Source organism: Streptomyces sp. NPDC046215 (assembly GCF_040646215.1).
Lineage (GTDB): Bacteria > Actinomycetota > Actinomycetes > Streptomycetales > Streptomycetaceae > Streptomyces > Streptomyces stramineus.
On sequence record NZ_JBEYZW010000014.1, the window covers coordinates 1 to 57,176 of the forward strand.

A 57,176-nucleotide genomic window follows, 5' to 3' on the forward strand; every position below is an offset into this window, starting at 1 on the left:
GGTTTCGGCTGAGCTCAGCCGAAACCAGCCCGTCCGGCGTTTGAGGACGCGCCCGAAGGGCGCTCGCTGTCGTCGACGGGAAGGCCCCGTACGGGCCCGCCGCACAGTCCGTAGAATCGTGCCCACCATGGCCTACCTCGACCACGCCGCCACCACCCCGATGCTCCCGGAGGCGGTGCAGGCGATGACCGCCCAGCTCGCCGTCGCCGGGAACGCCTCCTCGCTGCACGCCGCCGGGCGGCGGGCGCGCCGCACCGTCGAGGAGTCGCGCGAAACGCTCGCCGCGGCGCTCGGCGCGCGCCCCAGCGAAGTGGTGTTCACCGCGGGCGGCACCGAAGCGGACAACCTCGCCGTCAAGGGCCTGTACTGGGCCCGCCGGGACGCCGACCCGGCCCGCACGCGCATCCTCGCCAGCCCCGTGGAGCACCACGCCGTCCTCGACGCCGTGCACTGGCTCGCCGAGCACGAGGGCGCGACCGTCGAGTACCTCCCCGTCGACTCCGTCGGGCGGGTGCACGCCGACACGCTCCGCGAGGCCATCGCCCGCAACCCCGACGACGTCGCCCTCGCCACCGTGATGTGGGCCAACAACGAGATCGGCACCGTCATGCCGGTCCGGGAACTGGCCGACGCCGCGGCCGCCTTCGGCATACCCCTGCACGCCGACGCGGTCCAGGCGTTCGGCCAGCTCGACGTCGACTTCGCCGCCTCGGGACTGGCCGCCATGACCGTCAGCGGCCACAAGGTCGGCGGCCCGTACGGCATCGGCGCCCTCCTCCTGGGCCGCCAGTACGCGCCCGTCCCCCTGCTGCACGGCGGCGGCCAGGAGCGGCACGTGCGCTCCGGCACCCTCGACGTACCGGCCATCGCGGCCTTCGCTGCCGCGGGCACCCTCGCCGCCGAGCGGCGCCCGGACTTCGCCCGCGAGGTCGGCGCCCTGCGCGACCAGCTGATCACGGCCGTCCGGGCCGCCGTGCCGGACGCGGTGCTCGGCGGCGACCCGGATCCGGCGGGCCGGCTGCCCGCCAACGCCCACTTCTCCTTCCCCGGCTGCGAGGGCGACTCCCTGCTGCTGCTCCTGGACGCCCAGGGCATCGAGTGCTCCACGGGCTCCGCCTGCACGGCGGGCGTGGCCCAGCCCAGCCACGTGGTCCTGGCCACGGGCACGGACCACGACCTGGCCCGCGGCACGCTGCGCTTCTCCTTCGGCCACACGTCGACGGAGGCGGACGTCCGCGCGGTGGCCCAAGCGATCGGACCGGTGGTCGAGCGGGCGCGTACGGCGGGGTTGAGTTAGGGGCGGAAAATCCAGCCCGTCCGGGGGCACCTCCCAGCGTTAGCTGGGGGAGCTTGAGGACACCGCGCGGCAGCGCGGAAGGGGTCCGGGGCGCAGCCCCGGGAAACGGTGAAAGGGCGGGACCGGGGCCTCCTCACCCGAACCCGTACCCTGGTGAGGCTATGACTGACTTCCCCGGTGCCCCTGACCCCCGCGCCCCCCGCCAGGGGCTCCGCGTACTCGCCGCCATGTCCGGCGGCGTCGACTCCGCCGTCGCCGCGGCCCGTGCCGTCGAGGCCGGGCACGACGTGACCGGTGTGCACCTCGCGCTGTCCGCGAACCCGCAGTCCTTCCGGACCGGCGCTCGCGGCTGCTGCACCATCGAGGACTCGCGCGACGCCCGCCGCGCCGCCGATGTCATCGGCATCCCCTTCTACTGCTGGGACCTCGCCGAGCGGTTCCGCGAGGACGTCGTCGAGGACTTCATCGCCGAGTACGAGGCCGGGCGCACGCCCAACCCGTGCCTGCGCTGCAACGAGAAGATCAAGTTCGCGGCGCTGCTGGACAAGGCCCTCGCGCTCGGCTTCGACGCGGTCTGCACCGGTCACTACGCGACGGTCGTGCTCAAGGACGACGGCAGCCGCGAGCTGCACCGCGCGAGCGACATGGCCAAGGACCAGAGCTACGTCCTCGGCGTCCTGGACGAGCAGCAGCTCGCCCACGCGATGTTCCCGCTGGGCGACACGCTCACCACGAAGGACGAGATCCGCGCGGAGGCGGAGCGCCGCGGCCTCGCGGTGGCGAAGAAGCCCGACAGCCACGACATCTGCTTCATCGCCGACGGTGACACCCAGGGCTTCCTCGCGAAGCACCTCGGCACCGCCGAGGGCGACATCGTCGACGAGTCGGGCGCCACGATCGGTACGCACGAGGGCGCGTACGGCTTCACCATCGGCCAGCGCAAGGGCCTGCGCATCGGGCACCCCGCGCCGGACGGCAAGCCGCGCTATGTCCTGGACATCTCGCCGGTGAACAACACGGTGACGGTCGGCCCGGTGGAGGCCCTGGACGTCACCGCCCTGACCGCGATCAAGCCGCGCTGGTGCGGGACGGCCCCCGAGGGCCCCGGCACGTACACCGCCCAGCTGCGCGCGCACGGCGGTGAAACCGAGGTGACGGCCGAGCTGTGCGGCGACGAACTGCGGGTGACCTTCACCGAGCCGGTCCGCGGCGTGGCCCCCGGCCAGGCGATCGTCCTCTACGACGGCACCCGCGTCGTCGGCTCGGCCACCATCGCGACGACGGTGCGCCGCACCGCCGCGCAGCCGGCGCACAGCGCCTGACCCGCGCGGCGGGCGCCGCTGTCAGGACTTGGTGCGCACCACGTTGGTGACGGTGCAGCGGATGATGCCGCCGGTGGAGCCCGCCTTCGGCACGTACGGGGTGGAGACGTCGAGCGTGTCGGTCCGGCCCGGGCCGACGTAGGGCATCGTCGGGTTCCGGGTGCCGACGAGGGCGCCGTCCGGACCGGTGAACTTCATGCTGATCCGGTAGGTGTACGTGTCCGTGGTGCTGGTGTTGGTGGCGTTCAGCTTCGCGGTGATGCCGAGGCGCTCGGAGTAGGTGCAGCTGGCGATGCGGATGTCACGCATGGTGCCCGAGCTGCCGGTGCCGCCCGTCGTGACGCCGCTGGTGCCGCCGTTCGTGGTGCTGCCCGTGGTGCCGCCGGTGGTGGTGCCGCCCGAGGTCAGGTCGCCGGTGGTGCCCGCGGACGTGGTGCCCCCGGACGACAGCCCGGCGGAGGAGTCGCCTCCGGTGGTGCCGCCCGACGTCGAGCCGCCCGAGGTGGAGGACGAGCTGCTGCTGTGGCCACCGCCGCCGCAGCTGCCGCCGTGACTGCCGCGCGCGCCGGTCAGGGCGACTACTGCAATGGCGAAGACCGCGGCCGCGCGGACATGACGAAGCTTCACGCTGAGAACTCCCCCGATGAATTGGCTTGATTCCATGCTCGCTTGACGAGCGCACGTCAGGCTAACAACGCGCTTACATGGCGCCAAACCAAGCCGCGGTCTGTGACGAAGCCGCAACGGAACAGGGCCGCAACCCTGACAGGGAGTGGCTCAAAACCGCCCAGATCGCTGCACCGGTCCCGCCGGGCGTAGCGTGACCCGCATGAACATCACCGTCTTCTGCTCCGCCGCCGACCTCGACGACCGCTACACCGGACCGGCCCGCGAGTTCGCCGAGCTCATCGGCCGCGGCGGCCACACGCTGGTGTGGGGCGGCTCGGAATCCGGGCTGATGAAGGTCATGGCCGACGGTGTGCAGGACAACGGCGGCCGGCTCGTGGGGATATCGGTGGAGTTCCTCGCCGCGAAGGCCCGTCGCGATGCCGACGAGATGGTCTTCGCCAAGGACCTCGCCGAGCGCAAGGCACTGCTGCTCGCCCGGGGCGACGCCGTGGTCGTCATGGTCGGCGGCACCGGCACGCTGGACGAGGCCACGGAGATACTGGAGCTGAAGAAGCACGGGATGCACACCAAGCCCGTGGTGCTGCTGAACGCCGCCGGCTTCTACGACGGGCTCAAGCAGCAGTTCCAGCGCATGGAGGACGAGGGCTTCCTGCCGCTCCCCCTCACCGAGCTGGTGTTCTTCGCCGAGGACGGCGTCGGGGCACTGGCCTACCTGGAGGAGTCCGCCGGTCTGGAATAGGGCAGGGTGGGGGTATGGCAACACATCTGATCACCGGTTCCGGCTCGGGCATCGGCGAGGCCGTCACCGACCGGCTGCTCGAGCGCGGCGACGAGCTGTACCTCTTCGCCCGGGACGCCGGCCGCGCCAAGGAGCTGGCCGCCCGCTTCCCCGGCGCCCGCACCCTCGTGGCCGACCTCTCCAACCCCGACCGCATCGCCTGGGCGCTCAGCAAGCAGACGCTGCCCGACCACGTCGACTCGTTCCTGCACATCGCGGGCGTCTGCGAGCTCGGCACGATCGGCGACATGGGGACCCGCGCCTGGAACCGCACGCTGGCCGCCAACCTCATCGCCCCGGCCGAGCTCACCCGCCTCTTCCTGCCGCAGCTGCGGATCAGCAAGGGCCACGTCGTCTTCGTCAACTCCGGCGCCGGGCTGCACGCCCACGCCACCTGGGGCCTGTACGCGGCGAGCAAGCACGGCCTCAAGGCCGTCGCGGACTCCCTGCGCGCCGAGGAGCACGGCAACGGCGTCCGCGTCACCAGCGTCTACCCGGGCCGGACGGCGACGCCCATGCAGGAGAAGGTGCACCAGCAGGAGGGCAAGGACTACGACGCCGCGCGGTGGATCGACCCGCAGTCGGTGGCGCGGACGATCCTGCTCTCCCTCGACCTGCCGCGCGACGCGGAGATCAACGACCTGACGGTCCGGCCGGGCCGCTGAGACCGCCGCCTCGGCCCGGCCCGGGAGCGGCGTCCCTCGTCGTCGAGCGGGCTTGGCACCGGGGCCGGAGCGGACGAGCGTCCCCCTGCGCCGTCGCGCCGGAGCAGGCACACACGCTGAACGGCCCCCGGGGTGACACCGTCCCGGGCGGCCTCTCGCGCCGGGCGCTCCCGCCGGGGCGCCCGGCATCCGGCCGGTCTCGTACGCTTCCTGCGTGAGCGAGAAGAGCAAGTTCAGCTGGGGCGCCGGGATCGCCACCGGGGTCGGGTCCATGCCCGGAGGCGACGCCCGGGAAGCCGCGAAGACCGTCACGGGGTCCCTGGAGGCCCTGCCGTACCTGCCGGAGCTGCCCGCCCGCGGGCCCGGCGCCGACATGATCGGACGGACCGCCGGGATGCTGGTGGACGTCTACGCGCACGTCGAGCCCAGCGGGTGGCGGATCGGCGACCGGCCCGGCCGCGACACCAAGCGCGCCCGGTCGTGGCTGGGGGAGGACCTCGACGCCCTGGAGGAGTACACCCAGGGCTACGAGGGTGTCCTGAAGGTCTCGGCCGTCGGCCCCTGGACCCTGGCCGCCGCGCTGGAACTGCACGGCGGCGAGGCCGCCCTGGGCGACCCCGGGGCCTGCCGCGACCTCGCCGGCTCCCTCGCCGAGGGGCTGCGCGACCACCTCGCCGACGTGCGCCGCCGGGTGCCCGGCGCCTCGCTGGTCCTCCAGCTCGACGAGCCGTCGCTGACCGCGGTGCTCACCGGGCGGGTCCGCACGGCCAGCGGCTACCGCACCTACCGGGCCGTCGACCGGGCCGTCGTCGAGGGCGCGCTGCGGGACCTGGGGGCGATGGCGCGGGACACGGCCGGCGCCCAGGTCGTCGTGCACTCGTGCGCCCCGGCCGTGCCCTTCGCGCTGCTGCGCCGGGCCGGCGTCGACGGCATCTCCTTCGACTTCTCGCTGTTCACCGAGCGTGAGGAGGAAGCGGTGGGAGAGGCCGTGGAGGCGGGCACCAAGCTCTTGATGGGCGTGGTGCCGGGCGCCGAGGGCGCCGCCGGTCCATTGTCAGACCCTGCCGGTAGCGTCATGGGTGTCAGGACGCTGTGGCGCAGGCTGGGGCTGTCGCCGGGGACTCTCGCGGAGTCCGTGGTGATCACTCCCTCGTGCGGGCTCGCGGGCGCTTCGCCCGCATATGCCCGGGCGGCGCTCGCGCACTGCGTCCGGGCGGCGAGATCACTCGCGGACAACCCTGAGTGACGGCGCTCCAGGGTTCGCCCATGGAACAACGGGAGGACGAAACGGTGGCTGGCGGACAGCACGGCGAACAGCTCACGACGGAGGCCACGGCCCCCGCGGAGGTGCGGGAGCAGCACGCGCGGCTCGCTGAGCAGATCGAGGAGCACCGCTTCCGGTACTACGTGAAGGACGCCCCGGTCGTCAGCGACGCCGAGTTCGACCGGCTGTTGCGCTCCCTGGAGGCCCTGGAGGAGCGGTACGACGAGCTGCGCACCCCCGATTCGCCCACTCAGAAGGTCGCGGGGGCCTACGAGACGGAGTTCACGGCCGTCGAGCACCGCGAGCGCATGCTCTCCCTCGACAACGCCTTCGACGACGAGGAGCTGGCCGGCTGGGCCGAGCGCGTCGCCAAGGAGGTCGGCGAGGGCGCCGCGTACCACTTCCTGTGCGAGCTGAAGGTCGACGGTCTCGCCGTCAACCTGACGTACGAGCGGGGCCGGCTCACCCGCGCCGCCACCCGCGGCGACGGCCGCACCGGCGAGGACATCACGCCCAACGTCCGCACCATCGCCGACATCCCCGACCGGCTCCGCGGCGACCGCGTCCCGGAGCTGGTGGAGGTGCGCGGCGAGGTCTTCTTCCCCATGGAGAAGTTCGAGGAGCTCAACGCCGCCCTGGTGGAGGCCGGCAAGCCGCCCTTCGCCAACCCGCGCAACGCGGCGGCCGGTTCGCTGCGCCAGAAGGACCCCCGGGTCACCGCGAGCCGCCCGCTGCACATGGTGGTGCACGGCATCGGCGCCCGCGAGGGCTTCGCCATCGACCGCCAGTCGCAGGCGTACGACCTGCTGCGCGAATGGGGCCTGCCCACCGCCGCGCACGCCTGCGTCGTGGAGTCCCTGGCGGAGGTCCGGACGTTCATCGCCCACTACGGCGACCCCGAGGTCCGGCACTCGATGGAGCACGAGATCGACGGCGTCGTCGTCAAGCTCGACGAGATCCCCCTCCAGGGCCGGCTCGGCTCCACCTCGCGCGCGCCGCGCTGGGCCATCGCCTGGAAGTACGCCCCGGAGGAGGTCAACACCAAGCTGGTGGACATCCGGGTGGGCGTCGGCCGTACGGGCCGGGTCACGCCGTACGCGGTGGTGGAGCCGGTCACCGTCGCCGGCTCCGAGGTCGAGTTCGCCACCCTGCACAACCAGCAGGTCGTCAAGGCCAAGGGCGTCTTCATCGGTGACACCGTCGTCCTGCGCAAGGCGGGCGACGTGATCCCCGAGATCCTCGGCCCGGTGGCCGATCTGCGCGACGGCAGCGAGCGGGAGTTCGTGATGCCGGCCGAGTGCCCGGAGTGCGGCAGCGCCCTGCAGCCGATGAAGGAGGGCGACATCGACCTCCGCTGCCCCAACGCCCGCTCCTGCCCCGCCCAGATCCGCGAGCGCCTGTACTACCTGGCCGGCCGCAAGTGCCTCGACATCGAGAACTTCGGCTACGTGGCGGCCACGGCCCTCACCCAGCCGCTGGAGCCCGCCACGCCGCCCCTGCTCAACGAGGGCGACCTCTTCGGCCTGACGATCGAGGAGCTCCTGCCCATCAAGTCCTACGTCCTCGACATGGACTCGGGCCTGCCCAAGCGGGACCCCAAGACCGGCGAGGAGAAGGTCGTCACCTTCTTCGCCAATCAAAAGGGTGAGCCGAAGAAGAACGCCCTGGCGATGCTGGAGAACATCCAGGCGGCCAAGGAGCGGCCGCTCGCCCGCTTCCTGACCGGGCTCTCGATCCGCCACGTGGGCCCCGTCGCCGCCGAGGCGCTGGCCCGGGAGTTCCGCTCCCTGGACCGCATCGCCGAGGCCGGTGAGGAGGAGCTGGCGGCCGTCGAGGGCGTCGGCGGCACCATCGCCGCGTCCGTGAAGCAGTGGTTCGCCGAGGACTGGCACCGCGAGATCGTCGAGAAGTGGCGGGCCGCGGGCGTCCGCTTCGAGGACGTCTCCGAGGGCGAGGACGAAGGCCCCCGCCCGCTGCAGGGGCTGACGGTCGTCGTCACCGGCACCCTCGCCTCGTACACCCGGGACGGGGCCAAGGACGCCCTCCAGAGCCGGGGCGCCAAGGTGACCGGCTCGGTCTCCAAGAAGACCGACTTCGTGGTCGTCGGGGACAACCCCGGCTCGAAGTTCGACAAGGCCATGCAGCTGAAGGTGCCCGTGCTGGAGGAGGACGGCTTCGCCGTCCTCCTCGACCAGGGGCCGGACGCCGCCCGGGAGGCCGCCGTTCCGCAGCCGTGACGCCCGGTGCCACCGGCTCCGGCGGAGCTCCCGGGGCTTGAGGGGGCCGGAGGGAGCCACAAGAGGTCAAGGGGGTCAAGGGGGCCGAGGGGCCCCGGAGGTCCGAGGGGGTCCGAGAAGGAAGGGCACGGGGGGCGCGCGGGGGACAGCGGGGGAGTGCGGAGAAGGGGATGCTGACACCCCCTCCGGCACTCCCGGCACCTCGCGTCCCTGCGCGTTCCCCTGCGCCCCCGCTCGTTCCCGCCCCGTCCCATGCGGCCCGCGGGTGTCTCCCGGACCCCTTCCGGAGCAGGTCGCCACCCCGGTGGAGTAATGCCCGCATAGGCAGTGGGCATGACCCCTACAGCGCTTACCAGATGGCTACAACAGGCCGTGTCCCAATCGGGCAACCGCTGCCGATCGCTGCCCGCCGTAGCCTTCTGCGGCCTACTGTTGGGATGTGCGCCTGCCGTGGCGCGGGCACCGCCGGCTGTGAGAGGGACGGGCATGAAACCCATCGACAGCGCCGAACCGGCATCCCGGCTGCGCCGGGTTCCTCCGCCCGCGCTGCCGACTGTCTGTGTCACCGCGGCCGCGGTCGCGCTGGCCGCCGGGATCTGCCGGGTGCTCGGCGCCGGCCACGCCCTCTTCCCCGGCCGCGCCGTCGGCTGGTCCCTCGCCGTCCTCACCGCCCTCATCGTCGCCCACCTCGTCGCCCTCGGCCGCGACCGCTGGTGGGGCGGCACGGGCTCCGGTGCCGCCCTCACGCTCGCCGTCCTGCTGCTCTACGGCTGGCTCCCCGCCGTCCTGATCAGCATCGCCGTCGTCCTGCTCGTCGCCGCGGCCCGCCGCCACCGCTGGCGGCAGGCGTTACTGCACTGCGCGGTCGACATCCTCGGCATCGGGGCCGCCGCCCTCTCCCTCACCGTGTGCGGCGTCGTCGCCAGCGTCGAGAACCCCTGGCTGCCCGACGACTGGCCGCTCACCGCGGCCCCCAAGATCGCCCTGGCCGCCTTCCTGTACCTCGCGGTCACCCGCGTCCTGCTCTGGTACTCCATGGCCCCCACCACCGGGCTCACCAGCATCGCCCGGACGGCGCTCGTGCGGCAGGCGTTCGTGGGCGGCGCCCTGCTCGGCATCGCCCCCCTCATCGCCGTCGTCGCCGACCACATGCCGCTGCTCCTGCCGCTGTTCGCCGTGCCCCTCATCGCGCTCGACTCCACCCTGTGGATCGCCCGCGAGCGCGCCGCCGAACAGCTCCGCGACCCCCTCACCGGGCTCCCCAACCGGCAGTGGCTGCTGGCGCGCACCTGGGCGGCCCTGGAGGAGGCCGAGCGGGACGGGACCCGCGCCGCGCTCGTCCTCATCGACCTCGACCGCTTCCGGTCCGTCAACGACACCCTCGGGCACCTCGCCGGGGACCGGCTGCTGCTGCAGATAGCCGAGCGACTGCGCGTGGCCCTGCCCAGGGACGCCGAGGCCGCCCGGCTGGGCGGCGACGAGTTCGCGGTGCTCCTGCCCACCGCCGACTCCCTCACCAGCGCCCAGCGCGTGGCCCGTTCGCTGGTCGCCGCCCTCGGCTCCCCCCTCGACCTGGAGGGGCTCACCCTCGTGCTGGAAGCCAGCGCGGGGGTCGCCGTCTATCCCGACCACGCCCTCGACGCGGAGGGCCTCCTGCGCCGCGCCGACGTGGCGATGTACCAGGCCAAGCGCGACCGCAGCGGCGTCGAGGTCTACGAGGCCCGCCGGGACGCCAACACCCCCGACCGGCTGGGCCTGTTGGGTGACCTGCGCCGCGCCCTCGACGCCGGTGACGTGGAGCTGCACTACCAGCCGAAAGTCGGCTTCGACGGGCACGTCGCGGGGCTGGAGGCGCTCGTCCGCTGGGTCCACCCCGAGCGGGGCCGGGTCTCCCCGGACGAGTTCATCACGATCGCCGAATCGTCCGGGCTGATGCCCCGGCTCACCGAGTACGTCCTGGAGACGGCCCTCGGGCAGGTCGCCAAGTGGCGGGCGATGGGCCTGGAGGTCCCCGTCGCCGTCAATGTCTCGCCGCGCGACGTCCACACGCCCGGCTTCGCCGGCTCCGTCGCGGCGCGGCTCGCCCGCCACGGCGTCCCCGCCGGTTCCCTCCAGCTGGAAATAACTGAACACGTCCTCCTGGAGGACCCGCAGCGGGCCGCCGACACCCTGGCCGGTCTCACCGGCCACGGCGTGAAGATGTCCCTCGACGACTTCGGCACCGGCTACTCCTCCCTCGTCCATCTGCGCCGCCTGCCGGTCAGCGAGCTGAAGATCGACCGGTCGTTCGTGGCCCGCCTCGCCATCGACAACGAGGACGCCGAGATCGTGCGCTGCACGCTGGACCTGGCGCACTCCCTGGGCCTGCTCGTCGTCGCCGAGGGCGTGGAGGACGACGAGACCTGGGAGCGCCTGCGGGACCTGGGCTGCGACGCGGTGCAGGGCTGGCTGGTGGCGGCCGCGATGCCGCCCGACGAGACGACGGCCTGGCTCAGGCTCCGCAGCGAGAGCGGCTGGCACCGCGGCGACGAACGCGTGCACGCGGTGGCGACGGCGCCGACACCGACGGAGGAAGCGGACCAGCCGGTGACCTAGCCGGTCGGGCCTCTCCCCCTTTTTGGGCCCTGCCCGCTGGGACGGCTCCCGCCGGGGGTCCCGGCTCCGCCGGGCTGGGGCCGTCTTTCCGCCGCGACGCCCCTGCCGGGGTTTTCGGCGGGGCGCAGCGCGGTGCCCCGGCGCCGCTGAGCTGAGCTTCTTCTCCGCCGCGATGGCGCGGTACCCCCGCCGGGGATTCCGGTGGTGCCGAGAGGATGGCACCGCCGGGCCGCGCCGCGGTGGCGTGCCGCCGCTGCGGCGGAGGGTGGGGGAGTGGTCTGTCCACGTCGGTGTGCTCGCCGGGCCGGGGCCGTCTTTCCGCCGCGACGGCGCGGCACCCCCGCCGGGGTTTTCGGCGGTGCCTGACGGCGTGGTTCCGCCGGGGCGCAGCGCGGTGCCCCGGCGCCGCTGAGCTGGGCTTCTTCTCCGCCGCGATGGCGCGGCACCCCCGCCGGGGATCCGGTGGTGCCGAGAGGATGGCACCGCCGGGCCGCGCCGCGGTGGCGTGCCGCCGCTGCGGCGGAGGGTGGGTGAGCGGTCTGTCCACGTCGGTGTGCTCGCCGGGCCGGGGCCGTCTTTCCGCCGCGACGGCGCGGCACCCCCGCCGGGGTTTTCGGCGGTGCCCGACAGCGTGGTCCCACCGGCGCGCAGCGCGGTGCCCGGCGCCGTCGAGCCGGGGCCGGATCTCCGCCGCGACGGCGCGGTACCCCTGCCGGGGATTCCGGCGGTGCCCGACGGCACGGCCCCGCCGGCCACGGCGTGCGGCTCCGCGCCGTTGCGGCCACCCGCGGCGGGCGCCGGCACCCCTTCCGGTCGTGGCCAAAACCGCTGACCCCGCCGGAGGCGCCAGGCACTGGGTGCGGCGCAATAGGATTGGGCCATCAACCCGCCCAGTACCGTCACGAACCCTGAGGATCGCCGCATGCCTGGCATCACGCGCGAGGAGGTCGCCCACCTCGCCCGGCTGGCACGTCTGGAGCTCAAGGACGAAGAGCTCGACCACTTCGCCGGACAGCTCGACGACATCATCGGCGCGGTCGCCCGCGTCTCCGAGGTCGCCGATCAGGACGTACCGCCGACGTCCCACCCGCTGCCGCTGACCAACGTCATGCGCCCGGACGAGGTCCGTCCGTCGCTGACCCCGCAGGAGGCGCTCTCCGGCGCCCCGGCCCAGGAGCAGCAGCGTTTCAAGGTGCCGCAGATCCTGGGGGAGGACTGACCATGACTGACCTGATCAAGCTGACCGCGGCCGAGATCGCCGCGAAGATCGCCTCGGGCGAGGTCACCGCCGTCCAGGTGACCGAGGCCCACCTGGCCCGTATCGAGGCCGTCGACGAGAAGGTCAACGCCTTCCTGCACGTCGACCGCGAGGGCGCCCTCGCGCAGGCCCGCGCCGTCGACGCCAAGCGCGAGCGCGGCGAGAAGCTCGGCCCGCTGGCCGGTGTGCCGCTGGCGCTGAAGGACATCTTCACCACCAAGGGCATCCCGACCACCGCCGGATCCAAGATCCTCGAAGGCTGGATCCCGCCGTACGACGCGACGCTGACCCGCAAGCTCAAGGAAGCGGACGTCGTCATCCTCGGCAAGACCAACATGGACGAGTTCGCCATGGGGTCGTCGACGGAGAACAGCGCCTACGGGCCCACCGGCAACCCCTGGGACCTCACCAAGATCCCCGGCGGTTCCGGCGGCGGTTCCTCCGCCGCGCTGGCCGCCTACCAGGCCCCGCTCGCCATCGGCACGGACACCGGCGGTTCGATCCGCCAGCCCGCCGCCGTCACCGGCACCGTCGGCGTCAAGCCGACCTACGGCGCGGTCTCCCGCTACGGCATGGTCGCCTTCTCCTCCTCCCTCGACCAGGGCGGGCCCTGCGCCCGCACGGTCCTGGACGCGGCCCTGCTGCACGAGGCCATCGCCGGCCACGACCCGCTGGACTCCACGTCCATCGACGCCCCGGTCCCGCCGGTCGTCGAGGCGGCCCGCAACGGCGACGTCAAGGGCATGCGCGTCGGCGTCGTCAAGCAGTTCCGCGGCGAGGGCTACCAGGCCGGCGTCCTGCAGCGCTTCGACGAGTCCGTGGAGCTCCTCAAGGAGCTCGGCGCCGAGGTGGTCGAGGTGGACTGCCCGTCCTTCGACCTGGCCCTGGCCGCGTACTACCTGATCGCGCCCTCGGAGTGCTCCTCCAACCTGGCCCGCTTCGACGCCATGCGCTACGGCCTGCGGGTCGGCGACGACGGCACGAAGTCCGCCGAGGAGGTCACCGCGCTCACCCGCGAGGCCGGTTTCGGCGATGAGGTCAAGCGCCGGGTGATCCTGGGTACGTATGCCCTGAGCTCCGGCTATTACGACGCCTACTACGGCTCGGCGCAGAAGGTGCGCACCCTCATCACGGAGGACTTCGCGAAGGCGTTCGGGGAAGGCGGTGTCGACGTGATGATCTCGCCGACCACCCCGACCACCGCGTTCCCGATCGGTGAGCGCGCGGACGACCCGATGGCCATGTACCTGGCCGACCTGTGCACCATCCCGACCAACCTGGCCGGCAACGCCGCGATGTCGCTGCCCTGCGGTCTGGCCCCCGAGGACGGGATGCCGGTGGGCCTGCAGATCATCGCGCCGGCCCTGGCCGACGACCGGCTCTACCGGGTGGGCGCCGCCGTCGAGGCCGCGTTCAACGCCCGCTGGGGACACTCGCTGCTCGAGGAGGCACCGTCACTGTGAACACCGAAAAGGGCGGAAAGCTCGCGAAGGCCAAGGGCTTCAAGAAGTCCAGGCCCGGCACCTACCTGTCCATCGGCACGACGCTGTTCGGCGCGGTGAGCGTCGTGAAGCAGGCGAAGAAGGCCCGCGGCGAGCAGGACACGCTCCAGCTCGTGGACGCCGTCGTCTCCGCCGCCGCCATCGCCACCGGTGTCGCCCTGCTCGTGCGCGAACTGCGCCGCATGAGCAGCGACGACGTTCTCGCGGACTGAGAGGTTAGTTTTCCGTGACCACCATCGATCTGGTGTCGTACGAGGACGCCCTGGCGTCCTACGACCCCGTCATGGGCCTCGAAGTCCATGTCGAGCTCGGCACCAGGACCAAGATGTTCTGCGGGTGCTCCACGGAGCTGGGCGCCGAGCCCAACTCCCAGACCTGCCCCACCTGCCTCGGCCTGCCCGGCTCGCTGCCCGTCGTCAACGCGATCGGCGTCGAGTCGGCTGTGAAGATCGGTCTCGCGCTGCACTGCGAGATCGCCGAGTGGTGCCGCTTCGCCCGGAAGAACTACTTCTATCCGGACATGCCGAAGAACTTCCAGACCTCCCAGTACGACGAGCCCATCGCCTTCAACGGCTACCTGGACGTCCAGCTGGAGGACGGCGAAATCTTCCGCGTGGAGATCGAGCGCGCCCACATGGAGGAGGACACCGGCAAGTCGCTGCACGTCGGCGGCGCCACCGGCCGGATCCACGGCGCGTCCCACTCCCTGCTCGACTACAACCGGGCCGGCATCCCGCTCATCGAGATCGTCACCAAGCCGATCGAGGGCGCGGGCGCGCGGGCCCCCGAGGTCGCCAAGGCGTACGTCGCCGAGCTGCGCGAGCTCATCAAGGCGCTCGGCGTGTCCGAGGCCCGCATGGAGCAGGGCCAGATGCGCTGCGACGTGAACCTCTCGCTGCGCCCGAACGGCACGGAGAAGTTCGGTACCCGCTCGGAGACGAAGAACGTCAACTCGCTGCGGAGCGTCGAGCGCGCCGCCCGCTTCGAGATCCAGCGGCACGCGGCGGTGCTGTCCTCCGGCGGCACGATCGTGCAGGAGACCCGGCACTTCCACGAGGAGGACGGGTCGACCACGGCGGGTCGCATCAAGGACAACGCCGAGGACTACCGCTACTTCCCCGAGCCGGACCTGGTGCCGGTCGCTCCCGCGCGGGAGTGGGTGGAGGAGCTCCGCAAGGGCCTGCCCGAGCTGCCGCGCGTGCGCCGCAACCGGCTGCGCGAGGAGTGGGGCGTCTCCGAGCACGACATGCAGTCGATCCTCAACGCCGGCGCGGTCGACCTGATCGTCGCCACGATCGACGCGGGCGCGGACGCCGCCTCCGCCCGTAAGTGGTGGATGGGCGAGCTGGCCCGCCGGGCGAACGAGGCAGGTACCGACCTCGCCGCCCTGAAGATCACCCCCGAGCAGGTCGCCCGGGTGTGCGCGCTGGTCGCCGAGGGTTCCCTCAACGACAAGCTCGCCCGCCAGGTCATCGAGGGCGTCCTCGCGGGCGAGGGCGACCCGGACGCGGTCGTCGCCGGGCGCGGTCTCGCGGTCGTCTCCGACGAGGGCGCGCTGGGCACGGCCGTCGACGAGGCCATCGCGGCCAACGCCGGCATCGCCGACAAGATCCGCTCGGGCAAGGTCGCGGCGGCGGGCGCGCTCGTCGGCGCGGTCATGAAGGCCACCCGCGGCCAGGCGGACGCGGCGCGGGTGCGCGAGCTGATCCTGGAGAAGCTGGGCGTCGAGGGCTGAGCCCCACGGAAACCCCGTACGAAAAGCCGGTGGCCACCTCTCCTTGCGGAGGGGTGGCCACCGGCAAATGCATTGTCGTATAAGCGAAATCGGCCTGAGTCAGCCACAGTTGGCCGGAATTCGCGGGTTCCCCCTCCGTCGGTGGAAGCGGTCCGGCATGATCGCGTGAGGGCGGACCTCACCGCGTGTCCGCATTCGTTGACTGGGGGTAGTGATGCGACGGTGGAGCAGGGCGCTGGCCGCGCTGGCGGGGGCCGGCCTGGCGGCGACGACCGTACCGGCCGGTGCGGCCGCGACGAACCCGGTGGCCGCGGTGAGCTGCCATGGCGGCTGGGGAAGCCTCCCCAAGGCCGGCCGGGAAAGCCGCTACAAACCGCTGACGGACATCAGAGCCGGGCACCACGCGTGCTACGACCGCCTGGTCTTCGACGTGCCGCGCGCCGGCGGACAGCCGATCGGCTACCGGGTGGGCTACGTCGACAAGTTCTACCAGGACGGTTCGGGCGAGGTGATCCCCGTCGCCGGCGGGGCGATCCTGGAGGTCCGGGTGGCGGCGCCCAGCTACGACCCGGAGACGGGCCGGCCGACCTACCCCGGCCGGGCCGGGCGGCCCCTGCGGGGCGTCGACGTCTCCGGCTACCGGACGTTCCGCGACACCCGCTACGGCAGCAGCTTCGAGGGCGACACCCAGATCGCCCTGGGGGTCCGCGCCCGGCTGCCGTTCCGGGTCTTCCAGTGGCACAACCGCCTCGTCGTCGACGTGGCCCACGCCTGGGGCCCCTCCCGCTGACGCCCCGCCGTCCGCGCCCGTCCCCTGTGTGGGGTAACCCACAAAGGGGACAAAGGATCTTTTTCTGCTGCCACAGTGAGTCGGTAGAGGCCCTCCCGGCACGTCCCCCGGACGGCAGCGGGACCTCGAACCCCCATCAGCTCTCTCACGCGGTCGGCACCACGGGTCATGTCCCGGAGATCGACGCGATACCCGGGAAGCAGGGAATGACCTCACTCGCCCGGTGGTGCCTGCGCCGCCGTTCCGTCGTCATCGTGCTGTGGCTCGTCGCCCTTCTGGGCACGGGCGCCGCGGCCACGCTCTCCGGTTCCGCCTATTCCAACGACTACGGCGTACCCGGCACCGAGTCCACCCGCGCGACCGCCCTCATGGAGAAGGCGTTCCCCGGCCAGGGCGGCGACGACACCGTCGTCTGGCACAGCGACTCCGGCACCGTCCGCGCCGCCGACGTCCGGCAGCGCATGACCACGGCGCTGGGCGAGATCGCCCACCTGCCCGGCGTCACCGCCGTCAGCAGCCCGTACGGCAGCGACGGCGCGGCCCGGATCAGCCCCGACGGGCACACCGCCTACGCCTCCCTCACCTTCGCGAGCGACGGCGGCGGCCCCGGCAAGGCACAGGTCCAGAAGGTCGTCGAGACCGCCAAGAAGGCCGCCGGCGGCGGCCTGGAGGTCGCGCTCGGCGGCACCACCATCGGGACCACCGAGGGCAAGGGCGGCCACCTCAGCGAGATCATCGGCGTCCTGGTGGCGGCGGTCGTGCTGTTCGTCGTCTTCGGCTCGCTCGCCGCCAGCCTGCTGCCCATCGCCACCGCCCTCGTGGGCGTCGGCACCGCGGCCATGGGCACCGTCCTGCTCGGCCACCTGATGACCGTCGCCGACTTCGCCCCCATGCTCGGCACCCTCATCGGGCTCGGGGTGGGCATCGACTACGCCCTGTTCATCGTCACCCGCCACCGCAAGGGCCTGCGGGCCGGCCTGTCCGTCCACGAGGCGGCCGAACGGGCCGTCGCCACCACCGGGCGCGCCGTCGTCTTCGCCGGCGGCACCGTGTGCGTGGCCCTGCTGGGCATGCTCATCCTGCGGCTGAGCTTCCTCAACGGCGTCGCCGTCGCCGCGTCCCTGACCGTCGTCCTGACCGTCGCCGCCTCCGTCACCCTGCTGCCGGCGCTGCTCGGCCTGATCGGCCACCGCGCCCTCAGCCGCCGCGAGCGCCGCGAGCTGGCCGAGCGCGGCCCGCGGCCCGAGCTGCCCACCGGGCTGGCCGCCCGCTGGTCCGCGTTCGTCGAGCGCCACCCCAAGCTGCTGGGCATCGTCGCGGCGGCCGTGATGGCCGTCCTCGCCCTGCCCGCGCTCTCCCTGCACCTCGGCACCTCCGACCAGGGCAGCAACCCGGCGACCAGCACCACCCGGCAGGCGTACGACATGCTCGGGGAGGGCTTCGGCCCCGGCGTCAACGGCCCGCTCACGCTCGTCGCCGACCTCGACAGCGCCGCCGACCAACTGGCCTTCAACCGCCTGCCCGACACCCTGCGCCACACCGAGGGCGTCGCCTCCGTCAGCCCCTCCACGCTGAGCGACAGCGGCGACACCGGCGTCATCACCGTCGTCCCCGCCACCTCCCCGCAGTCGAAGGAGACCAGCGACCTCGTCGACCGGCTGCGCGACACCGTCGTGCCCAAGGCCACCGACGGCACCGGCGTGGACGTCAGCGTCGGCGGGCTCACCGCGAGCTACGACGACTTCGCCGACGTCATCCTCGGCAAGCTGCCGCTGTTCGTCGGCACCGTCGTCGGCCTCGGCTGTCTGCTGCTGCTCCTGGCCTTCCGCAGCATCGGCATACCGCTGAAGGCGGCGGTGATGAACATCGCCGCCGTCGCCTCCTCCTTCGGCATCGTCGTCGCGATCTTCCAGTGGGGCTGGGGCAGCGGGCTGCTCGGCCTGGGCACCGGCGGGCCGATCGAGCCCTTCCTGCCGGTCGTGATGGTCTCGGTCCTCTTCGGCCTGTCCATGGACTACCAGGTCTTCCTGGTCAGCCGGATGTACGAGGAGTGGCTGGCCACCCGCGACAACACCCGCGCCGTGCGCGTCGGCCTCGCCGAGACCAGCCGGGTGATCAACTCCGCGGCAGTCATCATGATCGCGGTCTTCCTGGCCTTCGTGCTCAGCGGCGACCGCGTCATCTCGATGTTCGGCATCGGCCTGGCGTCGGCGGTCGCCCTGGACGCGTTCGTCCTGCGGACGCTGCTGGTCCCGGCCCTGATGCACATGCTGGGCGGCGCGAACTGGTGGCTGCCGAAGTGGCTGGACCGCCGGCTGCCCCGGATCAGCATCGAGCCGCCGGAGGAAGCGGTGGCGCCGGTGGCGATCCCGCTGCCGCGCGTGGACGCGGACGTGCTCGTCGGCAGCGGCGGCCGGTAGGGCGTGTTTTACGGATCAGCCCGGGGCCGCGACGCCCGGCACGGCACCTGGCCGCGTTGTCGCATCACCCGAGTACGCCCAGTACGCGGGAGATGCTCCGCCTTGCGAGCTACCGCACCGGACGCCGCGGCCTGATCCGGGCTGATCCGTAAGACACGCCCTAGCGGCACCCCGGCCCGCCGGAGCCCCGGGGCGGCCGCGGCGGTCAGCCCCGGCGGGGCCGGATGACGACCTGGCCCGAGTCGAGGTCTATCGGGCCGTTGCCGGGGTCGGCGTCGCCGGCGTCGTCGCGGACCAGCTCCAGGCGGTTGCGTTCGTCCTCGGTGTGCTTGCGCCCGGGGGCGAACAGTTCTTCCATCAGGTTGAACATCTCAACTCCTGTCGCGGCGCGGACACTCCACTGTACGGGGACGCCTGTGCGAATTGCCGGAGTCGCGGGGTCAGCTGACCTCCAGGCGCAGCAGGCGGTCGTCCTCGCCGCCCGGCCGGCCCCGGCCGTCGGTGTTGCTCGTCATCAGCCACAGCCCGCCGTCGTCCGTGGCGGCGACCGTGCGCAGCCGCCCGTACTCACCCTTCAGGAACGCCTGCGGCTCGGCCGCCGGCACCGTGCCCCGCAGCGGGATCCGCCACAGCCGCTCGCCCCTGAGGCCCGCCATCCACAGGGAGCCCTTGGCGTAGGCCAGGCCGCTGGGGGAGGCGTCGGAGGTCTTCCACTGCTCGACGGGGTCCTTGAAGCCCGGCTTGCCGCCCTTGCCCTCGGCCTCGGGCCAGCCGTAGTTGCCGCCCGGCTCGACGAGGTTGAGCTCGTCCCAGGTGTTCTGGCCGAACTCCGACGCCCACAGCCGCTTGTCCGCGTCCCAGGCCAGGCCCTGCACATTGCGGTGGCCCCAGGAGTAGACGACGGAGTCGGCCTCGGGATTGCGGGGGGCCGGGCGGCCGTCGGGGGTCATCCGGAGGATCTTCCCGCCGAAGGACTTCCGGTCCTGGGACAGGCCCTTCTCGCCGCCCTCGCCCGTGCCCACGTAGAGCATGCCGTCCGGACCGAAGGCGATCCGCCCGCCGTTGTGGACCGTGCCCTTGGGGATGCCCCGGAACACCGTGTTCGGCGCGCTGAGCCGCCGCTCGGCGGGCTTGTCCGCGTCGTAGCGCAGGCTCGCGACGCGGTTGTCGGAGGCGGTCGTGAAGTACGCGTACACCAGGTGGTCCGTGGCGAAGCCGGGGGAGACGGCCAGGCCCAGCAGACCGCCCTCGCCCGCGGCGGCCACGCCCGGCACCGCTCCCACCTCGCTCTGCGCGCCGTCCTTCGCCCCCACCCGGACGATCTTCCCGGTGTCCCGCGAGGCCACGAGCAGATCGCCGCCGGGCAGCGCGGCGAGGCCCCAGGGCGACGCGAGCTTCGCCGTCACCGTCCGGACGACCTTCACCGAGCCCTTGGCGGGCGCGGCGGACGCGGACGGGGCGGCGGAGGACCCCGAAGACCCGCCCGGCCCGGGTGTCTTCGTGGTGGGCCCGGCCTGCCGCTCCTGGCCCGGCAGGCTGTCGCTGCTCGAACACCCCGCGGCGGCCAGCAGCGCGGCGACCACCGGCGCGGTCAGGGCGGCGCGGGTACGGGGACGCGTCGCACGTCGCATGGTTCGTTCCTCTCGCCGGGGCGGGCGCCGGGGCACTGCGGCTCTGTTTCCTTATACACGCTGCCCGGGCCCGGAGCGGGCCGGACGGACGCCCGCCCCGCGCGTCGCGTCAGTCCCAGGAGCCGATGGCCCTCGGCAGCGAGGCTATCTCCGTGAAGTCCTCCCGGGTCAGCCGCAGTTGCGCGGCCCCGGCGTTCTCCACCGCCCAGCCGGCCTTCTTCGTGCCCGGCACCGGCACCACGTGCCGCCCCTGGGCCAGCACCCAGGCCAGGGCCACCTGCGCCACCGTCGCGCCGTGGCGCCGGGCGACCCGCCGCAGCCCGGCGACGATCGGCTGGTTCGCGGCCATCATCTCCGCCGTGAAGCGCGGGTGCCGGGCCCGCACGTCCTCCGGCTCAAAGCCCTGCCCGGGGGTGAGCGTGCCGCTGAGGAAACCATTCCCCAGGGGCATCGCCGCCAGCAGCCCGACCCCGCGCGAGACGCACCACGGGACCAGCGACACCAGCGCCTCCCGCGACCACACCGACAGCTCGGCCTCCACGCAGCTCACCGGGAAGACCTGCTGCACCCGCTCCAGCTGCTGGATCGTCGCGTCGTACAGCCCGGCGCGCGACCGGCGGCGGGTCCGGGCGCCGACCGCGCACCACCCGAGCGCCCGCACCTTGCCCGCGGAGACCAGCTCCGCCATCGCCCCCCAGGTCTCCTCCACCGGCACCTCGGGGTCCGGGCGGTGCAGCTGGTACACGTCGATGACATCGGTCTGCAGCCGCCGCAGCGACGCGTCGCAGGCCCGCTTCACATAGCCGGGGCGCCCATTGGCGACGATGCTGTGCTCGCCGACCAGCAGCCCGCACTTCGTCGACACGAACGCCTCCGCGCGCCGCTCCCGCAGCACCCGCCCCACCAGCAGCTCATTGGTGAACGGCCCGTACATGTCGGCGGTGTCCAGCAGGGTGGTGCCGGCGTCGAGCGCCGCGTGCACCGTGCGCAGCGCGCCCTCACCGCTGCGCTGGGAGGCGGTGTAGGCCCAGTGCATGGGCATGCACCCCAGGCCGATCGCCCCCACCTCGAGCGCCGTCGCACCGATTGTCCTGCGCTCCACCGGCCGTACCCCTCCCGTGCCCCTCCGTTTCCGCCCCCCAAAGCTAACCTCTGTGAGCAGGGCCGCTTCGCATAGCCTCCAGGCATGAGTGCAGCTGAGCGACCTTCCGCCCGCCCCCTGGCCTGGCTCCCCCTCCGCCCCGAGGAGATCGACGGGCTCCCCGGGGGCCTGGAGTACGCCTACTGGAACGGGGAGGAGGAGTACCCCACCGACCCCGCCCGGTGCGCCTTCTATGTGACGCCCTATGTGACCAGTGGTGATGTGGGGCTCCGTCCGCTGGCCGCCATGACGGGGTTGCGGGTCGTCCAGACCCTCACCGCCGGCGTCGACTCCATCCTGCCCGCCGTGCCCCTGCTGCCGCCGGGCACGCGGCTGTGCAACGCCCGCGGCCTGCACGACACCAGCACCGCCGAACTCGCCCTCGCCCTCGTCCTGGCCGCGCTCCGCGACCTCCCCGGCTTCGTCCGGGCGCAGGACGCGGGGGAGTGGCGGCAGGGCTTCCGGCCGGCGCTCGCGGACAAGTCCGTGCTGATCCTGGGCTACGGCTCGATCGGCCGCGCCATCGAGGACCGGCTCGTTCCCTTCGAGGTCGCGCGGGTGGTGCGCGTCGCGCGCTCCGCGCGTGAGAGCGAACGGGGTCCTGTGCAACCGATCGACGCGCTGCCCGAGCTGCTCCCCGGCGCCGATGTCGTGATCCTCGCGACCCCGCTCACCGAGGCCACCCGGGGCCTGGTCGACGCCGCGTTCCTCGCCCGGATGCAGGACGGCGCGCTGCTGGTGAACGTCGCCCGCGGCGCGGTCGTCGACACCGGGGCGCTCCTGGCCGAGTTGGAAAGCGGCAGGCTGCGCGCCGCGCTGGACGTCACCGACCCCGAGCCGCTGCCTTCCGGCCACCCGCTGTGGACCGCCCCCCACGTGCTCATCACCCCCCATGTGGGTGGTCCTTCTTCGGCCTTTCTGCCCCGGGCCAAGCGGCTGGTGTGTGATCAGCTGGCCAGATTCGCACTGGACGCGCCACTGCAAAATGTCGTAGTCACAGCCCCCTAGTTGCCACGTAGAGGTACCGTACGACTCCTCTCAGTGTTCATAACCCCCTCGCTGATTACGCTATGTATATGAGCTATGTCCCTGAGTGACGAGTCTGGTGTATCGTCCCGACGGGGGCTGCGCCGCGCACCGTACGGCCGCAGCGAGGTACCGGAACTCGAGGGGGGCGACGGGCGATGCACGGCCAATGGACGATCAACCCGACGCGGCTCACGCACCGACCACGCCACCGCTGTGCGGCGGCTCTTTTCCCGAGTCTTCTCCTGCGGCTCCCACGGCTTTCCCGGCATGCGTGGCTCTCGGCGGGAGCGCCCCTGCCGCGGACGGCGGTCCGGTGAGCGCCCCGGGAGCGGCGCTGCCCCGCCGCGCCGCCGGCCGCTCGGGGCTGGGCCCCCAGCTGCTCCTCGCCCTCGTCTGCGGCGGCTACGCCACGGGCGCGGCCCTCAACTGGGGATCGTCCTCCGGCCAGCTGGCCAAGGTGATGGGCGACTTCGGGCTCGGCGCCGGCGCCGCGCTCGCCGCCGTCTCCTGCTTCTGGTACGGGCACACCCACCGCACCCGGTTCCGCCTCGCCTGGTTCCTCTTCGCGGTGTCCTCCGCGATGGCCGGCCTCGGGAACATCGTCTGGGGCTGGTACGAGGTCGTCCTCGGGTACGAGAAGGCGCCGACGGGCTCCCCGGCCGACTTCTGCTTCCTGCTCTTCGCGCCGCCCGCCATCATCGGGCTGCTGGTCCTCGCGCGGCGCCCGGTCACCCGCGCCGGCTGGGTCTGCCTGGCCCTGGACGCCTGGCTGACGGGCGGCTCGCTGCTGACGCTCTCCTGGAGCCTGGCGCTGGCGCACACCGCCCAGTTCGAGGGCGAGAGCGTCGCCCACGCCGCGCTCTCGCTCGCCTACCCGCTGCTGGACATCGCGCTGGTGTCCATGGTGCTGGCGCTGCACTTCCGCCGGTCCACCGCCAACCGCTCGGCGATCAACACCGCCATCGCCGCGCTCGCCCTGACGGTCCTGTGCGACGCCCTGTTCACCTCGCCGCTGCTCAAGCAGGAGTACCGCTCGGGCCAGATCCTCGACGCGGGATGGTTCGCGGCCTACATGCTGATGGCGTACGCCCCCTGGGTGGCCCGCGAGAAGGGCGACGACGCCGACGCCCCGGGCCGGCGCTCCACCCCTCCCGCCAGCCGGCCCATCGCCGGCTCCCTGGCCGCCCTCACCCCGTACCTCGCCGCCGCCGTCTGCACCCTGGGCATCCTCTACACCGTCCTGAACGGCCACCGCGTCGACAAAGTGGTGCTGTTCACCGGCTGCACCGTCGTCATGGCCCTGGTCATCCGCCAGGGCATCATGCTGTTGGACAACATCTCCCTCACCCAGGAACTGGCCCAGAAGGAGAACCACTTCCGCTCCCTGGTGCAGGGCTCCAGCGACGTCATCATGATCGCCGCCCCCACCGGGATACTGCGCTACGTCAGCCCCGCCGCCGCCGGCGTCTACGGGCGGGAGGCCGAGGAGCTCATCGGCTCCGAACTGGCCTCGCTCATCCACCCGGAGGACCTGGGCCGCGTCGTCCACGAGGTGCGCCGCTTCCTCGCCGCGCCCCCCGCCGACGAGCCCACCACCCGCATCGAGTGCCGCTTCCGCTCCGGCAGCGGCGACTGGCTCAACGTCGAGTCCACCGTCAACCGCCACCACGGCGGCCTGATCTTCAACAGCCGGGACGTCACCGAGCGTGTCCGCCTGCAGGCCCAGCTCCAGCACACCGCCGAGCACGACCCGCTCACCGACCTGCCCAACCGCGCCCTGTTCACCAAGAAGGTCCAGCAGGCCCTCACCGGCCGCAGAGCGACCGACGCGGGCACCGCCGTCCTCTTCATCGACCTCGACGGCTTCAAGGCGGTCAACGACACCGTCGGTCACCAGGCCGGTGACGAACTCCTGGTCCAGGCCGCCCGCCGGCTCCAGGACTCCGTCCGCTCCGGCGACAGCACCGCCCGCTTCGGGGGGGACGAGTTCGCCGCGCTGATCATCGGCGACGGCACCCGCGACCCCGCGGCGCGCGAATACCGCATCCACGAGATCGCGGACCGGCTGCGGCTGACGCTCTCGCAGCCCTACCGCGTGGAAGGAGGCACCGAGGTCCGCGTCGCCGCCAGCATCGGCGTCGCCTTCGCCGAGCCGGGCATCACCCCCGGCGCCCTGATGCGCAACGCCGACCTCGCGATGTACCGCGCCAAGCAGGCCGGCAAGGGCCGCGTGGAGCTCTACGCACCGCAGATGCAGGACGACGTCGTGCGCCGCGCCGAGCTGGCCACCCGGCTGCGCACCGCCCTCCACGACGGCGAGTTCGCCCTGCTCCACCAGCCGATCGTGGACCTGGGAACGGGCCGGATCACCGCCGTCGCGGCACAGCCGCGCTGGCGCTCCGCCCAGGGGATACTGTTCACCCCCACGGAGTACCTGCGCGTCGCCGAGACCGAGCGCGGCGACGAGGGCGCCCGCACCGCCGAGCTGGGCCGCTGGACGGTCGAGAAGGCCGTCGAGCAGGCCGCCCAGCGCTGCCGCGCGGGCTACGCCGTGCCCGTGTACGTCCAGCTCTCCGCCGCCCGCCTGATGGACAAGTCGCTGCCCCCCAAGAACCTGGAGGGGCTGCTCATCCGGCACGGCCTGCCCTCGGGGGCGCTCGTCCTGGAGCTCTCCGGCAGCGATCCGCGCGTTCCGCTGGACGAGCTGGAACGGCGCCTCGTCGCCCTGCGCCGCCTGGGGGTGCGGATCGCCCTGGACGGCTTCGGCAGCGGCTACGCCGCGATCAGCGCGCTGCGCCGGCTGCCCATCGACACCCTCAAGCTCGACCGCGGCCTGGTCGACGGGGTGGTGGAGTCCGCCCGGCTGCACAAGATCACCGCGGGGCTGCTGAGGATCTCCACCGACCTGGGCATGCAGTCCGTGGCCGACGGCGTCGACCTGCCCGAGCAGGTGCTCTCCCTCCGCGCCATGGGCTGCACCCACGGCCTGGGCACGGCCTTCTCCGGCCCGCTCGACGAGCACCGGCTGCGCCACGCCCTGGACCGCGGCGGCTACCCCGTGCCCGGCGCTCCGGACGATGGCGGGAATGTGCTCGTCGGCGGTGCCCTCCCCGTACGATCCGGATCGGCAGGTGGTGCGGGATCGCTCGCGCATGCTCCATTGCGTTCAAATAGTGAGACGCCCATCCCACCCACTTGACACTTCCCAGGTGGCGGGTGGAGGGTCAATCACATGCGCACCCGAATTCTCGTACTTGGACAGCGCGTCGGCTGAAGCAGGCCACGGTGTAAGACCTGCTGACACTTAACCGACGCGCTCCCCTCGCTTGCCTCCTGGCACGAGGGGTTTTTTGTTGCACCGAGCACCCGCTCCCTCCGCACCCCCAGCCGCGTAATCCGCTCCGTACCCGCCCAATCCGAGTAATCCGCCCAATCTGTCGAAACCGTCGAGACCTTCGAGAAGAGAATGTCGATGACCGAGCAGGCCACCGGGGCCCACCATCCGCAGCCGCGGGCACGCAGCGGCGCGGCGCAGCAGCCCGCCACCGTCGAACACGTCACGGGCGCGCAGTCCCTCATCCGCTCGCTGGAGGAGGTCGGGGCCGAGATCGTGTTCGGCATCCCGGGCGGTGCGATCCTCCCCGCGTACGACCCGATGATGGACTCCTCGAAGGTCCGCCACGTCCTCGTCCGCCACGAGCAGGGCGCGGGCCACGCGGCCACCGGATACGCCCAGGCCACCGGCAAGGTCGGGGTCTGCATGGCCACCTCCGGGCCGGGCGCCACCAACCTCGTCACTCCCATCGCCGACGCCCACATGGACTCCGTCCCGCTGGTCGCCATCACCGGGCAGGTCGCCTCGCAGTCGATCGGCACGGACGCCTTCCAGGAGGCGGACATCTGCGGCATCACCATGCCGATCACCAAGCACAACTGGCTGGTCACCGACCCCGCGGAGATCCCGCGGACCATCGCCGAGGCGTTCCACGTCGCCTCCACCGGACGCCCCGGCCCCGTGCTCGTCGACATCGCCAAGGACGCCCTCCAGGCGCGCACCACCTTCAGCTGGCCCCCGCACACCGACCTGCCCGGCTACCGCCCCGTCACCAAGCCGCACGCCAAGCAGATCCGCGAGGCCGCCAAGCTGATCGCCCAGGCCGAGCGCCCGGTGCTCTACGTCGGCGGCGGGGTGCAGAAGGCCCGCGCCACCGCCGAGCTCAAGGTGCTCGCCGAGCTGACCCGCGCCCCCGTCACCACCACTCTGATGGCGCTCGGCTCCTTCCCCGACAGCCACCCCCTGCACGTCGGCATGCCCGGCATGCACGGCACGGTCGCCGCCGTCACCGCCCTGCAGAAGGCCGACCTGATCGTCGCCCTCGGCGCCCGCTTCGACGACCGCGTCACCGGCAAGCTCGACTCCTTCGCCCCCTACGCCAAGATCGTCCACGCGGACATCGACCCCGCCGAGATCGGCAAGAACCGCGCCGCCGACGTGCCGATCGTCGGGGACGCCCGCGAGGTCATCGCCGACCTGATCGTCGCCCTCCAGGCCGAGAACGCCGAGGGCCACGCCGGCGAGGCCGCCCGCTCCGGCTACGCGAGCTGGTGGACCGACCTCAACCGCTGGCGGGAGACCTACCCCCTCGGCTACGACATGCCCGGCGACGGGAGCCTCTCCCCGCAGCAGGTCATCCAGCGCATCGGGCAGCTCGCCCCCGCGGACACCGTCTACGCGGCCGGCGTCGGCCAGCACCAGATGTGGGCCTCGCACTTCATCGACTACGAGCGGCCCCGGACCTGGCTGAACTCCGGCGGCGCGGGCACGATGGGCTACGCGGTGCCCGCCGCGATGGGCGCCAAGGCCGGCCTGCCGGACCGCACGGTCTGGGCCATCGACGGCGACGGCTGCTTCCAGATGACCAATCAGGAGCTCGTCACCTGCGCCCTCAACGGCATCCCCGTCAAGGTCGCCGTCATCAACAACGGCGCGCTCGGCATGGTCCGCCAGTGGCAGACCCTGTTCTACAACCAGCGCTACTCCAACACCGTGCTGCACTGCGGCCCGGACGTCTCGGCCGGCGGCTCCGCCACGGGCGCCGGCAAGGCGGCCGCGGCCGGCACCCGCGTCCCGGACTTCGTCAAGCTCGCCGAGGCCATGGGCTGCGTCGGGCTGCGCTGCGAGGACCCCGCCCAGCTCGACGCGGTGATCGAGAAGGCCAACGCCATCAACGACCGCCCGGTCGTCGTGGACTTCATCGTCCACGAGGACGCCATGGTCTGGCCGATGGTCGCCGCCGGCACCTCCAACGACGAGATCCTCGCGGCACGCGGTGTCCGCCCGGACTTCGGCGACAACGAAGACGACTGAGAACGACCGAGGGCGACCGAGGACGTAAAAGGACTCTGTGGACGACGAGGAAGAATGAGATGACCAAGCACACGCTCTCCGTCCTGGTGGAGAACACCCCCGGCATCCTCACCCGGATCGCCGCGCTGTTCGCCCGCCGCGGCTTCAACATCGACTCGCTCGCCGTCGGGGTGACCGAGCACCCCGACATCTCCCGCATCACCATCGTCGTCAACGTCGAGTCGCTGCCGCTGGAGCAGGTCACCAAGCAGCTCAACAAGCTCGTCAACGTGCTGAAGATCGTCGAGCTGGAGGACAGCGCCGCGATCCAGCGCGAGCTGGTCCTGGTGAAGGTCCGCGCCGACAACGAGACCCGCTCCCAGATCGTCGAGATCGTCCAGCTCTTCCGCGCCAAGACCGTGGACGTCTCCCCGGAGGCCGTCACCATCGAGGCCACCGGCGGCAGCGACAAGCTCGGGGCCATGCTCAAGATGCTGGAGCCGTTCGGCATCAAGGAGCTCGTGCAGTCCGGGACGATCGCCATAGGGCGCGGCGCCCGCTCGATCACCGACCGCAGTCTGCGCGCCCTGGACCGCTCGGCCTGACCGGCGGCCCCCCGCCGCCTCCCTCGCTCCAGATGGCGAGACCCGAAAACCTTTCCCCATTCACCCGTCATACGGTGTGACGTACAACCGGAAACCCGGAAACAAGGAGAATCCTCACGTGGCTGCCGAGCTGTTCTACGACAACGACGCCGACCTGTCCATCATCCAGGGCCGCAAGGTCGCGGTTCTGGGCTACGGCAGCCAGGGCCACGCCCACGCGCTGTCGCTGCGCGACTCCGGCGCCGATGTCCGGGTGGGCCTGCACGAGGGCTCCAAGTCCAAGCAGAAGGCCGAGGAGCAGGGCCTGCGCGTCGTCACCCCCGCCGAGGCCGCGGCCGAGGCCGACGTCATCATGATCCTGGTGCCGGACCCGATCCAGGCCCAGGTCTACGAGGAGTCCGTCAAGGACAACCTCAAGGACGGCGACGCGCTGTTCTTCGGCCACGGCTTCAACATCCGCTTCGGCTTCATCAAGCCCCCGGCCGGCGTCGACGTCTGCATGGTCGCCCCCAAGGGCCCCGGCCACCTCGTCCGCCGCCAGTACGAGGAGGGCCGCGGCGTGCCGTGCATCGCGGCCGTCGAGCAGGACGCCTCGGGCAACGCCTTCGCCCTCGCGCTCTCCTACGCCAAGGCGATCGGCGGCACCCGCGCCGGCGTCATCAAGACCACCTTCACCGAGGAGACCGAGACCGACCTCTTCGGCGAGCAGGCCGTCCTCTGCGGTGGCGCGTCCGCGCTGGTCAAGGCCGGTTTCGAGACCCTGGTCGAGGCCGGCTACCAGCCGGAGATCGCGTACTTCGAGTGCCTCCACGAGCTCAAGCTGATCGTGGACCTGATGTACGAGGGCGGCCTGGAGAAGATGCGCTGGTCGGTCTCCGAGACCGCCGAGTGGGGCGACTACGTCACCGGCCCCCGCATCGTCAACGACGGCACCAAGGCGGAGATGAAGAAGGTCCTGGGCGAGATCCAGGACGGCACCTTCGCCAACAACTGGATGAAGGAGTACCAGGCCGGTCTGCCGAAGTACAACGAGTACAAGAAGGCCGACGAGGACCACCTGCTGGAGACCACCGGCAAGAAGCTCCGCAAGCTCATGAGCTGGATGGACGACAAGGAGTAAGCGCCTGCCCCGTTCGCCGCCGGGCGGGCTCGCCGTCGAGCCCGCCCGGCGGCGTCCGGCGCCACGTGTCCGCACCGGGCGGGTGACCTTTCCCTTTCCGCGGGGGCGGGGCCCGGGTCCCCGATACACTGCGGAGCACATACGCGTTCAGGCTCACAGCGTCGTGCGTCTTCCACGCGGCTGCCCCCTTCACCGCCTTCGGCCGTCGGGACGGCCGTCCGTCAAGGACTAGTGAGGACTGAGGACCACGTGAGCACTGCTTCGCCCCGTAAACCCGTCGTACTCATCGCTGAAGAGCTGTCGCCCGCGACCGTCGACGCCCTGGGTCCGGACTTCGAGATCCGGCACTGCAACGGCGCGGACCGCGCCGAGCTGCTCCCCGCCCTCGCCGATGTGGACGCCGTGCTGGTCCGCAGCGCCACCAAGCTCGACGCCGAGGCCATCGCCGCGGCGAAGAGGCTCCGGGTCGTCGCCCGCGCCGGTGTCGGCCTGGACAACGTCGACGTCTCCGCCGCCACCAAGGCCGGCGTGATGGTCGTGAACGCCCCGACCTCCAACATCGTCACCGCCGCCGAGCTCGCCTGCGGCCTGCTCGTCGCCACCGCCCGGAACATCCCGCAGGCCAACTCCGCCCTGAAGAACGGCGAGTGGAAGCGGTCGAAGTACACCGGCGTCGAGCTCTCGGAGAAGACCCTCGGCGTCGTCGGCCTCGGCCGGATCGGGGTCCTCGTCGCCCAGCGCATGTCCGCCTTCGGCATGAAGATCGTCGCCTATGACCCCTATGTGCAGCCCGCGCGGGCCGCCCAGATGGGCGTCAAGCTCCTCACGCTCGACGAGCTGCTGGAGACCGCCGACTTCATCACCGTGCACCTGCCCAAGACCCCCGAGACCCTCGGTCTCATCGGCGACGAGGCGCTCCACAAGGTCAAGCCCTCCGTCCGCATCGTCAACGCCGCCCGCGGCGGGATCGTCGACGAGGCCGCGCTGGCCACCGCGCTGAAGGAGGGCCGCGTCGCGGGCGCCGGCCTGGACGTCTACACCTCCGAGCCGTGCACCGACTCTCCGCTCTTTGAGTTCGACAACGTCGTCGCCACCCCGCACCTGGGCGCCTCCACGGGCGAGGCCCAGGAGAAGGCGGGCATCGCCGTCGCCAAGTCGGTGCGGCTCGCGCTCGCCGGTGAGCTGGTGCCGGACGCGGTCAACGTCCAGGGCGGCGTCATCGCCGAGGACGTCAAGCCGGGGCTGCCGCTGGCGGAGAAGCTCGGCCGGATCTTCACCGCCCTCGCGGGCGAGGTCGCCGTCCGGCTCGACGTCGAGGTCTACGGCGAGCTCACCCAGCACGACGTCAAGGTCCTCGAACTGTCCGCCCTCAAGGGCGTGTTCGAGGACGTCGTCGACGAGACGGTGTCCTACGTCAACGCGCCCCTGTTCGCGCAGGAGCGGGGTGTCGAGGTCCGCCTCACGACCAGCTCCGAGTCGACCGAGCACCGCAACGTGGTGACGGTCCGCGGCACGCTCGCCGGGGGCGACGAGGTCTCCATCTCCGGCACGCTCGCCGGCCCCAAGCACCTCCAGAAGATCGTCGCCGTCGGCGACCACGGCGTGGACCTGGCGCTGGCCGACCACATGGCGTTCCTGCGCTACGGCGACCGCCCGGGCGTCGTGGGCACGGTGGGCCGCATCCTCGGCGAGGCGGGCATCAACATCGCCGGCATGCAGGTCTCCCGCGCGACGGAGGGCGGCGAGGCGCTCGTCGCCCTGACGGTCGACGAGTCGATCCCCGCCCCGGTGCTCGCGGAGATCGCGGAGGAGATCGGCGCGGTGTCGGCGCGTGCGGTGAACCTGACGGACTGAGGCTCGCGCTGTCGAGGGCCCGGCCGCACCGTGAGGGGTGCGGCCGGGCTCTTGTCTTTCTGCTCAGCGGAGGAGGGCGGCCCGCCAGGAGCGGTGCACGAGTTCGCGGTAGCCGGTGTGCGAGGGGTTGCGCCCCACGTGCCCGAAGGCCCAGTCGCGGGCGGCTTCGAAGTCGACGCCGGTCTCCGATGCGGCGTCGCACGCGGTGCACCGCATGGAGAAGGTGACGGGCGGTGCGGTGGGGCCCGTGTCGGGCCCGATGGTCCAGTCCGCGAACCGGACGACGCTACGGGCGCTCACGCGTGCCGCCGCTCGTGCGTGCTGAGCTCGGTGTGGGTGACGGGGCGGGTCACGTCGGGGTGTGCTTCCCACTCCCTGCCGCCGGCGGGCGGCCGCAGCTGGAGCCGGGGGCCTTCGTGGCCCATGACTTCACCGACCCTGTCGTGCCGGGTGTCGACGACGTAGGTGCCTTTGGCCGGGGCGGCCTTGCGTGAGGGGGTGGGGCAGGTGCACTCCAGGAGCTTGGAGCTGATCCTCATGTTGATCCCGTGGGCCGTGGCCCAGACGTGCACGCCGTGGGGGGAGGGGCGGGATTCGTCGTGGGGTGGCTCGGGTGGGTCGGCCGGACGGGCCGGTTCGGCCGGGGGTGCGGGGGGTTCGACGGGGGCGGGGGCGAGGAGTGCTCGCATCCACTCGAACCAGCGGCGGATAAACTCGCGCATGTCGACGCTCCTTGTAAGCGTTGGCCATGCCCCGGGGCCGTGACGGCGGTCGCCGGGGTCTTCTGACCAGCACAGAGTGCCGCCCCTTCGAGGCCGGAACTATCAGAGGTCGTTGATAGCTCGGGCCAGGGAATTACGTGCGGTTATACCCCCAGCCATGTGCCGTAGTTGTTGAACGACTCCGGCATCCTCCGCTTTGCCGACTCCAGCCCGGCGTACGTCTCCCGTACCGTCGGGTGGTAGCGCGTCTGCTGGGGTGCCAGCTTGCGAGCCTTCTGCAGGTTCTTGAAGGCGGCGTCGGTGCGTCCGGTCCACATCAGAGCTTGCGCGACCTCGGTGTAGTGATGTGCGAGCCGGGAAGGCGTCCAACCGTCCGGAACGAAGGTCTCCTGAGCCGTCTGCACGGCTTCCGGATACTGGCCCAGTTCGGCGAGGACGCTCACACGGTGCGCCCCGACATTGGTCGGGCCGAACGACAGCCAGTGGATTTCTTCGGCCGGGCCGGTCCGTTCGGCGATGCGCTGCGCTTCGTCGAGGTGTGCTTCGGCGGCGGACTCGTCCTGTCCACGACCGGCCAGCACGGCGGAACCCAGGTGGAGTTGTCCTGTCGCGACGTCGCGCACCCGGCCTGCGTCCGCCTGCTCCAGAGTCGACATCCCCAACCGGACGAGCCGCCGTCCGGTCCGGTGGTCACCGGCCCGCAGGTAGGCCACTCCGCGCAGGTACTGGCGGATCGCGCTCAGGACCGGATCGGATGCGCACTGCGCGGCCCAGCCCATGCGGTCCAGCGCGACCATGCCCAGGTCGGGATAGCTGAGCTTGGTGGTCACGTCATAGGCGGTGCGGTACGTGCTGGCGAGCAGACGCCAGTTCCTGGTTCCCTGGGCCAGGTGTGCCGCGGTGGTGGCCTCGGAGATCAGCCCCGGCAGGTCGGCAGCGGCCAGCTTGATATTGGTCGCGCGGACCATGGCGCACAAGGTGTCCGCATGGGCTTCCAGTTCCTCAGTCGGGCGGGGAATCAGGTCAGGGTCGGGGCCCAAGTCATAGATGTTCAGCGCTTCGCGGATCGGCTCGATCAATCCGTCGAACTGGTCTTTGCGCAGCTCTTCCAGGTACGGCTGCCCGGTCAATTCCGTGACGGGCACGGAAAGGGCACGGGCAAGCGCTCCTATGACGCCCGGGCTTGCGGGCAACACGCCTTGCTCGACTTTGGTGAGGGTGCTGTACGAGACGTGTGACAGCTCGGCCAATTCGCGCTGGGTCAGACGGCGGACCTTGCGTGCGTGTGAGATGCGGGCACCGGCGTACTCGTCAACGTGCGGGGGCATGAGCGGCTCCGTTCTGCGACGACATCAGAACGGTACCGCTGCCCGCTGGCTCGTTGCGTCGCGTGGGCCGATCGGATGGACTGAGCCGCATGACAAAGCCCCCTGTCCTGTACCTGGTCGCGTGCGCTGCCTCACCCACCCGCCACATCCGCACCGGCATCGAGAAGGCGCAGGCCGCCGGTTGGAACGTCTGCCTGATCGTCACGCCCTCCGCGTACCGGTGGATCGAGGATGACGTGCCCGAACTGGAGCGGCTCACGGGGCATCCGGTCCGGAGCGCGCACAAGCTACCGGACGAGCCGGACGTGTTGCCGCCCGCGGAAGCGATCGTGGTGGCACCGGCGAGCTTCAACACCCTCAACAAGTGGGCGGCCGGCATCAGCGACACCCTCGCCCTCGGCCTCCTCAACGAGGCTCTCGGACTCGGTCTGCCGCTCGTCGCCCTCCCGCACCTCAACGACGCCCAGGCAGCTCACCCGGCCTTCGGCCGCAGCGTGGCTCTGCTGCGCGAGTGCGGGGTGACGGTGCTGCTCGACGCGGAGGGCAAGGCACCCTCGATCAAGGAGAGCGGCGCGGACGCCTACCCGTGGGAGGCGGCGTTCGCGGCGTTGCCGGTGCGCTGAAGCGCGGTTGTCAGCCGGCCAAGGCCCACCCGCTATCCCCCGGAGGTGGATGACACGCGCCGCCCGGAAGCTCGGGGCGTGCGAAGGCCCGGGAACGCGTGCCGCGTTCCCGGGCCCGGGCGGTCACTTGTAGACGCCGACCCCCGCGCCGCATCTCCAGGCGGATCCGCCGTTCGTCTGGTTCTCATAGGAGCAGGCGGTGATGGTCCCCGACAGGAACGTCCCCGCGTAGTCGAAGTAGGTCGTGGGGATGGTCTTGGAGCCCTTCCCGTCGAGCGAGATGACCGGGGTGTTGTACGAGGTCGTCGTGGTCCGGACGGCCAGGTACACGGCGGAGCCCTTCTTGTGGCTTCCGAGGTCCTTCAGTGTTCCGTTGACCTTCACCGCTGTGTTCGTGACGTAGTAGGAGCCCGTGAAGCGGGCGTCCGCGCTGTGGGCGGTGACGCCGACGGCGTGCGCGCCGGTGGCTGCCAGCAGGGTGAGGGAGGAAGCGGCGGCGATGACCGCGGCGGCCGTGCCGGAGCGGCGGAACAGACGAGACATGCGTGATCCCTCCAAGGGAACAAGGCGGCCCGCACCCGGCCGGGGAGCGGTACTCGAGAGTTCCGCGGCGCTCGACGGCCCGGCAAGCGATCTGCCCCGTCCCGGACAGAGCCCGGACAGACAGGACCGCGACCTGGCGTTTCGCGGACTGTCCGGGACGCCTCGCCCCCGTCCGGCGGTCTCCGGACAGCCCGCCGCGCGCCGCCCCCGGGACGTTCCCCTCACCCACCCGGCCCGGAAGAATCGCCGCCCCCGGCGGCCCCGGCTACGTTCGGGGGAGTCGATCGAGGAGAGAGCGCTCATGGCCGGTCTCGTGCGCAAGAGTTTCAGCTCGCCGGAGGAAGTCCGTCCCTTTGAGGCCGGCAAGGGGCGGCTCGAGCTGGTGAACATGGACTCCGGGCCCGTGGGCCGGGCCACGTTCGAGCCGGGGTGGCGGTGGTCCGAGCACGTCAAGCCGATCGCGGGGACCGACAGCTGTCAGGCCGCCCACATGGCCTACTTCGTCTCCGGCCGGATGCGGGTCGTCATGGACGACGGCGAGGAGACGGAATTCGGGCCCGGCGACTACATGCTCTGCCCGCCCGGCCACGACGCCTGGGTCGTCGGCGACGAACCCTGCGTCGTGATCGACTGGCAGGGCTTCGCGGACTACGCCAAACGGTAGGGCGGGCCCGGACGGGCGGGCGTGGACGCGACCCGCGGGTGGGCTCCCCGGCGGCGCGCCGACGGCGTGACAGGATGTCCTTATGTCTACCAACGTTTTCTTCGACATCACCATCGACGGCGACGCCGCGGGCCGCATCGTCTTCAAGCTGTACGACGACGTCGTCCCCAAGACGGCGCAGAACTTCCGCGAGCTCGCCACCGGCCAGCACGGCTTCGGCTACGAGGGCTCCGGCTTCCACCGCGTCATCCCGGACTTCATGCTCCAGGGCGGCGACTTCACCCGTGGCGACGGCACGGGCGGCAAGAGCATCTTCGGTGAGAAGTTCGCCGATGAGAACTTCAAGCTCAAGCACGACAAGCCGTTCCTGCTGTCCATGGCGAACGCCGGCAAGAACACCAACGGCTCGCAGTTCTTCATCACCACGGTGCTGACGCCGTGGCTGGACGGCAAGCACGTCGTCTTCGGCGAGGTCGTCGAGGGCCAGGACCTGGTCACGAAGATCGAGTCCCTGGGCTCGCACTCCGGTGCCACCCGCGCGAAGATCGTCATCGCCTCCTCGGGCGTCGTGGGCGAGTAACACCCCCTTCCGCCGGGGCCCGCCGGGCCGCACGAGGCCGGCTGCGCAGCCTTCGGGCTGCGGCAGCCGGCCTCGGGGCTTTTCAGGGCGCCCCCGCCCCCGCCGACGCCTTCTCCGCCGGCCGCGCCGGGCGGACGCCGCGGAGCAGGAGCGGTGCCAGGACCGCCGCCGCCCCCACGGCCACCGCGGCACCGATCGCCGCCGCGTGCATGCCGCCTGTGAATGCCTCCCGGGCCGCCGCGGTGAGGGCCTCGCCCGTACGGGCCGGCAGACCGTCGGCCACCACCAGCGCGTTCCCCAGCGTCTCCCGCACGGAGGCCAGCGCCCCGGCCGGCAGGCCGTCCGGCACCGCGCCGGTGACGTCGTGCCGGTAGTACGCGGCCCCCGCGCTGCCCAGGACGGCCGTGCCGAGCGCCGCGCCGAACTCCTGGCCGGTCTCCAGCAGGGCCGCCGCCGCGCCCGAGCGCTCCGGCGGCGCGGCGTCCAGGGCGAGGTCCGTGATCAGCGTCATCACCGTGACGATGCCGACCGCCACGATGCCCGACGCCACGAGGATCACCCAGATCCCGGAGCCGGCCCCCGCCCCCAGGGCGAAGAGGTAGCCGAACGTGGCGACGGCGAAGGCCCCGCCGATGACGTACGCGCGGTCGACGCCCCTGCTCACCAGCGCCGTCGCCGCCGGAGCGGCACCGCCCACCGCCAGCGACGGGACCAGGCACCACAGCGCCGACTCCAACGGGCTCTTGCCGAGCACCAGTTGCAGGTACTGCATGGAGAAGACGGTGAAGCCGGCCATCGCGAACATCGCCACCGCGTTGATGCCGATGGACGCCCCGAAGCCGCGCCCGCGGAACAGCGCGGGGCTGATCATCGGCTCCTCGGCCACCCGCTGCCGCCGGACGAACAGCGCGCCGACGACCAGCCCGGCGGCGACGGCCAGGGCGGCGGGCGCGTCGAAGCCGTCGGCGGCGATGCGCTTGAGCCCGTAGACGGCGGGCAGGACGGCCGCGAAGGAGAGCAGCGAGCTCAGCACGTCGAAGCGCCGGCCGGGGGCCGGGCTCTTGAACTCCGGCACCAGCAGCGGGGCGAGGACGAGCAGCAGCACCATCGCCGGCAGGTTGATCAGGAAGACCGAGCCCCACCAGAAGTGGCTGAGCAGAAAGCCGCTGAGCACCGGCCCGAGCGAGATCCCGCCGGTCATCGCCGCCGACCAGACGGCCACGGCGGTGGCACGCTGCCCGGCGTCGCGGAACATGTTGCGCACCAGACCCAGCGTCGACGGCATGAGCGTGGCGCCGCCGATGCCGAGCAGCGCCCGTACGGCGATGAGCATCTCGGCGCTCTGCGCGTACGCGGCCGCCACCGAGGCCGCGCCGAAGGCGGTGGCCCCGATCAGCAGCAGCTTGCGGCGGCCGATGCGGTCGCCCAGCGCCCCCATGGTCAGCAGCAGGCCGGACAGCGCGAAGCCGTACATGTCGAAGATCCACAGCTGCTGGGTGGCGGTGGGCGCCAGGTCGCGGCTGATGAACGGCACGGCGAAATACAGCACCGAGACATCCATGGAGACGAGGAGCAGCGGCAGCGTCAGCACCGCCATCCCCATCCATTCCCTGCGGCCCGCGCGCGGGCCCTGCGTGTGCGGCTCGGACATCGGAAGCTCCCCCTAGTGCGGTGTGCGTATGGCGTACGCGTTATGTGCGTACAAGGTACGCACAGGTGGAACTGAACTGCAATGCGGGCGGATTTTTTGGGGTAGTGCACTAGTGCTTGGCGGTGCGGTGCTAGCCTTCCGCCCATGGGTGCACTAGAACGGTCGGAGGCTCAGGCCCCGGCTCCTTACCTCCGGATCGCCGCCGAGCTCCGCGACCGCATCGCCTCCGGTGAGCTCCGCGCGGGCGAGAAGGTCCCCTCGACGCGCCGGATCACCCAGGAGTGGGGTGTCGCCATGGCGACCGCCACCAAGGTCCTGACGGTGCTCCGGCAGGAAGGGCTCGTCCGGGCCGTGCCCGGCGTCGGCACCGTCGTCGAGGGGCCCGGCCGGCCGGGGGCCGCGGCTGCACCGCGCCGGCCCAGGGCGCGCGACGCCGAGCCCGGGCTCACCCGGGAGCGCATCGTGCGGACCGCCGTGCGCATCGCCGACGCCGAGGGTGCCGCGGCCCTGTCCATGCGCGCGATCGCGGCCCAGCTGGGCGTCTCCACCATGGCCCTGTACCGCCATGTGCAGGGCAAGGATGAACTGGTCGTCATGATGGCGGACGCCGTCTTCGGCGAGGACGAGCTGCCCGCCGACGCGCCCGCGGACTGGCGGGGGAGGCTGGAGGCGGCGGCCCGGCTGCAATGGGCGCTCTACCGGCGCCACCCCTGGCTGGCGAAGGCCATGTCCTTCACCCGGCCGCTGCTCTCCGCGAACGCCCTGACCCACATGGAGTGGGCGATGGCCCCGGTGGTACGGCTCGGCCTGGGCGCGCACGACCTGCTGCACATCACCGTCACGGTGGCGGGCTACGTGCGCGGCGTCGCCGTGAACCTGGAGGAGGAGGCGGAGGCCGAGCAGGACACCGGCATCACCAACGACCAGTGGCTGGAGGAGCGGTACCCGGCGATGGCCGAGATCGTCGAGTCCGGCGCGTACGCGATGTACGGGCAGATCATGCGGGCCCCGGGCGTCGACCTGAGCCTCGACTCGATGTTCGAGTTCGGGCTGCTGCGGCTGCTCGACGGGCTGGGTGTGTACCTGGAGGGCGCGCGCCCCGCCCGGTGAGCGTCACCGGCGGGTGGCGAGCCCGGGGGCCTGCTCCTGCTCCGGGGTCTCCGGGGCGGGCTGCCCGGTCCTGACGCCCCGCAGCACGGCCACGGTCACCGCGGCCGCCACCAGCAGGACGGCCGCCCCGCCGAGCGCGGCGACGTTCATGCCGTGGGTGAACGCCTCGCGTGCCGCGGCCAGTACGGCCTGCCCGGTCCGGCCGGGCAGGTGCGCCGCAACGGCGGTCGCGCCGCCGAGCGTCTCGCGCACCGCCTCCAGCGCGCCGTGCGGCAGGCCGGCGGGCGCCGAGTCGGTCACGTCGCGGCGGTAGACGGCCACGCCGACGCTGCCGAACAGGGCCATGCCCAGGGCGCCGCCGAGCTCCTGCCCGGTCTCCAGGAGCGAGGCCGCGCTGCCCGCCTTCTCCGGCGGGGCCGTGGCCAGGGCCATGTCGGAGACCAGGGCCAGCACCGTGACGATGCCGCAGCTGACGACGCCGGACCCGAGGAGCAGGAGCACCAGGGAGTCCGGTCCGCACACGGCCAGCAGCGCGAAGCCGCCGGCGCCGATGACGAACCCGCCGGCCATGACGTACGCCGTGGGGAACCGCTGCCCGAGGACACCGGCCAGCGGGGCGGCGATCCCGACCGCGAGGGAGGGCAGGGTGCTCCACAGCGCCGACTCCAGCGGGCTCTTGCCGAGCACCGACTGGAGGTACTGGGTGGTGAAGTACGCGGAGCCCATCATCCCGAACAGAGCAAGGGAGTTGATCGCGACACCCACCCCGAACGCCCGGTGCCGGAACAGCGCGCGGCTGATCATCGCGTCGCCGCGGGTGCGCTGCCGGTGGACGAAGACGGCGCCGACGGCCGTCCCCATGGCGGCGCACGCCGCCATGGGGACGCTGAACCCCTCGGCGGCGATCTCCTTGACCCCGTAGATCAGGGGCAGCACCGCGCCCATCGACAGGGGCACGCTCAGCAGGTCGAACCGCCCCGGCGCCGGGTCCTTGGACTCCGGCACGAGGACCGGCGCGAGGAGCAGCAACAGCACCATCGCGGGCACGTTGACCAGGAAGACCGAGCCCCACCAGAAGTGGTCGAGCAGCAGTCCGCCCAGCACCGAGCCGAGGGCGATGCCGCCCGCCATGGCACCGGACCAGATGCCGATCGCCTTCGTGCGCTGCCCGGCGTCCCGGAAGAGGTTGCGGACCAGCGCCAGCGTGGACGGCATCAGCGTGGCGCCGCCGATGCCAAGCACGGCCCGCGCCGCGATGAGCAGCTCCGCGCTCTGGGCGTAGGCGGCGGTGACCGAGGCCGCGCCGAAGGCCGCCGCCCCGAACATCAGCAGTTTGCGGCGGCCTATCCGGTCGCCGAGGGATCCCATGGTGATCAGCAGCCCGGCCAGGGCGAAGGCGTACACGTCGAAGATCCACAGCTGCTGGGTGCCGCTCGGCGCCAGGTCCTCGCCGATGGCCGGGATCGCGAAGAAGAGGACGGAGACGTCCATCGAGACCAGGAGGAGGGGCAGCAGGAGGACGACGAAGGCCGTCCACTCCCTGCGCCCGGCACGTGTTCCGGAGTGCGTCATGGCGGTGACTATACAAACGTCTTAAACGCTTGTCTATGACGCTTGTATAAGACGCCCGTCTAGTACGGGTGTATGGGCAGCGCTAGGCTTCTGACATGGGACATCGCGAAGATCTGCTCGAAGGCGCCAAGACCTGCCTGCTCGAAAAGGGCTGGGTGGGCACCACCGCGCGGGACATCGTGGCCGCCTCCGGAGCCAACCTCGCCTCCATCGGCTACCACTACGGCTCGAAGGACGCCCTGATGATGGAGGCGTTCTTGAAGATGACGGAGGAGTGGGGCGAGCAGGCCACCCGCAGGCTCGCGGCCGCGCGCGACCAGGACGCCGGCCGGGAACGGCAGCTCGCGCGGGTCATGGACGCGATGTTCGAGGAGTTCGCGGCCAACCGCCCGTTCTGGGTCGCGCAGATGGAGGTCATCGGACAGCTCCACCGCAACCCCGAGCTGAAGGAGCGGTTCGCCGCGGTCCTGCCCAGCGGCCGCGAGGGAGTGCTGGCGATCTTCGAGGGCGTCGACGACGTGGAGGTGCCCACCGGGGCCACGCGGACGGCCGGGGCCTTCGTCCACGCGCTCTTCATCGGCATGTGGGCGCAGTGGATCATGGATCCGACGTCCGCGCCGACCGGCGCCGAGCTCGTCGAGGGCATGCGCCGGGTCCTGACGGGAACGGTGTTCGACGCGCCGGGGAAGTGAGGCGACCGCCCCGCGGCCGGAGAGCGGGGCCGGTACTCGCATATCCATCACACATATGTGGAGCGCATACTCACCGCACGGCCGTGGCCCGATCGCAGGCGCCCCGGCCGTGCGGCGCGTGGACCCCTGTCCGGAAGGCCCGCCCGTGCGTCGTATTCCAATGTTGTGCGGAGTATGGCCAAATTGTGCGTAGCCGAGAGCCGCAGAGGCGCTTGCACTGGACGTGATGGATGTGGAGGACCCCACTCCTGACGCCTGGAAGGTTGCCCCATGACCGACATCGGAACCCGTTCCACTGCTCCGTCAGCACCCGCCTTCCCCGACGACCGCACCTGTCCGTACCAGCCACCGCCGAGCTACGGACAGCTGACCGCACAAGGCCCCCTGGCGCGCGTCACGCTGTACGACGGGCGCGTGGTGTGGCTGGTGACCGGACACGCGGAAGCCCGCACCCTGCTCACCGACCCCCGCCTCTCCACGGACCGCCGCAATCCGGCCTTTCCCGTCGTCGCCCCGCGCGCCGAGGCGCAGTCCGCCGTCGTCCTCCCGCTCGTCGGCGTCGACGATCCCCTGCACGCCCGTCAGCGCCGGATGCTCATCCCCCGCTTCGGCCTCAAGCGCGTCGCCGCCATGCGCCCCCTCATCCAGCGGGTCGTGGACCGGCTCATCGACGACATGCTCGCCGATGGCCCCGGCGCCGAACTCGTCTCCGCCTACGCCATGCCTGTTCCCTCGACGGTCATCTGCTCCCTGCTCGGCGTCCCCTACGAAGACCACGGCTTCTTCGAGAGCCGCTCCCGCGCCCTGCTCGCCGCGGACACCGCCCGGGAAGCGGCCGCCGCCCGCGACGACCTGCGCGGCTACCTCGGCCGGCTCATCGAGCGCAAGCAGGCCGAGCCGGGCGACGGCCTCCTCGACGAACTCGTCGCCGAACGCCTCGCCGAAGGGGAGCTCGACCGCGAAGAGCTCGTCATGATGACGCTGGTGCTGCTCGTCGCCGGCCACGAGACCACGTCCAACATGATCTCCCTCGGCGTGTACACGCTCCTCGAACACCCCGAGGAACTGGCCGCGCTGCGCGCCGACCCCGCGCTGATGCCCCGGGCCGTCGAGGAGCTGCTGCGCTTCCTGTCCATCGCCGACGGGCTCGTCCGCGTCGCCACCGAGGACATCGAGATCGGCGGCCGGACGCTGCGCGCCGGCGACGGCGTCATGATCGGCACCTCGGTGGTCAACCGCGACGGCGCCGCCTACGAGGACCCCGCCGCCTTCGACGTCCACCGCTCGGCCCGCCACCACGTCGCCTTCGGCTACGGCGTCCACCAGTGCCTCGGCCAGAACCTGGCCCGCGCCGAGATGGAGATAGCCCTGCGCACCCTCGTCGAGCGCATCCCCACCCTGCGCCTGGCCGTCGCCCCGGACGAGGTCGTGGCCAAGCCCGCCAACACCCTGCAAGGACTCGTGGCCCTCCCGGTCACCTGGTGACGAAAGAACGGACCCCCACGATGAGCACGATCCGCATCTCCCTCGACTCCGACCTGTGCATCGGCGCCGGCCAGTGCGCCCTGACCGCGCCGAACGTCTTCACGCAGGACGACGACGGCTTCGGCGCCCTCCTCCCCGGCCGCGAGGACGGCGCGGGCGACCCGCTGGCCAGGGAAGCGGCGCGGTCCTGCCCCGTCCAGGCGATCACGGTGGAGGACAGCTGACCCACCGGCAGCAGGGCTCAGCCGCCCTGGGTCAGACCCGTGCGCACCTCCTCCTCCGATGTCTCCCGCAGCTCACCGTCCAGCCGCAGCCAGCGCGTCACCCCGAGGGACGCGAGGAAGTTGACGTCGTGGCTGACCACGATCAGCGCCCCCTCGTACGACTCCAGGGCCGTGGTCAGCTGACGGGTGCTCGCCATGTCCAGATTGTTCGTCGGCTCGTCCAGCATCAGCAGCTGCGGGGCGGGCTCGGCGAGCATCAGAGCCGCCAGGGTGGCCCGGAAGCGCTCGCCGCCCGACAGGGTCGCGGTCCGCCGGTCGGCCCGTGACCCCTTGAACAGGAAGCGCGCCAGGCGTGCCCGGACGGCGTTGCCGGTCGCGTCGGGGGCGAACCGCGCCACGTTCTCGGCGACGGTCAGCTCCTCGTCGAGCACGTCGAGCCGCTGGGGCAGGAAGCGCAGCGGCACATGGGCCGTGGCCTCCCCGGAGACGGCCGCCAGCTCTCCGGCGACCGTCCGCAGGAGCGTCGTCTTGCCCGCGCCGTTGCCGCCGGTGAGCGCGACGCGCTCGGGGCCGCGCAGCTCGAAGTCTCCCGCGACGCGCGCCCCGTACCTGAGGTGGAGTTCGCGCAGGGTGAGCACGGTCCGGCCCGGCGGCACCGCGGTGGACGGGAGGTCGACACGGATCTCGTCGTCGTCCCGCACGGCCTCCACGGCCTCGTCGAGCCGCTCCCTCGCCTCGCCGAGCCTGCCCTCGTGCAGGAGGCGGTGCTTGCCTGCGGAGACCTGGGCCTGCCGCTTGCGCTCACCCATGACGATCTTGGGCTCGCGCTTGGAGTCCGCCATCTTCTGCCCGTAGCGCTTGCGGCGGGCCAGTTTGACCTGGGCGTCGGCCAGTTCGCGCTTCTGCTTGCGCAGATCGGACTCGGCGGCCCGCACCAGGCGCTCGGCCGCCTCCTGCTCGGCGGCGAGCGCCTCTTCGTACGCGGAGAACGTGCCGCCGTACCAGGTGATCCCGCCCGCCCGCAGATCGGCGATCCGGTCGACGCGGTCGAGGAGTTCCCGGTCGTGGCTGACCACGACCATGACGCCCTGCCACGCCTCGACGGCCGCGTACAGGCGGCTCCGCGCCGGCACGTCGAGGTTGTTGGTGGGCTCGTCGAGGAGGAGCACGTCCGGCCGGCGCAACAGCAGCGCGGCCAGGCGCAGCAGGACCGACTCGCCGCCGGAGACCTCGCCGACGGTGCGGTCCAGGCCGATGTGGTCCAGCCCCAGCCCGGCCAGGGTCGCCAGGGTGCGCTCCTCGACGTCCCAGTCGTCGCCGACCGCCGTGAAGTGCTCCTCGCGGACGTCGCCCGCCTCGATGGCGTGCAGCGCGGCGCGGGTGCCGGCGATGCCGAGGACGTCCTCGACGCGGAGCGTGGTGTCGAGAATGAGGTTCTGCGGCAGGTAGCCGATCTCGCCGGCCACGCGCACCGTGCCGCCGGCCGGGGCGAGTTCCTGGGCGATCAGCTTCACCAGGGTGGACTTCCCGGACCCGTTGAGACCGATGAGACCGGTCCTGCCGGGCCCGAACGCGGCCTGGAGGCCGTCGAAGACGGGGGTGCCGTCGGGCCAGGCGAAGGAGAGGGACGAACAGGTGATGCCGGGAGAGGACGCGGGATGCACGGTCATAGGGGCCTCGCGGGGTTGCTGGGGGTGGCCGGGGCAACGTGTTCGAGACACCAGAGGGCGACCACAGAGCGACCGCAGCGGGCGAGGGAAGGAAGAAAACCCTGGACCGGCGGGAGGACGGCTCAACGCGTCGAGGTCGCACACGGAACGCGGCAGCGCGGCATTGGTGGCACGGCTGCGTGGCGCGGTGTCTCAAGACCTCAGACGAGCAACGTCCTACTCCGTTCGACGGCTACAGGGGCGTTGTCCACGGTAGGAAGGCGCCGGTGGGGGTGTCAACGCAATTAATCCGCCGCAGCAGCCCGCCACGGCAGTCGGGTACGGAAAGCCCGCCGCGGAGATCGGCTGGAGCGGAGATCGGCTAGAGCCTCGACGCCTTCAGGGCCATGTGCAGGAGCAGCCGTCCCTCGCCCTCGTCCAGGTCGAGGCCCGTCAGCTGCTCCACGCGGGACAGGCGGTAGTAGAGGGTCTGGCGGTGGATGCCCAGGGCCGCGGCCGTCCGGCCGGCCTGGCCGGCGCAGTCGAGGAAGACCTCGGCGGTCCGCGCCAGCTCGGTGTGGGCGGGCGCCAGCAGCGGCACCACGCAGGCGTCCGCCGCGGCCCCCTGCGGCAGCGCGGCCAGCAGCCGGTACGGGCCGATGGCCGCCCACTCCGCCACCGGGCCCAGCCGGGCCTCCGCACCGGCCGCCCGCGCCGCGGCCAGGGCCTCGTGCCAGGCGGCCGGCAGGTCGGCCAGGCCCCGGCGGGGCGAGCCCAGCCCGGCCGTGGCGGGCCCGGCCGGGCCCGCCCCCGCCGGGCCGCCCGCGCGCGGCGAGCGCAGCAGCCGGTCGGCGGCCGTCCGGGCGGGGGCCACGGACGTCGCCGCCCGCAGCCGGATCAGCGCGGCGAGCGCGGCCGAGCCGTCGGGCAGCGCGTCCGGGACCGCGCACAGCGCCGCCACCCCCGACTGCGCGGCGAGCGCCGAACCCGTCCCGTCCGCCGCCGGCTGTTCCGCGTCCGGGCCCTCGGAGTCGGCCGCCGCGCGCCACGGCGTCACCGCGACCACCGCCAGCGGGCCCTCCGCCGCCGAGCCCAGCGCGTCCCGCAGCGCCGCGCGCGCCGCGTCCCGCCCGGCCGGCCGGCCGGCCAGCAGCTCCCGCAGCAGCTCGCCCAGCTCGGCGCCCGCGCGGGCCTCGGCGGCCAGCAGGGCCCCGATGCGGGCGGCGGTCTCCATGGCCTGCGCCAGCCCGGGGTCCGCGAACGGCACACTCAGATCGAGTCCCGCCAGCCGCTCGTCGTCCAGCAGCCACACATAGCCGTGCACGACACCCCGATGGCGTACCGGCAGACAGATGCGGCCCTTGAACACCCCCGCCGCCGGGTCCGGCGGGATCCGCAGCGGCGCCTGCGCCCGGGCGATGCCGAACGCCTCGAACCAGGCCCGGACGGCCGCGGTCGACCGCCGCTGGAGGATCGACCGGGTGCGCACCGGGTCCATCGTCAGCTCCAGGTCGTCGTCCCCGTCGTGGGCGCCGAACGCGATCAGCGCGAAGTCCCGGTCCTCCAGGGTCGCGGGGGCGCCCAGGGCCGCCGAGATCTCGTCCACGAGCTGCTGGTAGTCGCCTCGCATCGCCGCGCCGCGCTCCTTCCCCGGTCCGGTTCTCCCCGTCTTTCCCCGCCGCCTCGCCACGCCGGGAAAACCATTGTCATACATCTGTCTGAGATCCCGGCCACGGATGCGTGACAGCTGTCGATGGCAGAGGGCCGGGGCGATCTCTAGGTTTCACGATGAGTCACTTATGCCGTTTCCCGCAGGGGACCGGCCGTCATCGTGGAGGTGCCCCGTGCTGGGTCCCGTGATCCTCGCTGCGTCGCGCAGCGACAAAATGCGCCGTTTCGTCTCGGCCGCCCCGGGCACCAAGCAGGTCGTCGACCGCTTCATCGCGGGCGAGACCGTCGACCAGGTCGTCCCCATCGTGGTGGACGCCACGTCCGGCGGCCTGGAGGTCACCCTGGACGTGGTGGGCGAGGACATCACCACCGTCGAGCAGTCGTACGCCGCGCGCGACGCCTACCTGGAGCTCGTCGAGCGCCTCAAGGGACTCGGCCTGGGCGAGCGGGCCGAGATGTCCGTCAAGCTCTCCATGTTCGGCCAGTCCCTGGAGGGCGGCCACGAGCTGGCCCTCGCCAACATCCGCCCGGTCGTCGAGGCCGCCGCCGCCATCGGCACCACCGTCACCCTCGACGCCGAGGACCACACCACCCTCGACTCGATGTTCGCCATCCACGAGGAACTGCGGAAGGACTTCCCGCAGACCGGCTGCGTCATCCAGGCGTACCTCTTCCGCACCGAGGACGACGCCCGCCGCCTGGCCGCCGCCGGCAGCCGGGTGCGTATCGTGAAGGGTGCGTACAAGGAGCCGGGCTCCGTCGCGTACCTGGACAAGGCCGAGATCGACAAGGCGTTCGTCCGCATCGTCAAGATCCTGATGGCGGGCGACGGCTACCCGATGATCGGCTCCCACGACCCGCGCCTGATCGCCATCTCGCAGGAGCTGGCCCGGCAGGCGGGGCGCAAACTGGACGAGTACGAGTTCCAGATGCTCTACGGCATCCGCAGCGACGAGCACGTCCGCCTGGCCGCCGAAGGGCACCGGATGCGCGTGTACACGGCGTACGGGACCGACTGGTACGGCTACTTCATGCGCCGCCTGGCCGAGAAGCCGGCGAACCTGCTGTTCTTCGCCCGCTCCATCCTCACCAAGGGCTGAGCCCCAGACCACCCCCTAGCCCCGAAGGAGATACGGAAACCATGGACGCCGTAACCCAGGTCCCCGCCCCGGTCAACGAGCCGGTGCACAGCTACGCCCCCGGTTCCCCGGAGCGCGCCCGCCTCGAGGCCAAGCTCAAGGAGCTGGCCGGCAACCCCGTCGACCTGCCGATGACCATCAACGGTGAGAAGCGGATGGGCGGCGGCGAGCCGTTCCAGGTCGTGCAGCCGCACAACCACGCCGCCGTCATCGGCACCTTCCGCCACGCCACCACCCAGGACGCCCAGGACGCGGTCGACGCCGCCCTGGCCGCCGCCCCGGCGTGGCGCGCCATGTCCTTCGACGACCGCGCCGCGATCATCCTGCGCGCCGCCGAGCTGCTGGCCGGCCCCTGGCGCGAGACGCTGGCCGCCTCCACCATGCTGGGCCAGTCCAAGACCGCCCAGCAGGCCGAGATCGACACCCCGTGCGAGCTCGTCGACTTCTGGCGCTTCAACGTGCACTTCGCGCGCCAGATCCTCGCCGAGCAGCCCGTCGCCAACTCCGCCGGCGTGTGGAACCGCAGCGACCACCGGCCGCTGGAGGGCTTCGTCTATGCGATCACGCCCTTCAACTTCACCGCCATCGCCGGCAACCTCCCGACCGCCCCGGCCCTCATGGGCAACGTGGTCGTCTGGAAGCCGTCCCCCACGCAGACCCACTCCGCCGTGCTGCTCATGCAGCTCCTGGAGGAGGCCGGCCTGCCCAAGGGCGTCATCAACCTGGTGACCGGCGACGGCCTCGCCGTCTCCGAGGTGGCCCTGAACCACCCCGAGCTGGCCGGCATCCACTTCACCGGCTCGACCAAGACCTTCCAGTACCTGTGGAAGACGGTCGGCAACAACATCGAGAAGTACAAGTCCTACCCGCGCCTGGTCGGCGAGACCGGCGGCAAGGACTTCGTCGTCGCCCACCCGAGCGCCGACCCGGCGATCCTGAAGACCGCCCTGACCCGCGGCTCCTTCGAGTTCCAGGGCCAGAAGTGCTCGGCCTCCTCCCGCGCCTACATCCCGCGCTCGCTGTGGGAGAACGGCTTCAAGGAGGACTTCGCGGCCGAGGTCGACGGCATTGCCATGGGTGACGTCACCGACCTGTCGAACTTCATCGGCGCCGTCATCGACGAGCGGTCCTTCGCGAAGAACAAGGCCGCGATCGACCGCGCCAAGTCCGACCCGAGCTGCACGATCGTCGCGGGCGGCACGTACGACGACTCGGTCGGCTACTTCGTCCGCCCGACCGTCATCGAGTGCACGGACCCGGCGAACGAGGTCTTCACGACCGAGTACTTCGGCCCGATCCTCGCCGTCCACGTCTACGAGGACGCCGACTTCGACGCGATGCTGGCCCAGATGGAGTCCGTCTCGGCGTACGCGCTGACCGGCTCGGTCATCGCCCAGGACCGCTACGCGGCCGCCGACGCGATGGAGAAGCTCCGCTTCGCCGCGGGCAACTTCTACATCAATGACAAGTCGACCGGCGCCGTCGTCGGCCAGCAGCCGTTCGGTGGTGGCCGCGCGTCGGGCACCAACGACAAGGCCGGGGCCGCGTCCAACCTGATGCGCTGGACCTCGACCCGCTCCATCAAGGAGACGCTGGTCCCGCCGACCGAGTACGGCTACCCGCACATGGGCTGACCAGCCCTTTTGTGTAAGTCCCGCCCCCGACCGGCTCTCGCCGGCCGGGGGCGGCGCCGTGTGCCGGGCCCTTTCCGGGCCCGGCACAGGTGTTACAGACCGCCGCAGTAGGGCGGGATGATGTTCTTGTGGGCCACCCAGCCGGTGGTGCCCTTGGGCAGGCCGCCCCGGCTCTTGGCCTTCAGGACGACGCGGTCCCAGCCACCGGACTTGCCGGTGATGCGGATCGGGTCCTTGAAGTACAGCTGGCCCTTGACGGCGCTCGACGTGCTCGCCTTGGCGCGCAGCCGGGTGCCGTCGGTGTAGATCATCGCGTTGTCGGCGTTGCAGACCTTGGCGGCAGCCTGCGCCGGGGCGGCCACGACGGCGGTGCCGCCGATGAGCGCGGCCGTGGTGAGCGTGAGGGATACGAGGGATACGCGGGATATTCGGCGCACGGAAGCGTCCTTCGGTGTTCGGGTCAAGCGAGGTTTCGGACAAGATCGCGGCGTAGCCGCGGCGATCACCTTAGAGGGCCGGGCATGGAGGTCTTGTGGAGAGGTTGTCACGCCCCTGTCACGACTTCGGGCGCGTCAGCGCCAGCCGGTGACGATCAGCGCCAGGCCGGCGGTGAAGCCGCCGCCCAGCAGGACGAGGTACACCGGGTAGAGCCGGCGCAGCCGCCCGGCCGAGACCGCGAAGGCGGCGAAGCCGAGCCCCACGGTCAGGGTGCGGACGGACCGGGCCCGGGCCGCGGCGCCCAGGAAGTCCCCGGGCGGGGTTCCGGTGCGGCCTGCCGCTGCCGCGTAGACCTTGAACGGCACCCCGTTCCACGGCTGGTGCCGCACGGCCCCGGCCCCTTCCGCGACGAGCTGACGGGTGGCCTCGGCGTGCATCCGCTCCGTCGTCAGCGGTGCCGGCAGACGCACGCCGGACGCGGCGAGGTGCACCGCGAGCAGCCCGCCCGCGAGGGTTCCGGCGAGCGCGGCCAGCGAGAGCCGCAGGGCCGCGCGGGGTGCGGCGACACAGGCGACGGCGAGGAAGAGCTCCGGCATCAACGGCCAGCTGAGCGCTTCCGCGCCCGCCCACCCGAAGGCCAGCGCCGGTCCGCGGCGGGACGCGACGAGGGCGGCGGTGCGGCGGCGCAGGGGGGAGTCGGGGGTGGAGGTGGGGGTGAGGGCCGTGGTGGCCGCGGGGGCGGTCATCGGTCGGCCCGGGCGGTCAGTTCCGCCACCGCCGCGCGCGCCCGCTCAGGGGTGACCGTGCCGTACAGCGGCCGCCCGACGCGGACCCGGACGGCCGCCGGGCGCAGGCGGCCGTGCTTGGGCAGCAGCCGGTCGGTGCCGGAGATCCCGACGGGTACGACCGGCACCCCGGCCCGCTCGGCGAGCAACAGCGCGCCCCGGTGGAACGCGCCCACTCCGCCGTCGCCCCGCTCGCTCGCCCGGGTGCCCTCCGGGAAGAGGACCACGGCCCGGCCGGCCCGCAACTCACCGGCTGTCGCCAGCAGGTCGGCCGTGCCGCCGCCGGTGCGTCGCACGGGGAATCCCGCCGCGAGGTGCCGGCAGATCCGGGCCCGCCGGGGCGTGGCGAACCAGTAGTCGGCGGCGGCCCCGATCAGCGGCGCGTGCCGGGCGTCGAGTGCGGCGAGGAGGGCGGCGGTGTCGGCGTGCGAGGAGTGGTTGGCGACGACGACGCACCCGCCTTCCGGGAGCCGGCCGCGCCGGGAGATGCCGCCGGTGAGGGTGAGCGCGGTGCACCACAGTGCGCGGCGGAGCCAGGCGGTGAGGAGGGTGGTTCGGCGGGTGGCTGCCTGGCCGGGGCCTTTCTCGCTGTGTGCGGCGTCGAGCGTGGCGTATCGCAGTGTGTGGCGGAGCCTCGCGGTGGGGGTGGTGGTTGGGCGGGTGGTTGCCTGGTGGGAGTTCCACGCGGTGAGTGCGGGGTTGGGCGTGGAGTACCGCAGTGCGCGGCGGAGCTGGGCTGTGAGGGCGGCGGTTCGGCGGGTGGCTGCCTGGCCGGGGCCTTTCTCGCTGCGTGCGGCGTCGAGCATGGTGCACCGCAGTGCGCGGCGGAGCCGGGCGGTGAGGAGGAGGGTCGGCCGGGTGGTCGCCTCGCCGGGGTTGGGGTCCCTCTCGCCGCGTGCGGCGTCGCGCTTGCCGCCTTTGCCGAGCGGGTCGCGATCTCGGCGGTCCGAGCGGCCGTCGCGCGGTGCCGGGAGGGCGTCCCCTGGGCGCCCGTGCCGGACGGCCGTCCGCCGCGCGGCGGACCGGTCGCGCCGCCGGGCGGCGGCAGGGGTGCCCCCGGTCGCCACCAGGGTTCGGGCGTCGGTCGCGGTCGGCGGGAAGACGCCCGGCGCCAAACCCGGCGTGCGCTGCCGCAGCGCGCTCCCGAGCCGCGCCCGCAGCGCACCGGAGCGCAGGCCGCGCCGGGAGGGCGGGCCGGTGCGCCGCCGGTGGGCGCGGGCTCGTACGCCGCGGCGCCAGGTCCGGACCGGGGTCCGCGGGGACCGGGCGGAGCCGGGAAGTCCGTTCGTCACAGCGTCACCACCATCGCCAGCAGCAGGGCCACCAGCAGGGAGTCGATCCGGTCGAGGAGGCCGCCGAAGCCCGGCAGCCAGGTGCCCGCGTCCTTGACGCCGGCCTCCCGTTTGACCATGGATTCGAGCAGGTCGCCGAAGACGCAGCCGCACAGCACCGCCGCCCACAGCGTGACGGTGAACCCGCCGGCCGCCTCCAGGCCCAGGGCCACGCCGATGCCCGCGCCGAGCACCCCGGCCCAGGTCTTGTTGGGGGAGAGCGGGGACAGCGGGTGGGCGAGGGCGCCGCCCATCCGGGCCAGCAGCGTGCCCCCGCACCAGGCGCCGATGTCACCGAAGGCGACGGCCACGCCGACGGCGACCACCGTGTCCACCAGCGTCACGAGCCCGGTCAGGGCGACGGGGATCCACAGCAGCCCGAACACCGTGCGCGCGGCCCGCTCGCCGCCCCGGGCGGTGTCGCCGGACAGCAGCGCGGGCAGCGCGCCCGCCAGGAGCAGCAGGGCGACGAACCGCAGGTCGAAGAGGCGCGGTGCCGCGTGCGAGAGGATTCCCAGCAGCGGGACCAGCACGGCCGCGGCGCCCAGCACCGCCCGCTCGCCCCGCTCCAGGCGGACCATCCGCGCGTACTCGGCGACCGCGACCGTTCCCAGCACCAGGGCCAGCAGCGCCCCGCCGAAGGGGCCCAGGCACATCGCGCCCAGGAACAGCGGTGCCGCCACGGCCCAGGTGCACCAGCGGCGCCGCAGCTCGCGGCGCGTTCGCACGCGCGCAGGGAGGGCCGCCACGGCCACCCCACCGGCGAGGAGCGCCCCGGCGACCACGGGCACGACGCGGGTGAGCACGTCCTCGTTGGCTATGTACGCGTTCACCGGGCCACACCCAACTCACGCCACAGCAGACCCAGCCGGAACAGGGCTGTCAGCGCCGAGCCCACCGCGACAACGATCAGCACCGGCACGGCCCAGCCCGTCGCCGCCGCCACGACCGCCAGCAGGCACCGCTCGGTCTTGCCCACCGGGCCGCCGTTGCGCCGGGCGGCACCGGCCGCCGCGCCCGCGAGCGACACCCAGGAGGGCAGGGTCGCGGCGAGCGCGGCCGCGGCCACGAGCCACAGCGGGGCGAGCGGCAGGAAGCCCGCGATGACGAGCAGGTCAGCGGTGCGGTCGCCGAGTTCGTTGAGCACCGAGCCCCGGCGGGTGGTCCGGCCGGTGTCGCGGGCGAGGGCGCCGTCGAGGTTGGCGAAGGCGAGACGGGCCGCGAGGAGCAGCGCCACAGGGGCGGCCGCCAGGGGCGCGGGCAGCAGCGCGAGTGCCGCTCCCGCGCCGGCCGCGCTGAGCACGCCGGCGGCGGTCAGGGTGTCCGGGGACACTCCGCGCCGGGCGAGCGCGGCGCGCAGCCCGCCGAGGCGGGCCGCGTACCAGGGCTTGAGTGCGTACAGGCCGTTCATGGCCCTTACTGTCGCCGACCGGTGGGCGCCCCGGATCGGCGCGGGTACTCAAGCCCGCTACTCAGATCGATCTCGTGTGCGATGAGTAGGCGGGCGGGCCCGTGCCGGACAGCCGGGCTCGTCTCAGATAGTAGGAAGACCGAGTAATCGTGCAGACAGCGCGGCCCGCCTGTCCTAGCGTGGAAGCAGCCGAACGTTCCGCTCCATCGAGCGGCAGCGGTTGCGGCCCGGTGCGCGAGCGCAGGTGATCCCTGCGGCATCCCGGGCCCCCGCCCCTTCCCTCCGGCACTTCCGACCTTCTCGGAGCTCTTTCAAGAGGAGACGTGACCCTCATGGCCGACACCGCTGTCCGCAGGACCCGCCGCACCGCCCGCAGGGCCGACGCCATTGACCGCAAGGCCGACCGGGTGAACGCCGCTGCCGCGCTCCAGCGCGCCCTGGACCGCCGCGACAACGGCGGCGCCACCGGTCACTGACCGGCCGGCGGCGCGCGGCGCCCCGGAGTGCCGCACCGCCCGCCCCGGGCCGTCACCCGCGGCCCGGGGCGGCGACGCGACTCCCCCTGGGACCCGGCCCGTCCCGCACCCGGTCGTCCGTATCGTGGACAGTGCGTGTCAACCAGCGGGACGGGGGAGTACGGTCCCGGTATGTCTCGCAGCATGCGCCTCGCAGTGATCCCCGGTGACGGAATCGGCCGGGAAGTCGTAGCCCAGGGCCTCAAGGTCCTGACGGCCGTCCTCCCTTCGGAGGTGAAGCTGGAGACCGAGGAGTACGACCTCGGTGCCCGGCGCTGGCACGCCACGGGCGAAACCCTGCCCGAAGCGGAACTGGAAGCCCTCAAGGGGCACGACGCGATCCTGCTCGGCGCGATCGGCGACCCCTCGGTGCCGTCCGGGGTGCTGGAGCGCGGGCTGCTGCTCAAGCTGCGCTTCGCCTTCGACCACTATGTGAACCTGCGGCCGTCGAAGCTGCTCCCCAACACCGCCACCCCGCTCGCCGGCCGGCCGGACATCGACTTCGTCGTCGTCCGCGAGGGCACCGAGGGCCCCTACGTCGGCAACGGCGGCAGCCTGCGCACCGGCACCCCCGCCGAGGTCGCCACCGAGGTCAGCCTCAACACCGCCTACGGCGTGGAGCGCGTGGTCCGGGACGCCTACGAGCGGGCTCAGGCCCGGCCGCGCAAGAAGCTGACCCTCGTCCACAAGAACAACGTCCTCGTCCACGCCGGCCACCTGTGGAAGAACATCTTCGACCGCGTCGGCCGCGAGTACCCCGAGGTCACCACCGACTACCTGCACGTCGACGCCGCGACGATCTTCTTCGTCACCCAGCCGGAGCGCTTCGACGTGATCGTCACCGACAACCTCTTCGGTGACATCCTCACCGACCTCGCCGCCGCCGTCACCGGCGGCATCGGGCTCGCCGCGTCGGGGAACATCAATCCCAGCGGCGCCTTCCCGTCGATGTTCGAGCCCGTCCACGGCTCGGCGCCCGACATCGCCGGCACCGGCAAGGCCGACCCGACGGCCACGGTCCTGTCCGTGGCCCTGCTGCTGCGCCATCTCGGCCACGAGGCGGAGGCGGCCCGCGTCGAGACCGCCGTGGCCGAGGACCTGGCCGCGCGCGACGGATCTCCCCGCACGACGGACGAGATCGGTGACGCCCTCGCCCTGCGGGTAACCGGCTGACCCAGCCGCTGTGCTTGCGCGCGGTGGGATGCGACCATCGATCCGGGCCGCGCGCACGCTTTTCGTCCACGGCCCCACGCGAGCGATAATCGAACGTGGGGCCGCGGTATGAGGGGAAGCTCGGCCGTCCTAGCGCTGATCAGGACGGAGCGGGTTCGCGGTCCGCCACACACAAAGGTGAAGGACACGCACTCATGACGACGCCCACGATCGAGCTCAAGCCCTCCTCGCACCCGCTGTCGGACGCGGAGCGCGAGCAGATCCTGGCCAGCCCCGGCTTCGGCCGCCACTTCACCGACCACATGGTGACCATCAAGTGGACCGAAGGCCTCGGCTGGCACGAAGCCCAGCTCGTTCCGTACGCGCCGCTGTCGATCGACCCGGCGAACATGACGCTGCACTACGCGCAGACGATCTTCGAGGGTGCCAAGGCGTACCGCCAGCCCGACGGCTCGGTCGCCATCTTCCGCCCGGACGAGAACGCCAAGCGCTTCCAGGCGTCCGCGCGCCGGCTGGCCATGCCCGAACTGCCGGTCGAGACCTTCATCGCGGCCTGTGACGCGCTGGTGAAGCAGGACAAGGCGTGGGTGCCCGGCTCCGGCGAAGCCTCCCTGTACCTGCGGCCCTTCATGTTCGCCACCGAGGTCGGCCTGGGTGTGCGCCCGGCCAACGAGTACCTCTTCGTCATCATCGCCTCGCCCGCCGGCGCCTACTTCCCCGGCGGTGTGAAGCCGGTCTCCGTGTGGCTGTGCGAGGAGTACGTGCGCGCCGCCCCCGGCGGCACCGGTGCCGCCAAGGCCGGCGGCAACTACGCCGCCTCCCTCGTCGCCCAGGCGCAGGCCGCCGAGAAGGGCTGCGACCAGGTCGTCTGGCTGGACGCCTATGAGCGCCGCTGGATCGAGGAGATGGGCGGCATGAACCTGTACTTCGTGTACGGGAACCGCATCATGACCCCCGAGCTGACCGGCTCGCTCCTCCCCGGCATCACCCGCGCCTCGCTGATGAGGATCGCCGAGGACCTCGGCTACGAGGTGAGCGAGGGCCGGATCTCCGTGGACGACTGGCGCGACAGCGCCGCCGACGGCACCCTCACCGAGGTCTTCGCCTGCGGCACGGCCGCCGTGATCACCCCCGTCGGCTCGGTGAAGTCCGCCCGCGGCGACTGGGCCGTCGGCGACGGGCGGCCCGGCGAGGTGACGATGAAGCTCCGCAAGGCGCTCCTCGACATCCAGACCGGCGCCGCCGAGGACACCCACGGCTGGATGCACCCGCTGGGCTGAGCCCCGCCGCGACCGAGGAGGCCGCCCCCGGCACACCGCCGGAGGCGGCCTTCCGCCGTATCCGCGCGCATGCGTCTCGGCTCCGCGTGCACGCAACGCACGCAAGTACGCATGATCGTTGTCTCCCGGACCCTTGTCCGAAACACCCTCCCTCCGCCACCGTGATCGACCATGGGACAGCACTGGAAGAAGATCTGGGTCGGCTCGGCCGGCAATATGGTCGAGTGGTTCGACTGGTTCGTCTACGCGAGCTTCGCCACCTACTTCGCCGGCTCCTTCTTCCCCGAGGGGAACGACACCGCCAAGCTCATGAACACCGCGGGGATCTTCGCCGTCGGCTTCTTCATGCGGCCCGTCGGCGGCTGGCTGCTCGGCAGGGTCGGCGACCGCAAGGGGCGCAAGGCGGCGCTCACCCTGACCGTCACCATGATGTCCGCGTCCGCCGTGCTCATCGCCGTCGCCCCGACCTACGCGGTCGCCGGGTACGGGGGCGTCGCCGTCCTGCTCGTCGCCCGCCTGCTGCAAGGGCTCTCCGTCGGCGGTGAGTACGCGGCCAGCGCCACCTACCTCACCGAGGCGTCCGCGCCGGGCCGCCGCGGCTTCGCCTCCAGCTTCCAGTACGTCTCCATGACCGCGGGCCAGATCCTCGGCCTCGGCCTGCAGATCCTGCTGCAGAACACCATGTCCGACGACGCCCTGCACAGCTGGGGCTGGCGCATCCCCTTCGTGGTCGGCGCGCTCGGCGCCGCCGTCATCTTCTACCTGCGGCGCAACATGCTGGAGACCGAGGTCTACGCGGACGTTCAGGGCGAGGACGGCGCCGAGCTGGAGGAGCGGGGCACGATCAAGGCCCTGCTGCGGCACAAGCGGGAGGCGGTCCTCGTCATCGCGCTGACCATGGGCGGGACGGTGGCGTACTACACGTACACCACCTATCTCACCAAGTACCTCTCCAACAGCGCGGGTCTGAGCAAGCAGACCGCGACCCTCGTCAGCTTCTGCGCCCTGACCGTCTTCATGTGCCTGCAGCCCCTCGCGGGCGCGCTCTCCGACCGCATCGGCCGCCGCCCCCTGCTGATCACCTTCGCGGTGGGGTCCACCTTCCTGACCGTGCCGATCATGACGATGCTCAAGCACGCCGGCTCCTTCTGGCCCGCGCTGGGCCTGGCGCTGCTCGCCCTGGTCGTCATCACCGGCTACACCTCCATCAACGCGTGCGTGAAGGCGGAGCTGTTCCCGACGAACGTACGGTCCCTGGGCGTCGCCCTGCCGTACGCCATCGCCAACGCCCTCTTCGGCGGCACGGCGGAATACGTCGCCCTGTGGTTCAAGAACGCCGGCGTCGAATCCGGCTACTACTGGTACGTGGCGGGCTGCGCGGCGGTGTCCCTGATCGTCTACCTGACGATGCGCGAGACGCGGGACATCGACCTGAAGACCGTGGGCGGCGGGGCGAAGCCGGCGCCCGCCGCGCCGGCCGTCGCCGAGCGCGCCTGACACCCGGCTCCGGCCGCCGGGCGGGCCGCTGACCGGCCCGCCCGGCCGCCCGGGGCCGCACTGACCACATCGTGAGACTCGCCCGCACCCCGGCGTGACACCGTGCCAGGATGGCTCCATGCTCTCGCTCGCCACGATTATTGGCAGCAGGCGCGCCGGTCCGCAGTGACCGCCCCGTACCACCCCGTACGGCGCGGACACCGTCGTCCCAGACCCGCGCGCAGACCTCTCGCACCCGC

49 protein-coding genes are annotated in these 57,176 nt (G+C 72.3%); 32 read left to right on the top strand and 17 right to left on the bottom strand.

Features of this window, described 5'->3' with window-relative positions; all coding sequences use genetic code 11:
- Positions 1 to 127: 127 nt before the first annotated feature.
- Together ABZ951_RS08700 and mnmA are read left to right on the top strand one after the other, a co-directional pair.
- Positions 128 to 1,297: a cysteine desulfurase family protein gene (locus tag ABZ951_RS08700; RefSeq protein ID WP_344092487.1), complete on the top strand. Its 1,170-nt coding sequence runs from the start codon at positions 128 to 130 to the stop codon at positions 1,295 to 1,297.
- A gap of 161 nt (positions 1,298 to 1,458) precedes the next feature.
- On the top strand, positions 1,459 to 2,619 hold the full coding sequence (gene mnmA / locus ABZ951_RS08705) for a tRNA 2-thiouridine(34) synthase MnmA (protein WP_344092400.1): 1,161 nt from the start codon (positions 1,459 to 1,461) through the stop codon (positions 2,617 to 2,619).
- Between the two features lie 21 nt (positions 2,620 to 2,640).
- Here the strand turns inward: mnmA and ABZ951_RS08710 are convergent, their stop codons facing one another.
- Positions 2,641 to 3,246, bottom strand: a complete 606-nt coding sequence (locus ABZ951_RS08710) for a hypothetical protein (RefSeq protein ID WP_344092402.1) — start codon at positions 3,244 to 3,246, stop codon at positions 2,641 to 2,643.
- A 202-nt stretch (positions 3,247 to 3,448) separates the two neighbouring features.
- Here ABZ951_RS08710 and ABZ951_RS08715 point away from each other — a divergent pair, with 202 nt between their 5' ends.
- The 11 genes from ABZ951_RS08715 (at position 3,449) to ABZ951_RS08765 (ending at position 18,493) form a co-directional block, all read left to right on the top strand.
- Positions 3,449 to 3,988, top strand: a complete 540-nt coding sequence (locus ABZ951_RS08715; protein WP_344092404.1) for a TIGR00730 family Rossman fold protein — start codon at positions 3,449 to 3,451, stop codon at positions 3,986 to 3,988.
- 14 nt (positions 3,989 to 4,002) lie between these two features.
- On the top strand, positions 4,003 to 4,692 hold the full coding sequence (locus tag ABZ951_RS08720; RefSeq protein WP_344092406.1) for an SDR family oxidoreductase: 690 nt from the start codon (positions 4,003 to 4,005) through the stop codon (positions 4,690 to 4,692).
- Between the two features lie 214 nt (positions 4,693 to 4,906).
- The gene (locus ABZ951_RS08725) at positions 4,907 to 5,938 is read left to right on the top strand and encodes a methionine synthase (RefSeq protein ID WP_344092408.1); all 1,032 of its coding nucleotides are present in this window, start codon (positions 4,907 to 4,909) and stop codon (positions 5,936 to 5,938) included.
- A 20-nt stretch (positions 5,939 to 5,958) separates the two neighbouring features.
- Positions 5,959 to 8,193, top strand: coding sequence for an NAD-dependent DNA ligase LigA (gene ligA, locus ABZ951_RS08730; protein ID WP_344092410.1), 2,235 nt, complete (start codon positions 5,959 to 5,961; stop codon positions 8,191 to 8,193).
- 486 nt (positions 8,194 to 8,679) lie between these two features.
- Positions 8,680 to 10,788, top strand: coding sequence for an EAL domain-containing protein (locus tag ABZ951_RS08735; protein WP_344092412.1), 2,109 nt, complete (start codon positions 8,680 to 8,682; stop codon positions 10,786 to 10,788).
- A gap of 922 nt (positions 10,789 to 11,710) precedes the next feature.
- Positions 11,711 to 12,007, top strand: a complete 297-nt coding sequence (gene gatC, locus ABZ951_RS08740) for an Asp-tRNA(Asn)/Glu-tRNA(Gln) amidotransferase subunit GatC (protein WP_344092414.1) — start codon at positions 11,711 to 11,713, stop codon at positions 12,005 to 12,007.
- 2 nt (positions 12,008 to 12,009) lie between these two features.
- Positions 12,010 to 13,509: an Asp-tRNA(Asn)/Glu-tRNA(Gln) amidotransferase subunit GatA gene (gatA, locus tag ABZ951_RS08745; protein ID WP_344092417.1), complete on the top strand. Its 1,500-nt coding sequence runs from the start codon at positions 12,010 to 12,012 to the stop codon at positions 13,507 to 13,509.
- Positions 13,506 to 13,760 (top strand): hypothetical protein, encoded by a 255-nt coding sequence (locus ABZ951_RS08750; protein ID WP_344092420.1) that lies wholly within the window; start codon positions 13,506 to 13,508, stop codon positions 13,758 to 13,760. The genes gatA and ABZ951_RS08750 overlap by 4 nt, the downstream gene beginning before the upstream one ends.
- 14 nt (positions 13,761 to 13,774) lie before the next feature.
- Positions 13,775 to 15,283: an Asp-tRNA(Asn)/Glu-tRNA(Gln) amidotransferase subunit GatB gene (gene gatB / locus ABZ951_RS08755; protein WP_344092422.1), complete on the top strand. Its 1,509-nt coding sequence runs from the start codon at positions 13,775 to 13,777 to the stop codon at positions 15,281 to 15,283.
- Between the two features lie 214 nt (positions 15,284 to 15,497).
- A complete protein-coding gene (locus tag ABZ951_RS08760) occupies positions 15,498 to 16,073 on the top strand; it encodes a hypothetical protein (protein WP_344092424.1) in 576 nt (191 codons plus the stop codon).
- A gap of 206 nt (positions 16,074 to 16,279) precedes the next feature.
- Positions 16,280 to 18,493, top strand: a complete 2,214-nt coding sequence (locus ABZ951_RS08765) for an MMPL family transporter (RefSeq protein ID WP_344092427.1) — start codon at positions 16,280 to 16,282, stop codon at positions 18,491 to 18,493.
- A gap of 205 nt (positions 18,494 to 18,698) precedes the next feature.
- Here ABZ951_RS08765 and ABZ951_RS08770 read toward each other — a convergent pair whose 3' ends face one another.
- From ABZ951_RS08770 to ABZ951_RS08780, 3 genes are all read right to left on the bottom strand, one after another.
- Complete coding sequence (locus ABZ951_RS08770) at positions 18,699 to 18,863, bottom strand: DUF6191 domain-containing protein (RefSeq protein WP_344092430.1); 165 nt, start codon at positions 18,861 to 18,863, stop codon at positions 18,699 to 18,701.
- Positions 18,864 to 18,933: 70 nt separating this feature from the next.
- Positions 18,934 to 20,124: a PQQ-dependent sugar dehydrogenase gene (locus tag ABZ951_RS08775; protein WP_344092433.1), complete on the bottom strand. Its 1,191-nt coding sequence runs from the start codon at positions 20,122 to 20,124 to the stop codon at positions 18,934 to 18,936.
- A gap of 109 nt (positions 20,125 to 20,233) precedes the next feature.
- Positions 20,234 to 21,226, bottom strand: a complete 993-nt coding sequence (locus ABZ951_RS08780; RefSeq protein WP_344092436.1) for an aldo/keto reductase — start codon at positions 21,224 to 21,226, stop codon at positions 20,234 to 20,236.
- A gap of 84 nt (positions 21,227 to 21,310) precedes the next feature.
- On the opposite strand from ABZ951_RS08780, the gene ABZ951_RS08785 reads away from it, so the two are divergent.
- The 6 genes from ABZ951_RS08785 (at position 21,311) to serA (ending at position 31,220) form a co-directional block, all read left to right on the top strand.
- On the top strand, positions 21,311 to 22,273 hold the full coding sequence (locus ABZ951_RS08785; protein ID WP_344092439.1) for a 2-hydroxyacid dehydrogenase: 963 nt from the start codon (positions 21,311 to 21,313) through the stop codon (positions 22,271 to 22,273).
- Between the two features lie 334 nt (positions 22,274 to 22,607).
- A complete protein-coding gene (locus ABZ951_RS08790; RefSeq protein WP_344092442.1) occupies positions 22,608 to 25,493 on the top strand; it encodes an EAL domain-containing protein in 2,886 nt (961 codons plus the stop codon).
- A 267-nt stretch (positions 25,494 to 25,760) separates the two neighbouring features.
- Positions 25,761 to 27,662 (top strand): acetolactate synthase large subunit, encoded by a 1,902-nt coding sequence (locus tag ABZ951_RS08795; RefSeq protein WP_344092445.1) that lies wholly within the window; start codon positions 25,761 to 25,763, stop codon positions 27,660 to 27,662.
- A 59-nt stretch (positions 27,663 to 27,721) separates the two neighbouring features.
- The gene (ilvN, locus tag ABZ951_RS08800) at positions 27,722 to 28,246 is read left to right on the top strand and encodes an acetolactate synthase small subunit (protein ID WP_344092447.1); all 525 of its coding nucleotides are present in this window, start codon (positions 27,722 to 27,724) and stop codon (positions 28,244 to 28,246) included.
- A 118-nt stretch (positions 28,247 to 28,364) separates the two neighbouring features.
- The gene (gene ilvC, locus ABZ951_RS08805; RefSeq protein ID WP_344092449.1) at positions 28,365 to 29,366 is read left to right on the top strand and encodes a ketol-acid reductoisomerase; all 1,002 of its coding nucleotides are present in this window, start codon (positions 28,365 to 28,367) and stop codon (positions 29,364 to 29,366) included.
- 249 nt (positions 29,367 to 29,615) lie between these two features.
- Entirely contained in the window at positions 29,616 to 31,220 is a 1,605-nt protein-coding gene (serA, locus tag ABZ951_RS08810) for a phosphoglycerate dehydrogenase (protein WP_344092451.1), read from the top strand.
- 63 nt (positions 31,221 to 31,283) lie between these two features.
- On the opposite strand, the gene ABZ951_RS08815 is transcribed toward serA, so the two are convergent.
- The 3 genes from ABZ951_RS08815 to ABZ951_RS08825 form a co-directional block, all read right to left on the bottom strand.
- Entirely contained in the window at positions 31,284 to 31,520 is a 237-nt protein-coding gene (locus ABZ951_RS08815; RefSeq protein WP_344092453.1) for a hypothetical protein, read from the bottom strand.
- Entirely contained in the window at positions 31,517 to 31,759 is a 243-nt protein-coding gene (locus ABZ951_RS08820; protein WP_344092488.1) for a hypothetical protein, read from the bottom strand. The genes ABZ951_RS08815 and ABZ951_RS08820 overlap by 4 nt, the downstream gene beginning before the upstream one ends.
- 326 nt (positions 31,760 to 32,085) lie before the next feature.
- Positions 32,086 to 33,270 carry a helix-turn-helix transcriptional regulator gene (locus ABZ951_RS08825; RefSeq protein ID WP_344092456.1) on the bottom strand — a complete coding sequence of 395 codons (1,185 nt, stop codon included), beginning with the start codon at positions 33,268 to 33,270 and terminating at the stop codon, positions 32,086 to 32,088.
- Positions 33,271 to 33,359: 89 nt separating this feature from the next.
- On the opposite strand from ABZ951_RS08825, the gene ABZ951_RS08830 reads away from it, so the two are divergent.
- Complete coding sequence (locus ABZ951_RS08830; protein WP_344092459.1) at positions 33,360 to 33,893, top strand: flavoprotein; 534 nt, start codon at positions 33,360 to 33,362, stop codon at positions 33,891 to 33,893.
- A 123-nt stretch (positions 33,894 to 34,016) separates the two neighbouring features.
- Here the strand turns inward: ABZ951_RS08830 and ABZ951_RS08835 are convergent, their stop codons facing one another.
- A complete protein-coding gene (locus ABZ951_RS08835) occupies positions 34,017 to 34,436 on the bottom strand; it encodes a hypothetical protein (RefSeq protein WP_344092462.1) in 420 nt (139 codons plus the stop codon).
- A gap of 301 nt (positions 34,437 to 34,737) precedes the next feature.
- On the opposite strand from ABZ951_RS08835, the gene ABZ951_RS08840 reads away from it, so the two are divergent.
- Together ABZ951_RS08840 and ABZ951_RS08845 are read left to right on the top strand one after the other, a co-directional pair.
- On the top strand, positions 34,738 to 35,100 hold the full coding sequence (locus tag ABZ951_RS08840; protein WP_344092465.1) for a cupin domain-containing protein: 363 nt from the start codon (positions 34,738 to 34,740) through the stop codon (positions 35,098 to 35,100).
- An 82-nt stretch (positions 35,101 to 35,182) separates the two neighbouring features.
- Positions 35,183 to 35,680 (top strand): peptidylprolyl isomerase, encoded by a 498-nt coding sequence (locus ABZ951_RS08845; RefSeq protein WP_344092468.1) that lies wholly within the window; start codon positions 35,183 to 35,185, stop codon positions 35,678 to 35,680.
- Between the two features lie 82 nt (positions 35,681 to 35,762).
- Here ABZ951_RS08845 and ABZ951_RS08850 read toward each other — a convergent pair whose 3' ends face one another.
- Positions 35,763 to 37,331, bottom strand: a complete 1,569-nt coding sequence (locus ABZ951_RS08850) for an MFS transporter (RefSeq protein WP_344092470.1) — start codon at positions 37,329 to 37,331, stop codon at positions 35,763 to 35,765.
- Positions 37,332 to 37,475: 144 nt separating this feature from the next.
- Between ABZ951_RS08850 and ABZ951_RS08855 the strand changes: the two genes are divergently transcribed.
- Positions 37,476 to 38,441 (top strand): TetR/AcrR family transcriptional regulator C-terminal domain-containing protein, encoded by a 966-nt coding sequence (locus ABZ951_RS08855; protein WP_344092472.1) that lies wholly within the window; start codon positions 37,476 to 37,478, stop codon positions 38,439 to 38,441.
- Positions 38,442 to 38,444: 3 nt separating this feature from the next.
- Here ABZ951_RS08855 and ABZ951_RS08860 read toward each other — a convergent pair whose 3' ends face one another.
- Positions 38,445 to 40,013 (bottom strand): MFS transporter, encoded by a 1,569-nt coding sequence (locus ABZ951_RS08860; protein WP_344092475.1) that lies wholly within the window; start codon positions 40,011 to 40,013, stop codon positions 38,445 to 38,447.
- A 95-nt stretch (positions 40,014 to 40,108) separates the two neighbouring features.
- Here ABZ951_RS08860 and ABZ951_RS08865 point away from each other — a divergent pair, with 95 nt between their 5' ends.
- From ABZ951_RS08865 to ABZ951_RS08875, 3 genes are all read left to right on the top strand, one after another.
- Complete coding sequence (locus tag ABZ951_RS08865; RefSeq protein WP_344092477.1) at positions 40,109 to 40,705, top strand: TetR/AcrR family transcriptional regulator; 597 nt, start codon at positions 40,109 to 40,111, stop codon at positions 40,703 to 40,705.
- 270 nt (positions 40,706 to 40,975) lie between these two features.
- The gene (locus ABZ951_RS08870; protein ID WP_344092479.1) at positions 40,976 to 42,190 is read left to right on the top strand and encodes a cytochrome P450; all 1,215 of its coding nucleotides are present in this window, start codon (positions 40,976 to 40,978) and stop codon (positions 42,188 to 42,190) included.
- 29 nt (positions 42,191 to 42,219) lie between these two features.
- Complete coding sequence (locus ABZ951_RS08875) at positions 42,220 to 42,414, top strand: ferredoxin (RefSeq protein ID WP_344092489.1); 195 nt, start codon at positions 42,220 to 42,222, stop codon at positions 42,412 to 42,414.
- A 17-nt stretch (positions 42,415 to 42,431) separates the two neighbouring features.
- Here ABZ951_RS08875 and ABZ951_RS08880 read toward each other — a convergent pair whose 3' ends face one another.
- Positions 42,432 to 44,084 (bottom strand): ATP-binding cassette domain-containing protein, encoded by a 1,653-nt coding sequence (locus ABZ951_RS08880; protein ID WP_344092481.1) that lies wholly within the window; start codon positions 44,082 to 44,084, stop codon positions 42,432 to 42,434.
- Positions 44,085 to 44,445: 361 nt separating this feature from the next.
- A complete protein-coding gene (locus tag ABZ951_RS08885) occupies positions 44,446 to 45,693 on the bottom strand; it encodes a helix-turn-helix domain-containing protein (protein ID WP_361279506.1) in 1,248 nt (415 codons plus the stop codon).
- A 214-nt stretch (positions 45,694 to 45,907) separates the two neighbouring features.
- On the opposite strand from ABZ951_RS08885, the gene ABZ951_RS08890 reads away from it, so the two are divergent.
- Positions 45,908 to 46,834 (top strand): proline dehydrogenase family protein, encoded by a 927-nt coding sequence (locus ABZ951_RS08890; protein ID WP_344097734.1) that lies wholly within the window; start codon positions 45,908 to 45,910, stop codon positions 46,832 to 46,834.
- A gap of 41 nt (positions 46,835 to 46,875) precedes the next feature.
- Positions 46,876 to 48,507 carry an L-glutamate gamma-semialdehyde dehydrogenase gene (gene pruA / locus ABZ951_RS08895; protein ID WP_344097737.1) on the top strand — a complete coding sequence of 544 codons (1,632 nt, stop codon included), beginning with the start codon at positions 46,876 to 46,878 and terminating at the stop codon, positions 48,505 to 48,507.
- Positions 48,508 to 48,599: 92 nt separating this feature from the next.
- Here the strand turns inward: pruA and ABZ951_RS08900 are convergent, their stop codons facing one another.
- The 5 genes from ABZ951_RS08900 to ABZ951_RS08920 all read right to left on the bottom strand — a co-directional run bounded on the left by ABZ951_RS08900 (position 48,600) and on the right by ABZ951_RS08920 (position 52,472).
- Complete coding sequence (locus tag ABZ951_RS08900) at positions 48,600 to 48,944, bottom strand: SH3 domain-containing protein (protein ID WP_344097739.1); 345 nt, start codon at positions 48,942 to 48,944, stop codon at positions 48,600 to 48,602.
- Positions 48,945 to 49,079: 135 nt separating this feature from the next.
- Positions 49,080 to 49,691 carry a hypothetical protein gene (locus ABZ951_RS08905; protein ID WP_344097742.1) on the bottom strand — a complete coding sequence of 204 codons (612 nt, stop codon included), beginning with the start codon at positions 49,689 to 49,691 and terminating at the stop codon, positions 49,080 to 49,082.
- Entirely contained in the window at positions 49,688 to 51,022 is a 1,335-nt protein-coding gene (locus ABZ951_RS08910; protein ID WP_344097744.1) for a lysophospholipid acyltransferase family protein, read from the bottom strand. The genes ABZ951_RS08905 and ABZ951_RS08910 overlap by 4 nt, the downstream gene beginning before the upstream one ends.
- Positions 51,019 to 51,894, bottom strand: coding sequence for a phosphatidate cytidylyltransferase (locus ABZ951_RS08915; protein WP_344097746.1), 876 nt, complete (start codon positions 51,892 to 51,894; stop codon positions 51,019 to 51,021). Before ABZ951_RS08915 ends, ABZ951_RS08910 begins: the two co-directional genes overlap by 4 nt.
- Positions 51,891 to 52,472, bottom strand: coding sequence for a phosphatidate cytidylyltransferase (locus ABZ951_RS08920; protein ID WP_344097749.1), 582 nt, complete (start codon positions 52,470 to 52,472; stop codon positions 51,891 to 51,893). The genes ABZ951_RS08915 and ABZ951_RS08920 overlap by 4 nt, the downstream gene beginning before the upstream one ends.
- Positions 52,473 to 52,804: 332 nt before the next feature.
- Here ABZ951_RS08920 and ABZ951_RS08925 point away from each other — a divergent pair, with 332 nt between their 5' ends.
- The 4 genes from ABZ951_RS08925 to ABZ951_RS08940 all read left to right on the top strand — a co-directional run bounded on the left by ABZ951_RS08925 (position 52,805) and on the right by ABZ951_RS08940 (position 56,937).
- Entirely contained in the window at positions 52,805 to 52,948 is a 144-nt protein-coding gene (locus ABZ951_RS08925) for a hypothetical protein (RefSeq protein ID WP_344097751.1), read from the top strand.
- 171 nt (positions 52,949 to 53,119) lie between these two features.
- Entirely contained in the window at positions 53,120 to 54,160 is a 1,041-nt protein-coding gene (locus ABZ951_RS08930; RefSeq protein ID WP_344097753.1) for a 3-isopropylmalate dehydrogenase, read from the top strand.
- A gap of 194 nt (positions 54,161 to 54,354) precedes the next feature.
- Positions 54,355 to 55,440 (top strand): branched-chain amino acid aminotransferase, encoded by a 1,086-nt coding sequence (locus ABZ951_RS08935; RefSeq protein ID WP_344097755.1) that lies wholly within the window; start codon positions 54,355 to 54,357, stop codon positions 55,438 to 55,440.
- 171 nt (positions 55,441 to 55,611) lie between these two features.
- The gene (locus ABZ951_RS08940; RefSeq protein ID WP_344097757.1) at positions 55,612 to 56,937 is read left to right on the top strand and encodes an MFS transporter; all 1,326 of its coding nucleotides are present in this window, start codon (positions 55,612 to 55,614) and stop codon (positions 56,935 to 56,937) included.
- Positions 56,938 to 57,176: the final 239 nt, after the last annotated feature.

Coding starts and splice junctions, on each gene's coding strand:
- ABZ951_RS08760 (WP_344092424.1), top strand. CDS start 15,498: ATGCGACGGTGGAGCAGGGCGCTGGCCGCGCTGGCGGGGGCCGGCCTG.
- ABZ951_RS08720 (WP_344092406.1), top strand. CDS start 4,003: ATGGCAACACATCTGATCACCGGTTCCGGCTCGGGCATCGGCGAGGCC.
- ABZ951_RS08775 (WP_344092433.1), bottom strand. CDS start 20,124: ATGCGACGTGCGACGCGTCCCCGTACCCGCGCCGCCCTGACCGCGCCG.
- ABZ951_RS08865 (WP_344092477.1), top strand. CDS start 40,109: ATGGGACATCGCGAAGATCTGCTCGAAGGCGCCAAGACCTGCCTGCTC.
- ABZ951_RS08935 (WP_344097755.1), top strand. CDS start 54,355: ATGACGACGCCCACGATCGAGCTCAAGCCCTCCTCGCACCCGCTGTCG.
- ABZ951_RS08845 (WP_344092468.1), top strand. CDS start 35,183: ATGTCTACCAACGTTTTCTTCGACATCACCATCGACGGCGACGCCGCG.
- ABZ951_RS08905 (WP_344097742.1), bottom strand. CDS start 49,691: ATGACCGCCCCCGCGGCCACCACGGCCCTCACCCCCACCTCCACCCCC.
- ABZ951_RS08785 (WP_344092439.1), top strand. CDS start 21,311: ATGAGTGCAGCTGAGCGACCTTCCGCCCGCCCCCTGGCCTGGCTCCCC.
- ABZ951_RS08795 (WP_344092445.1), top strand. CDS start 25,761: ATGTCGATGACCGAGCAGGCCACCGGGGCCCACCATCCGCAGCCGCGG.
- ABZ951_RS08925 (WP_344097751.1), top strand. CDS start 52,805: ATGGCCGACACCGCTGTCCGCAGGACCCGCCGCACCGCCCGCAGGGCC.
- ABZ951_RS08860 (WP_344092475.1), bottom strand. CDS start 40,013: ATGACGCACTCCGGAACACGTGCCGGGCGCAGGGAGTGGACGGCCTTC.
- ABZ951_RS08770 (WP_344092430.1), bottom strand. CDS start 18,863: ATGTTCAACCTGATGGAAGAACTGTTCGCCCCCGGGCGCAAGCACACC.
- ABZ951_RS08830 (WP_344092459.1), top strand. CDS start 33,360: ATGACAAAGCCCCCTGTCCTGTACCTGGTCGCGTGCGCTGCCTCACCC.
- pruA (WP_344097737.1), top strand. CDS start 46,876: ATGGACGCCGTAACCCAGGTCCCCGCCCCGGTCAACGAGCCGGTGCAC.
- ABZ951_RS08820 (WP_344092488.1), bottom strand. CDS start 31,759: ATGAGGATCAGCTCCAAGCTCCTGGAGTGCACCTGCCCCACCCCCTCA.
- ilvN (WP_344092447.1), top strand. CDS start 27,722: ATGACCAAGCACACGCTCTCCGTCCTGGTGGAGAACACCCCCGGCATC.
- ABZ951_RS08885 (WP_361279506.1), bottom strand. CDS start 45,693: ATGCGAGGCGACTACCAGCAGCTCGTGGACGAGATCTCGGCGGCCCTG.
- ABZ951_RS08940 (WP_344097757.1), top strand. CDS start 55,612: ATGGGACAGCACTGGAAGAAGATCTGGGTCGGCTCGGCCGGCAATATG.
- ABZ951_RS08825 (WP_344092456.1), bottom strand. CDS start 33,270: ATGCCCCCGCACGTTGACGAGTACGCCGGTGCCCGCATCTCACACGCA.
- ABZ951_RS08735 (WP_344092412.1), top strand. CDS start 8,680: ATGAAACCCATCGACAGCGCCGAACCGGCATCCCGGCTGCGCCGGGTT.
- gatA (WP_344092417.1), top strand. CDS start 12,010: ATGACTGACCTGATCAAGCTGACCGCGGCCGAGATCGCCGCGAAGATC.
- ABZ951_RS08930 (WP_344097753.1), top strand. CDS start 53,120: ATGTCTCGCAGCATGCGCCTCGCAGTGATCCCCGGTGACGGAATCGGC.
- ABZ951_RS08700 (WP_344092487.1), top strand. CDS start 128: ATGGCCTACCTCGACCACGCCGCCACCACCCCGATGCTCCCGGAGGCG.
- ABZ951_RS08840 (WP_344092465.1), top strand. CDS start 34,738: ATGGCCGGTCTCGTGCGCAAGAGTTTCAGCTCGCCGGAGGAAGTCCGT.
- ABZ951_RS08715 (WP_344092404.1), top strand. CDS start 3,449: ATGAACATCACCGTCTTCTGCTCCGCCGCCGACCTCGACGACCGCTAC.
- ABZ951_RS08765 (WP_344092427.1), top strand. CDS start 16,280: ATGACCTCACTCGCCCGGTGGTGCCTGCGCCGCCGTTCCGTCGTCATC.
- gatC (WP_344092414.1), top strand. CDS start 11,711: ATGCCTGGCATCACGCGCGAGGAGGTCGCCCACCTCGCCCGGCTGGCA.
- ligA (WP_344092410.1), top strand. CDS start 5,959: ATGGAACAACGGGAGGACGAAACGGTGGCTGGCGGACAGCACGGCGAA.
- ABZ951_RS08850 (WP_344092470.1), bottom strand. CDS start 37,331: ATGTCCGAGCCGCACACGCAGGGCCCGCGCGCGGGCCGCAGGGAATGG.
- ABZ951_RS08920 (WP_344097749.1), bottom strand. CDS start 52,472: ATGAACGGCCTGTACGCACTCAAGCCCTGGTACGCGGCCCGCCTCGGC.
- ABZ951_RS08835 (WP_344092462.1), bottom strand. CDS start 34,436: ATGTCTCGTCTGTTCCGCCGCTCCGGCACGGCCGCCGCGGTCATCGCC.
- ABZ951_RS08855 (WP_344092472.1), top strand. CDS start 37,476: ATGGGTGCACTAGAACGGTCGGAGGCTCAGGCCCCGGCTCCTTACCTC.
- ABZ951_RS08870 (WP_344092479.1), top strand. CDS start 40,976: ATGACCGACATCGGAACCCGTTCCACTGCTCCGTCAGCACCCGCCTTC.
- mnmA (WP_344092400.1), top strand. CDS start 1,459: ATGACTGACTTCCCCGGTGCCCCTGACCCCCGCGCCCCCCGCCAGGGG.
- ABZ951_RS08880 (WP_344092481.1), bottom strand. CDS start 44,084: ATGACCGTGCATCCCGCGTCCTCTCCCGGCATCACCTGTTCGTCCCTC.